This is a genomic window from Thioalkalivibrio sp. ALE11, from assembly GCF_000381205.1.
Classification (GTDB): Bacteria; Pseudomonadota; Gammaproteobacteria; order Ectothiorhodospirales; family Ectothiorhodospiraceae; genus Thioalkalivibrio.
Genome location: NZ_KB906167.1, coordinates 55,834 through 112,254 on the forward strand (window position 1 = coordinate 55,834; position 56,421 = coordinate 112,254).

Annotated in this window: 50 protein-coding genes (2 of these 50 cut by a window edge); 26 read left to right on the forward strand and 24 right to left on the reverse strand. The window is 69.0% G+C overall.

All coding sequences use genetic code 11. The annotated features are described in order from the left end of the window. Positions 1-6, reverse strand: partial view of an AmmeMemoRadiSam system protein B gene (gene amrB / locus F620_RS0105895; protein WP_019569827.1) — the start only. 798 nt of this gene lie to the left of the window's left edge; the window shows 6 of its 804 coding nt (coding positions 1-6); its start codon is at positions 4-6; the stop codon falls past the left edge of the window. Positions 7-72: 66 nt separating this feature from the next. Here amrB and amrS point away from each other — a divergent pair, with 66 nt between their 5' ends. Then, positions 73-1,185, forward strand: coding sequence for an AmmeMemoRadiSam system radical SAM enzyme (gene amrS / locus F620_RS0105900; protein ID WP_019569828.1), 1,113 nt, complete (start codon positions 73-75; stop codon positions 1,183-1,185). 42 nt (positions 1,186-1,227) lie between these two features. Here the strand turns inward: amrS and F620_RS0105905 are convergent, their stop codons facing one another. The 6 genes from F620_RS0105905 to F620_RS0105930 all read right to left on the reverse strand — a co-directional run bounded on the left by F620_RS0105905 (position 1,228) and on the right by F620_RS0105930 (position 9,373). Further along, complete coding sequence (locus F620_RS0105905; RefSeq protein ID WP_019569829.1) at positions 1,228-3,657, reverse strand: EAL domain-containing protein; 2,430 nt, start codon at positions 3,655-3,657, stop codon at positions 1,228-1,230. A gap of 196 nt (positions 3,658-3,853) precedes the next feature. After that, entirely contained in the window at positions 3,854-4,300 is a 447-nt protein-coding gene (gene cynS / locus F620_RS0105910; RefSeq protein WP_018870532.1) for a cyanase, read from the reverse strand. Between the two features lie 183 nt (positions 4,301-4,483). Continuing rightward, on the reverse strand, positions 4,484-6,142 hold the full coding sequence (locus F620_RS0105915; RefSeq protein ID WP_019569830.1) for a sigma-54-dependent Fis family transcriptional regulator: 1,659 nt from the start codon (positions 6,140-6,142) through the stop codon (positions 4,484-4,486). Positions 6,143-6,356: 214 nt separating this feature from the next. After that, positions 6,357-7,196, reverse strand: coding sequence for an ABC transporter permease (locus F620_RS0105920; protein ID WP_019022329.1), 840 nt, complete (start codon positions 7,194-7,196; stop codon positions 6,357-6,359). Next, positions 7,193-8,476 carry an ABC transporter substrate-binding protein gene (locus F620_RS0105925; RefSeq protein ID WP_018870535.1) on the reverse strand — a complete coding sequence of 428 codons (1,284 nt, stop codon included), beginning with the start codon at positions 8,474-8,476 and terminating at the stop codon, positions 7,193-7,195. The genes F620_RS0105920 and F620_RS0105925 overlap by 4 nt, the downstream gene beginning before the upstream one ends. Positions 8,477-8,512: 36 nt before the next feature. Beyond that, entirely contained in the window at positions 8,513-9,373 is an 861-nt protein-coding gene (locus F620_RS0105930) for an ABC transporter ATP-binding protein (protein ID WP_019569831.1), read from the reverse strand. Positions 9,374-9,825: 452 nt separating this feature from the next. Between F620_RS0105930 and F620_RS0105935 the strand changes: the two genes are divergently transcribed. Genes F620_RS0105935 through F620_RS0105950 form a run of 4 tightly spaced genes read left to right on the forward strand, consistent with a single transcriptional unit; the run spans position 9,826 to position 13,384 of the window. Beyond that, positions 9,826-10,374: an OsmC family protein gene (locus tag F620_RS0105935; RefSeq protein WP_019569832.1), complete on the forward strand. Its 549-nt coding sequence runs from the start codon at positions 9,826-9,828 to the stop codon at positions 10,372-10,374. Positions 10,375-10,391: 17 nt separating this feature from the next. After that, a complete protein-coding gene (locus F620_RS0105940; protein ID WP_019569833.1) occupies positions 10,392-11,528 on the forward strand; it encodes an acyl-CoA dehydrogenase family protein in 1,137 nt (378 codons plus the stop codon). Between the two features lie 21 nt (positions 11,529-11,549). After that, positions 11,550-11,933 carry a DUF302 domain-containing protein gene (locus F620_RS0105945; protein ID WP_019569834.1) on the forward strand — a complete coding sequence of 128 codons (384 nt, stop codon included), beginning with the start codon at positions 11,550-11,552 and terminating at the stop codon, positions 11,931-11,933. After that, complete coding sequence (locus F620_RS0105950; protein WP_019569835.1) at positions 11,933-13,384, forward strand: FAD-dependent oxidoreductase; 1,452 nt, start codon at positions 11,933-11,935, stop codon at positions 13,382-13,384. The genes F620_RS0105945 and F620_RS0105950 overlap by 1 nt, the downstream gene beginning before the upstream one ends. 40 nt (positions 13,385-13,424) lie before the next feature. Here the strand turns inward: F620_RS0105950 and glgB are convergent, their stop codons facing one another. Continuing rightward, complete coding sequence (gene glgB / locus F620_RS0105955; protein WP_019569836.1) at positions 13,425-15,638, reverse strand: 1,4-alpha-glucan branching protein GlgB; 2,214 nt, start codon at positions 15,636-15,638, stop codon at positions 13,425-13,427. Positions 15,639-15,728: 90 nt separating this feature from the next. Here glgB and glgC point away from each other — a divergent pair, with 90 nt between their 5' ends. From glgC to malQ, 3 genes are read left to right on the forward strand one after another with little or no spacing between them, the layout of a single operon-like run. Further along, on the forward strand, positions 15,729-16,994 hold the full coding sequence (gene glgC / locus F620_RS0105960) for a glucose-1-phosphate adenylyltransferase (protein WP_019569837.1): 1,266 nt from the start codon (positions 15,729-15,731) through the stop codon (positions 16,992-16,994). Further along, positions 16,984-18,771: a glycoside hydrolase family 57 protein gene (locus F620_RS0105965; RefSeq protein ID WP_019569838.1), complete on the forward strand. Its 1,788-nt coding sequence runs from the start codon at positions 16,984-16,986 to the stop codon at positions 18,769-18,771. Before glgC ends, F620_RS0105965 begins: the two co-directional genes overlap by 11 nt. Before the next feature lie 3 nt (positions 18,772-18,774). Next, positions 18,775-20,259, forward strand: a complete 1,485-nt coding sequence (gene malQ / locus F620_RS0105970) for a 4-alpha-glucanotransferase (RefSeq protein WP_019569839.1) — start codon at positions 18,775-18,777, stop codon at positions 20,257-20,259. A gap of 105 nt (positions 20,260-20,364) precedes the next feature. Here malQ and F620_RS0105975 read toward each other — a convergent pair whose 3' ends face one another. The 4 genes from F620_RS0105975 to mtgA all read right to left on the reverse strand — a co-directional run bounded on the left by F620_RS0105975 (position 20,365) and on the right by mtgA (position 25,021). After that, positions 20,365-20,952: a hypothetical protein gene (locus tag F620_RS0105975; protein ID WP_019569840.1), complete on the reverse strand. Its 588-nt coding sequence runs from the start codon at positions 20,950-20,952 to the stop codon at positions 20,365-20,367. Positions 20,953-21,128: 176 nt separating this feature from the next. Then, a complete protein-coding gene (locus tag F620_RS0105980; protein ID WP_019569841.1) occupies positions 21,129-21,815 on the reverse strand; it encodes a zinc metallopeptidase in 687 nt (228 codons plus the stop codon). 86 nt (positions 21,816-21,901) lie between these two features. Then, positions 21,902-24,211, reverse strand: coding sequence for a mechanosensitive ion channel domain-containing protein (locus F620_RS0105985; protein WP_019569842.1), 2,310 nt, complete (start codon positions 24,209-24,211; stop codon positions 21,902-21,904). A gap of 69 nt (positions 24,212-24,280) precedes the next feature. Further along, entirely contained in the window at positions 24,281-25,021 is a 741-nt protein-coding gene (mtgA, locus tag F620_RS0105990; protein WP_019569843.1) for a monofunctional biosynthetic peptidoglycan transglycosylase, read from the reverse strand. Positions 25,022-25,236: 215 nt separating this feature from the next. On the opposite strand from mtgA, the gene F620_RS0105995 reads away from it, so the two are divergent. The 4 genes from F620_RS0105995 to scpB are packed head-to-tail and all read left to right on the forward strand — an operon-like array spanning position 25,237 to position 26,802. Further along, a complete protein-coding gene (locus F620_RS0105995; RefSeq protein WP_018870549.1) occupies positions 25,237-25,566 on the forward strand; it encodes a hypothetical protein in 330 nt (109 codons plus the stop codon). After that, the gene (locus F620_RS0106000; protein WP_019569844.1) at positions 25,559-25,945 is read left to right on the forward strand and encodes a thiol-disulfide oxidoreductase DCC family protein; all 387 of its coding nucleotides are present in this window, start codon (positions 25,559-25,561) and stop codon (positions 25,943-25,945) included. The genes F620_RS0105995 and F620_RS0106000 overlap by 8 nt, the downstream gene beginning before the upstream one ends. Before the next feature lie 7 nt (positions 25,946-25,952). Then, positions 25,953-26,111, forward strand: a complete 159-nt coding sequence (locus tag F620_RS14770) for a DUF2256 domain-containing protein (protein ID WP_081617424.1) — start codon at positions 25,953-25,955, stop codon at positions 26,109-26,111. A gap of 34 nt (positions 26,112-26,145) precedes the next feature. After that, positions 26,146-26,802, forward strand: coding sequence for an SMC-Scp complex subunit ScpB (scpB, locus tag F620_RS0106005; protein WP_019569845.1), 657 nt, complete (start codon positions 26,146-26,148; stop codon positions 26,800-26,802). Between the two features lie 12 nt (positions 26,803-26,814). Here the strand turns inward: scpB and F620_RS0106010 are convergent, their stop codons facing one another. The 5 genes from F620_RS0106010 to hisI all read right to left on the reverse strand — a co-directional run bounded on the left by F620_RS0106010 (position 26,815) and on the right by hisI (position 32,405). Next, positions 26,815-28,635, reverse strand: a complete 1,821-nt coding sequence (locus F620_RS0106010) for a long-chain fatty acid--CoA ligase (protein ID WP_019569846.1) — start codon at positions 28,633-28,635, stop codon at positions 26,815-26,817. A 77-nt stretch (positions 28,636-28,712) separates the two neighbouring features. Beyond that, complete coding sequence (locus F620_RS0106015; RefSeq protein ID WP_026331330.1) at positions 28,713-29,822, reverse strand: nickel/cobalt transporter; 1,110 nt, start codon at positions 29,820-29,822, stop codon at positions 28,713-28,715. 42 nt (positions 29,823-29,864) lie between these two features. After that, positions 29,865-30,560, reverse strand: coding sequence for a DUF1007 family protein (locus F620_RS0106020; RefSeq protein WP_019569848.1), 696 nt, complete (start codon positions 30,558-30,560; stop codon positions 29,865-29,867). Beyond that, positions 30,535-31,950, reverse strand: a complete 1,416-nt coding sequence (gene cysS / locus F620_RS0106025; RefSeq protein WP_019569849.1) for a cysteine--tRNA ligase — start codon at positions 31,948-31,950, stop codon at positions 30,535-30,537. The genes F620_RS0106020 and cysS overlap by 26 nt, the downstream gene beginning before the upstream one ends. Positions 31,951-31,973: 23 nt before the next feature. Then, on the reverse strand, positions 31,974-32,405 hold the full coding sequence (gene hisI, locus F620_RS0106030) for a phosphoribosyl-AMP cyclohydrolase (protein ID WP_018870556.1): 432 nt from the start codon (positions 32,403-32,405) through the stop codon (positions 31,974-31,976). A 131-nt stretch (positions 32,406-32,536) separates the two neighbouring features. Here hisI and F620_RS0106035 point away from each other — a divergent pair, with 131 nt between their 5' ends. Genes F620_RS0106035 through F620_RS0106045 form a run of 3 tightly spaced genes read left to right on the forward strand, consistent with a single transcriptional unit; the run spans position 32,537 to position 38,707 of the window. Next, a complete protein-coding gene (locus tag F620_RS0106035; RefSeq protein ID WP_019569850.1) occupies positions 32,537-34,315 on the forward strand; it encodes an ATP-binding protein in 1,779 nt (592 codons plus the stop codon). 8 nt (positions 34,316-34,323) lie between these two features. After that, positions 34,324-34,806 (forward strand): response regulator, encoded by a 483-nt coding sequence (locus tag F620_RS0106040; RefSeq protein ID WP_018870558.1) that lies wholly within the window; start codon positions 34,324-34,326, stop codon positions 34,804-34,806. After that, a complete protein-coding gene (locus tag F620_RS0106045) occupies positions 34,787-38,707 on the forward strand; it encodes an EAL domain-containing protein (protein ID WP_019569852.1) in 3,921 nt (1,306 codons plus the stop codon). The genes F620_RS0106040 and F620_RS0106045 overlap by 20 nt, the downstream gene beginning before the upstream one ends. A gap of 10 nt (positions 38,708-38,717) precedes the next feature. Here the strand turns inward: F620_RS0106045 and F620_RS0106050 are convergent, their stop codons facing one another. Then, a complete protein-coding gene (locus F620_RS0106050; protein WP_019569853.1) occupies positions 38,718-39,248 on the reverse strand; it encodes a hypothetical protein in 531 nt (176 codons plus the stop codon). A 70-nt stretch (positions 39,249-39,318) separates the two neighbouring features. Then, entirely contained in the window at positions 39,319-40,878 is a 1,560-nt protein-coding gene (locus tag F620_RS0106055) for a bifunctional aminoglycoside phosphotransferase/ATP-binding protein (protein WP_019569854.1), read from the reverse strand. A gap of 98 nt (positions 40,879-40,976) precedes the next feature. Here F620_RS0106055 and mrcB point away from each other — a divergent pair, with 98 nt between their 5' ends. Genes mrcB through truD form a run of 5 tightly spaced genes read left to right on the forward strand, consistent with a single transcriptional unit; the run spans position 40,977 to position 47,588 of the window. Further along, positions 40,977-43,331 (forward strand): penicillin-binding protein 1B, encoded by a 2,355-nt coding sequence (gene mrcB, locus F620_RS0106060; protein WP_019569855.1) that lies wholly within the window; start codon positions 40,977-40,979, stop codon positions 43,329-43,331. Positions 43,332-43,344: 13 nt separating this feature from the next. Further along, positions 43,345-43,893 carry a tetratricopeptide repeat protein gene (locus F620_RS0106065; RefSeq protein WP_019569856.1) on the forward strand — a complete coding sequence of 183 codons (549 nt, stop codon included), beginning with the start codon at positions 43,345-43,347 and terminating at the stop codon, positions 43,891-43,893. Continuing rightward, positions 43,886-45,859, forward strand: coding sequence for an ATP-dependent DNA helicase (locus F620_RS0106070; RefSeq protein ID WP_026331331.1), 1,974 nt, complete (start codon positions 43,886-43,888; stop codon positions 45,857-45,859). Before F620_RS0106065 ends, F620_RS0106070 begins: the two co-directional genes overlap by 8 nt. After that, on the forward strand, positions 45,850-46,539 hold the full coding sequence (tsaB, locus tag F620_RS0106075) for a tRNA (adenosine(37)-N6)-threonylcarbamoyltransferase complex dimerization subunit type 1 TsaB (RefSeq protein WP_019569858.1): 690 nt from the start codon (positions 45,850-45,852) through the stop codon (positions 46,537-46,539). Before F620_RS0106070 ends, tsaB begins: the two co-directional genes overlap by 10 nt. A gap of 20 nt (positions 46,540-46,559) precedes the next feature. Beyond that, positions 46,560-47,588 (forward strand): tRNA pseudouridine(13) synthase TruD, encoded by a 1,029-nt coding sequence (truD, locus tag F620_RS0106080; RefSeq protein ID WP_019569859.1) that lies wholly within the window; start codon positions 46,560-46,562, stop codon positions 47,586-47,588. A 32-nt stretch (positions 47,589-47,620) separates the two neighbouring features. Here the strand turns inward: truD and F620_RS0106085 are convergent, their stop codons facing one another. The 3 genes from F620_RS0106085 to F620_RS0106095 form a co-directional block, all read right to left on the reverse strand. Continuing rightward, on the reverse strand, positions 47,621-48,052 hold the full coding sequence (locus tag F620_RS0106085) for a PAS sensor domain-containing protein (RefSeq protein ID WP_018870567.1): 432 nt from the start codon (positions 48,050-48,052) through the stop codon (positions 47,621-47,623). Between the two features lie 169 nt (positions 48,053-48,221). Further along, a complete protein-coding gene (locus tag F620_RS0106090; RefSeq protein ID WP_026331332.1) occupies positions 48,222-48,845 on the reverse strand; it encodes a DUF3365 domain-containing protein in 624 nt (207 codons plus the stop codon). Positions 48,846-49,054: 209 nt separating this feature from the next. Next, positions 49,055-49,603 (reverse strand): Smr/MutS family protein, encoded by a 549-nt coding sequence (locus tag F620_RS0106095; protein ID WP_018947692.1) that lies wholly within the window; start codon positions 49,601-49,603, stop codon positions 49,055-49,057. 103 nt (positions 49,604-49,706) lie between these two features. Between F620_RS0106095 and surE the strand changes: the two genes are divergently transcribed. The 5 genes from surE to rpoS are packed head-to-tail and all read left to right on the forward strand — an operon-like array spanning position 49,707 to position 53,623. Further along, positions 49,707-50,489, forward strand: coding sequence for a 5'/3'-nucleotidase SurE (surE, locus tag F620_RS0106100; protein WP_018870570.1), 783 nt, complete (start codon positions 49,707-49,709; stop codon positions 50,487-50,489). Continuing rightward, positions 50,483-51,148 (forward strand): protein-L-isoaspartate(D-aspartate) O-methyltransferase, encoded by a 666-nt coding sequence (locus F620_RS0106105; protein ID WP_019569861.1) that lies wholly within the window; start codon positions 50,483-50,485, stop codon positions 51,146-51,148. The genes surE and F620_RS0106105 overlap by 7 nt, the downstream gene beginning before the upstream one ends. 24 nt (positions 51,149-51,172) lie before the next feature. Next, positions 51,173-51,760, forward strand: coding sequence for a YqaA family protein (locus tag F620_RS0106110; protein WP_019569862.1), 588 nt, complete (start codon positions 51,173-51,175; stop codon positions 51,758-51,760). A gap of 2 nt (positions 51,761-51,762) precedes the next feature. After that, positions 51,763-52,542 carry a peptidoglycan DD-metalloendopeptidase family protein gene (locus F620_RS0106115; RefSeq protein WP_018870573.1) on the forward strand — a complete coding sequence of 260 codons (780 nt, stop codon included), beginning with the start codon at positions 51,763-51,765 and terminating at the stop codon, positions 52,540-52,542. Positions 52,543-52,570: 28 nt separating this feature from the next. Beyond that, on the forward strand, positions 52,571-53,623 hold the full coding sequence (gene rpoS, locus F620_RS0106120; RefSeq protein ID WP_018870574.1) for an RNA polymerase sigma factor RpoS: 1,053 nt from the start codon (positions 52,571-52,573) through the stop codon (positions 53,621-53,623). A 36-nt stretch (positions 53,624-53,659) separates the two neighbouring features. On the opposite strand, the gene F620_RS0106125 is transcribed toward rpoS, so the two are convergent. Continuing rightward, entirely contained in the window at positions 53,660-54,058 is a 399-nt protein-coding gene (locus F620_RS0106125; RefSeq protein WP_019022365.1) for an Mth938-like domain-containing protein, read from the reverse strand. 58 nt (positions 54,059-54,116) lie between these two features. After that, positions 54,117-55,244: a metal-dependent hydrolase gene (locus F620_RS0106130; RefSeq protein WP_019569863.1), complete on the reverse strand. Its 1,128-nt coding sequence runs from the start codon at positions 55,242-55,244 to the stop codon at positions 54,117-54,119. A gap of 75 nt (positions 55,245-55,319) precedes the next feature. Here F620_RS0106130 and F620_RS0106135 point away from each other — a divergent pair, with 75 nt between their 5' ends. Beyond that, positions 55,320-56,421: the start of a hydantoinase B/oxoprolinase family protein gene (locus F620_RS0106135; RefSeq protein WP_019569864.1), read on the forward strand. The gene runs 2,633 nt beyond the window's last position; only the first 1,102 of its 3,735 coding nucleotides appear in the window; it begins with the start codon at positions 55,320-55,322; its stop codon lies beyond the right edge, outside the window.

Here is a 56,421-nt window from a genome sequence, read left to right on the forward strand (position 1 = left end):
GGACATGTCGGGCTCCACAATATCGGGACTCATGGGTTGAATTGTGGGACCTCGGGGGCCACATTCAAGAGTATGAGCCGTACGACCGACACTCCGCAGCACGACGCCTTCACGGTGTCCACGCGCTACTGGCACGCCCTCGACGACGGCCGTGTGCAGTGCGACCTGTGTCCGCGTTTCTGCAAGCTGAAGGAAGGGCAGCGCGGCGCCTGTTTCGTGCGTGCCCGGCTGGACGACGAGGTCGTGCTGACCAGCTACGGCCGCTCTTCCGGTTATTGCGTGGATCCGATCGAGAAGAAGCCGCTGAACCATTTCCTGCCGGGGACACCGGTGCTGTCGTTCGGGACCGCCGGCTGCAACCTGGCCTGCAAGTTCTGCCAGAACTGGGACATCAGCAAGTCGCGCGAGGTCGATACCCTCGCCGACCGGGCGGATCCGGAGACCATCGCGCGGGCGGCCGAGGAGCTGGAATGCCGCTCGGTGGCGTTCACCTACAACGACCCGGTCATCTTCCACGAATACGCGATCGACGTGGCGGCGGCCTGCCGTGCGCGCGGGATCCGCACGGTGGCGGTCACCGCGGGCTACATCACCGAGGCCGCGCGCGGCGAGTTCTTCTCCGCGATGGATGCGGCCAACGTGGATCTCAAGGCATTTACCGAGCGCTTCTACCACCGCCTGACCGGGGCGCATCTGCAGCCGGTGCTGGATACCCTGGAATGGCTGGTGCACGAGACCGACGTGTGGACCGAGATCACCACCCTGCTGATCCCCGGAGAGAACGACAGCGATCCCGAGATCGTGGCGATGGCCGACTGGGTGTATCAGCACCTGGGTCCGGACGTGCCCATGCACTTCACCGCGTTTCATCCCGACTTCCGCATGACCGACCATCCGCGCACGCCGCCGGAGACCCTGCAACGGGCGCGCAACATCGCTCGCGAGCGGGGGCTGCATCACGTGTATACGGGGAACGTGCACGACCGCGATGGCCAGAGCACCTGGTGTCCGTCCTGTGGCCGGCGGTTGATCGGTCGCGACTGGTACCGGCTGTCGGACTGGAACCTCACCGCCGATGGCTGCTGCAATGCCTGCGGGGCGGCCGTTGCCGGGGTGTTCGAGGCGCGGCCGGGGGACTGGGGGCCGCGTCGCCAGCCGGTGCATCTGGCGGATTTTGACCGCTGACCGGCACCGGCCTGCGCCCCGGCGAGTCCCTCGGCGATTCCCTCAGCGCGGGACGCCGGCGGCGGCCACCCCGCCCTCGCAGTCTTCCAGCAGCTGCGGCACTTCGCTCGCCGGGACCGGGGGGCTGCACAGAAAACCCTGCCAAGCGTCGCAGTAGCGGGTCTGGAGGAAGCTGCGCTGGTCTTCGGTCTCGACCCCTTCCGCCAGCACTTCCAGCCCCAGGTTGTGGGCCATGTTGATGATGGTCACGGTCAGTTCGGCATCGTTGGGGTCGTGCGGCAGATCCTGCACGAAGGCCCGGTCGATCTTGAGCCAGTCGATGTTGAAGCGCTTGAGGTAGGCCAGCGAGGAATACCCGGTGCCGAAGTCGTCGATGGCCAGCGCCACGCCCAGGCCCTTGAGCTGCAGCAGGACCTCGCGCGAGCCCTCGGCCTGGATCAGGGTGGTCTCGGTCATCTCCAGCACCAGACGCCCGGGGTCCATCCCGGTGGAATCCAGCACCTCGCGCACGCGCGCGACCAGTGCGGGGTCGTTCATCTGGTGGGCCGAGAGGTTCACCGCCAGCGACAGCTCCGGCAGGCCCTGCCGGTCCCATTCCACCACCTGGCGGCAGGCCTCGCGCAGGACGAACTCGCCCAGCGGGCTGATCAGGCCGGTTTCCTCGGCCACCGGGATGAAGCGCCCGGGCGAGATCAGCCCCTTGTCCGGGTCGCGCCAGCGTACCAGCGCCTCGACCCCGGACACGCGGCGTTCGCGCAGGTCGATCTGCGGCTGGTAGAACACCTCGAGATGGCCGTTCTTCAGGGCCTCGCGCAGATGATTTTCGGTCTCCAGGCGCTCGCTGGCGGCGGCGGTGAGGTCCTCGCTGTAGAAGCTGTAGGTGTTGCGGCCCTGAGCCTTGGCGCGGTACATGGCCGCGTCCGCCTGGGTGATCAGGGCCTCGGGCGACCCGCCGTTATCGGGGAACAGGGTGATCCCCAGCGAGCCTCCGACCTGCAGCGAGCGCCACCCGCCCACCGCGAAGGGTTCGGCGATCACCGCCAGGATCTCCCGGGCCCGCTCCTCGAGGGCCTCCAGCGATTCGACATCGTCCAGCAGGACGATGAACTCGTCGCCGCCCAGGCGGGCGATGGTGTTGGCTCGTACCCGGTCCTTGAGCCGGTCGGCGAGGATCTTCAGGAGTTCGTCGCCGACCTGGTGACCGAGGCTGTCGTTGATGGTCTTGAAACGGTCGAGATCCAGGAACAGGACCGCGACCCGCCCGCCATCTTCGGCACTGGTGTTGATCGCCGAACGCATGCGCTGGGTCAGCAGCACCCGGTTGGGCAGGTCGGTCAGCGGGTCGTGGCTGGCGCGATGCGCCAGCTCCGCCTCGTGCCGGCGCAGGCGGGTCTCGGCCTCGCGGCGCTGCTGCACCTCGCGCCCGAGGTCGCGGTTGATCCGGTGGTAGCGCATGGTCGCCGCGGCCATCAGCGCCAGCAGCCCCAGCAGCAAGGCGATGGTGATCGCCGGGTTCTCGCGCCAGTAGAGCAGCGGGTCCAGGGCCGGGTTGCGTTCGTAGGGCGGGGCGCCCAGACGTTCCAGCAGCTCATGCGCCGGGGCGTAGGACAGGGGCGCGGCCCAGCCGAAATATTCGCCGGTCCGGCTTGCCGGGTGACCCTCCGGCATCTCCAGCAGGGCCACGGTCACCGCGTTGGCCAGGGCTTCGTCGGCATGTTCCATGCGCGAGAACGGCCATTCCGGGAACAGGCGGGTGGTGTGCTCGAACGGAAAGCCGGGGGTGTCGCGCGGTTCCAGCACCCGCAGCTCGCCGGGTTCGAACGCCCCGGCCCCGGCCATGCGGTCGAGCACGCCGGTGCGGACCGTGCCGGCGTCCGCGCGGCCGTCGAGCACGGCCTCGACCACGCGGTCATGCGGCATGTCGGTGAAAGTCAGTTCGGCGAGATCCTCGCGCGGATCCACGCCGGCATCCAGCAGGGCCTCGTGCCCGGCATGCCAGCCACCCAGCGAGCCCTCCTGTACCGCAAACAGGTGCTGGCCGGCGATGTCCTCCAGCGCGGTGATGTCGTCGCGGTCGGCGCGCGTGAAGATGACGCCGCCGAACAGCCGGACCGGTTCGCCTTCGTGTGACGCGATCAGTGTGGTCAGGCGGCTGATGCCGTGGGCGTATTCCAGCTGGACGTAGTGCCCGGTATTGGTGAGAACGAAATCGATCTCTTCCCCCGCAACCGCGTCTTCCAGCTCGGGGTAGTTCATCGCCCGCATGCGGAAGCGGGCGTCGAAATCCTCGCCAAGGCGTTCGGTCAGGTAGTCCGCGGTCGGTTGCCAGCGGGCCTCGGCTGCGCTTGCCTCGCGCACTGCGAGCACACCGATGTCCACTGTCGTGGCCCCATCCGGAGCGCCGGCGACCGCGCCCGGGAGGGACGGGAGCAGCATCACGGCCAGGACAAGGGTGCGGGGCAGCCATTGCATGCCGGTCAGCCTACTACGAACCGGGCGGTGGATGCTTGTCCGTGCAGACAACGGTTTGATTCGGGAACCTTTCGTTCCCGCGAGGGGCAGGGAAATGCAGGGAGGGCAGAGAGGGCAGAGAGGGCAGGCAGGAAAGGCCGCCAGGGCCGCGCCCGGGCCACGGCCACGGGCGGGCGAGAGGGCGAGTGGCCGGCGTTCACCAGCTCTTGTAGGGCAGGAACTTGCCGTTCCAGGTGATCTTCACCCGGTCACCCTTCGGGTCCTCGACCTTGTCGATGTCCATGGTGAAGTCGATGGCGCTCATGATGCCGTCACCGAACTTCTCGTGGATCAGCGCCTTCATGGTGTCACCGTACACGTTGATCGCCTCGTAGAAGCGGTAGATCACCGGGTCGGTGGGGATGGTCTTGTCCCAGTGCTTGTGCGGGAACGCCTGCAGGGCCTTCGACACGTCGGGCCCGAGATCGAGAAACGCGGTGAGCCGGTCGGCCGCCTCGGCGTCGAGATGATTCATGCCGTAGCAGGCCGAGGTCACGTAGACCTCGTGCAGGCCGGTGGCCTCGGCGATGCCGGCCCAGGTCGCGGACCGGCCCTCCTTGGCTTCGAGGATGGTGGCGGTCATTTCGGTCTTGCTGAGGGTCATGGATGGCCTCCCGGTTGGTGTCGGATCAGTGTTGCCACCCAATGCTCTGCAGATCCCGTGCCAGCTGGACGCCGTTCACCGGATCCGCTCCGGGACGGCCGTACGGCAGCACGGGTCGGGTGAGGCGGACACTTTGTCCGCTCCCGGTGCGGACAAAGTGTCGACAATGTCCGAAACGGGGTCTCAGGCCAGTCCCAGTTTCTTCAGGCGGTAGCGCAGCTGGCGCGGGGTGAGGCCCAGGTCCATGGCGGCGCGGGTCTTGTTGCCGCCGCTGCGTTCGATGGCGTCCCGCAGCTGGTCGGCCTCGGAGGCGTGCACGCGGCGGTAGGGGCGGACGATGCCGGGGCCGGCCGCCCCGCCGGGGTGCGGCTCGTTGCCGTGCGTGCCGGGAAAGGCCGGGGTGTCCGGCGATGGTGCGGCGTCCGGTTGCGGGGAACCGGCAGGGCCGGTGGCGTGCAGCCCCGGGCTGATGCGCGATTCCTCGTGCAGGATCTCGTCGATCAGGGCGGTGCCGATGCGCCCTTCGCTGGAGAGCAGCACCGCGCGTTCCAGCACGTTCTCCAGCTGGCGGATGTTGCCCGGCCAGTCGAAGGTCTCCAGACGCTCCATCACCCCGTCGCCGAGGACCACGTTCCAGCCGTGGACGTGGGTGTAACGGTCGAGAAAGTGCCGCGCGAGCAGGCGAATGTCGCTGGCGCGATCGCGCAGCGCGGGCATGTGCAGCGGGATCACGTTGAGGCGGTAGAACAGATCGAGCCGGAATTCCCCGGCATTGACCGCTTTCTGCAGGTCCTTGTGGGTGGCGGCGACCACGCGCACGTCCACCGGGATGTCGCGCGATCCCCCGATCGGCTGCACGACCCGTTCCTGCAGCACGCGCAGGATCTTGGACTGCAGCGCCTCCGGCATGTCGCCGATCTCGTCGAGGAACAGGGTGCCGCCGTCGGCCAGGGCGATCTTGCCGGTCTTGGCGCTGGAGGCCCCCGTGAAGGCGCCTTTCTCGTGGCCGAACAGTTCCGATTCCAGCAGGTCGGCCGGGATCGCGGCACAGTTCAGGGAGATGAACGGTCGCGCGTTGCGCTGGCTGATCCGGTGGATCATGCGTGCGATCTTCTCCTTGCCGGTGCCGGAGTCGCCGGTGATCAGCACCGTGGCCTGGGTGTCGGCGATGCGGTGGACCTGCTTGAGGACGCTGCGCAGGGCGGGGCTTTCGCCGAGGATCCCGTATTTCGCCCCTTGGGTGTCGAGGGCGCTCTTGAGGTAGCGGTTTTCCGAGACCAGTTCGGCCGTGCGTTCGGCGATCAGCTGGTTGATGCGCAGGACCTGGCCGATCATGGAGGCGACAACGCGCAGCACGTTGAGATCGTCCTGGAACTGGCGCGAGCGGCGGCGCAGCCGGTGGACCCCGAGTACGCCGATCGGCTGTTCGTCCTGCACGATGGGGACCCCGATATATGCCACGGTCTCCTGCGGCAGGGTGGAGCGGTCGACCGCCCGGGCGAGGTATTCCGGCTCGTTGTCGATGTCCTGGATCAGCGCGATCTGCCCGGTCTTCATCACCCGGCCGGTCACGCCCTCGCCCAGCGAGTAGCTGCCGCGCTCGCGTTCGGCGTCGGTCAGGCCGTAGGCATGCCGGATCTTCAGCTGTCCGCTGTCCGGGTCGGGCAGCAGGACCCGGCCGCGATTGAGGCCCAGCAGCTGGGACATCATGCCGAGGATGCGGTAGATGGCGGCGTCGGGGTCGCGCGAGCGGCCCATCAGCCGGGCGACCTCCAGCAGCAGGGTGATCTCCTGCTCGCGGGTCGCCTGGTCGGTGCGGTCTTCGGTGGCGGTGTCGTTCATGCTCGGTGGGCATGCAGAAACCCTGCCAGCGCCGCGGACCGGGCCCTGGCGGGGCACGGAGCGGATGCGGGCGGCACCTGGCGGCGGACTTTGCACCGCGATGGTGCGGTCGGTTCCGGTACGCGCCTGAAGGGTGCAGTGCATGCCGCGGGCCGTGGACAAAAAAAGGCCCGGCCGCGCACGGCCGGGCAGACGGAGGGAGTGAGGGGGCAGCTCAGCTTTCGGCGTGGTAGCTGCTGCGCCGGATCAGGCGCACGCAGATGGCGTCCAGCATGTAGCCGATCAGGCCGATCACCAGTACGAAGGCCGCCAGTTTGTCGTACTCCAGGGTGTCGCGGGCATCGTTGATGGCGTAGCCGAGGCCCGAGGTCACCCCCAGGTATTCGGCTGGGACCAGCACGATCCAGGCCACACCCACCGCCAGGCGGATGCCGGCGAACACGTCCTGGGCGATCGCGGGCATCACGATGTAGCGCAGGGTGTGGTAGGGGTTGGCGCCCAGGTTGTTGCCCACCTTCAGCCACATCGGATCGATGCGCTGCACGCCGTGCGCGGTGGCGTAGGTGATGGGCCAGACCGCGGCGATGGCGATCAGGAAGATGATCGCCGCATCCCAGGTGGCGAAGGCCAGCACCGCGATCGGCATCCACGCCAGCGGCGAGATCATGCGCAGGAACTGGAATGGCACGTGGGTGGTTTCGCGCAGCACGTTGAAGTACCCGATCATCACCCCCAGCGGGACCCCGATCAGGATCGCGTAGAGCAGGCCGAATCCGACCCGGTGCAGGCTGGACTCGATCGGCGACCACACCTGTCCGGAACTCACGATGTCCCAGAAGGCGGTCAGCGTGGGCCCGGGGGCGAAGCTGGCGAAGGCCATGGTGTCGGGGTTGTTGGCGATGGCCCAGCCGCCCCACCACCACAGGGCCAGCAGCCCGGCGATGCCGAGCAGCGGGTACTGCAGCCGCCGGCGCAGGTGGTTCAGGGAACGCAGGGAGGCCCACCCCCACTCCCCGGGGGTGGTCGGCAGGTCGAATGTCGCGTCGCGGTTCATAGCTGTACGATCTCCTCGCGGGCAAACGGCGAATCCATGTCCACGCCGGGTGCGTTGTGCCAGGCGGTGTATTTCTCCATGGCCTTCTCGACGAACTCGTAGTTGACCAGGTCATCGGCCACCTCTTCGGGGTCCAGGCCCGAGAGGAAGGTGGTGTCGCCGCCGACCAGGGTCTCGTTCATCGCGCCCACCAGCATCTTCGTCGCCGAGGGGTAGGGCCACGGGGAGAAGTCGATGCGGCCGTTAGCCCAGTCGGCATGGCGGATCGCGCCGGAGTCGATGTAGGTACTGTCGTCGGCGTAGTTGGTCATCGCGCGTTCGACCACCCCGGACGGCATCGGCAGATACCCCTTGCCGTCGCGCGACAGCAGGTGGGCGATCTCCTTCTTGTTGTCCTGGATGTGACCCTGGGCGCGAACCACCGCGTTCATGGTCTTCTGCGTCCATTCCGGCTGGCGGTCGGTGAGCGTCTCGTTCATGCACACCACGCAGCAGGGGTGGTTCTTCCAGATGTCGCCGGTGAAGCGCAGCAGGTTGCCGTGGGCCAGCATCTCGCCGGCGGCGTTGAAGGGCTCGGCGACGATGAAGGCGTCGATCGAGCGCGCGGCCAGGGCCGGCGGCATGTCCGGCGGCGGCATCAGCATCAGGTTGACCTCGTCCGGGGCCAGATCGTCGCCCTGATCCTTGATCACCGGCTTCAGGCCGGCGTCGCGCAGGGCCATCTGCATGACCACGTTGTGCATGGAGTACCAGTAGGGCACGGCCACGCTCATGCCACCCATATCGGCGAAATCGTTGACCTCCACGTGGCGGCCGGTGACCACCGCCGAGCCGTTGGTGTGGGCCCAGGACATGATCTTGGCCGGGAAGTCGTTCTGGTAGCGCATCCACAGCGGGATCGGCTTGAGCAGGTGGACCAGGTTGAAGCGGTTGGCCGCGAAGGATTCGATCAGCGGCGACCAGCCGCGGATCAGCTGCGGTTCGGCCACCTCCAGGCCTTCGTCCTCGAAATAGCCCTCGGAATGTGCGACCAGCAGGGCCGCGGCATCGGTGATGGGGATGTAGCCGATGCGCACGACGCCGTCGAAGTCGTCCACTTCGGGGTCGACGCCACCCAGGTCGGGTTGCTGGGCGAGCAGCGAGCCCGGGGCGGTCAGGCCGGCGCCGGCGACCAGCGAGCCGGCCGCCGCCGAGCGCAGGAAGGTACGGCGGGACAGGCTGCCGCCAAGGATGCGGTCGAGTTCCGCGTCGATGTGGTGGTGGTTGTCACAGTTGCACATGGTGATGTTCCTCTCGGGTGACGGGCTAGGTACGGTTCAGGCCGCGCGAATCGCGCGACGGGCGGGGGCGGATCCGGACCCGGCGGAATCGTCGGCTTCGGGGGCTTCGGCGGATGACGACGTGTCATCGGTCGGGTCGGGGCGCGAGGCCGGGTGGCGTGTCGCGCCAAAGAACTCCATCAGCTCGGCCTTCAGTTCGGTGAATCCGGGGCTGGTGCGGTCGCGCGGATGCGGCAGGTCCACCTCGAGCTGGTGCTGCAGCGTGCCCGGGTTGGAACCCATCACGACCACGCGATCGGCCATGGCGACGGCCTCTTCGATGTCATGGGTCACGAACACCACGGTGATGCCGCGATCCCGCGACAGCCGCACGACCTCGTCCTGCAGCTCGGTCTTGGTGAACGCATCCAGGGCGGAAAACGGCTCGTCCAGCAGCAGGAGTTCCGGGTCGGTGGCCAGGCTGCGCGCCAGGGCTACGCGCTGCTGCTGGCCACCGGACAGCGACTGCACGTTGACCTCGGCCTTTTCGGCCAGGCCCACCGTCTCCAGCAGGGCGTCGACGCGCTTGTTCATGCCTTCCTGACGGCCCTGAAAGATCAGGCCGAGGGAGGCGTTGCGGCGCACGGTCATCCACGGGTAGAGCGAGGGCTTCTGGAACATCATGTTCCAGCGCGGGCTGGGCTTGATGACCTGGTGGCCGTTGATGCGTACCGCGCCCTCGCTGGGGATCAGCAGGCCCGCGAGCATGTGCAGCAGGGTGGATTTCCCGCAGCCGCTCTGCCCGATCAGGGCGATGGTCTCGCCGGGGCTGACGGTCAGCTCGATGTCCTGGAGCGTCGGGTCCGTCTGTTTCGGATAGTGATGCGTGATGTAGTCGATGGAGATGGCTGCGCCCATGGCGATGCTCCTCTTCCGGGAACGTTGGTGGGCCGTGGTTCTCACGGCGCGCTCACAGGAACCCTTACAAGAGGCGTGCCAGATGCAGAACGGCCGCGAACCGGGCGCGAAACGGTGTGGGTCCGGAGGGGGTGAAACGGCTGCAGGACGCGGATGAGCGGGGAACAGGCGCGGTTCACGGGCCGGTGCGGGCGGCGGTGCCGGATGGCGGTGGCCGACGTTTCGTCGTGGTGCAACGGGGCACTGTGTCGACAATGTTGGTGCAAGGGGCAGACAAAGTGTCCGCTTTGTCCGCCCGCGGGGCAGGGCGATCTCCCCGGATGGCCTGCCGATCGGCCGGGAATCGCGGCATGGCGCCATCGGGGGCAACATGGCACGGCTTCTGCAACGGGACTGGCGACCCGGCCACAAAGGTTCGGGCATTGACCAAACAACCGTCAGGAGACCTGATCATGTCGACCGCAGAAGCCACCACCGCCATTTCCATGAATGCCCTGGATCCCATCGACCAGGACGGCCTGAACAAGCTCGCCGACAAGGGCAAGGCCAACCCCGACAGTGTCGTGACCCTCAAGGCGCGCACCGTGTGCGAGGGCAAGTTCCGCAACCTGACCTACGTGCGCGACCTGGATGCCCACGTGATCGACGAGCCGCCGCACCTGCTGGGCGATGACACCGCCCCCAATCCTTCCGAGGCCGCGCTGGCCAGCCTGGGGGCCTGCCTGTCGGTGGGGATGCACGCCAATGCCATCGATCGCGGCATCACCCTGACCAGGCTGGAGCTCTCGCTGGAGGGTGACATCAACGTGACCGCGGTCTGGGGCGTGGGCGACACCGACAAGTCCAAGCGCCTGGGCTTCACCGACATCCGCGTGAAGGTCGACCTCGAGGGCGACGCCAGCGAGGAAGAGCTGAAGGAACTGGTGGCGCACGCCGACTTCTGGTCGCCGGTCGCCAACACCATGCGCAACCCGGTCAACGTGGCCGTGGAAAAGGCCTGAGGCCGAGGAGACCCGTAATGCTCGAGACCCGTGAACAAGCAACGGGGGTGGCGCCGGTCTCCGCACCGGTGTACGCCGAGGACGGGCTGCGGGACCTGGTGGCGGGGCAGCTTGCCCCGCTCACCGTCCGCATCGACCGTGACGGCCATTACCCCGAGGAATTCCTGCATCAGGCGGGTCAGCTGGGTGCGTTCAATGCCCATCTGGCCAGTCAGAACCCCGCTGGGGCCACGGACCTGGTGTCCGCGATCCGCGCCGAGGAGGTGATCTCCGCCGAATGCATGACCACCGGCTTCGTTGCCTGGTGCCAGAACGCCTGTGCCTGGTACGTGGAGAACAGTGATTCCTCCACGCTCAAGCGCGAGGTCCTGCCGAAGCTGGCCAATGGCGAGGCGTTCGGCGCCACCGCCCTGTCCAATCCGATGAAATGGTTCGCCAGCATCGAGGAGCTCAAGCTCTCGGCCGAGCGTGTGGAGGGCGGCTACGTGGTGTCCGGGGCGCTGCCGTGGGTGTCCAATCTGGGCGACGATCACTACTTCGGTGCGATCTTCCGTACCACGGATGACAACCCGCGTCCGCTGATGGCGGTCATCAACTGCGCCGACCCCGGCTTCAGCCTGACCCCGTGCCCCGAGTTCATCGCTCTGGAGGGTTCGCGCACCTTCGGCTGCCATTTCGACCGGGTGTTCGTGCCCGACGAGCACGTGCTGGCCGATCCCCTGCCGGAGTACATCCAGCGTATCCGTCCCGGTTTCGTGCTGCTGCAGATGGGCATGGGCCTGGGCCTGATCGAGGGCTGCATCAACACCATGCACGAGGCCAACGAGACCCTGTCGCACGTGAACGGCTATCTCGATGACCAGGCGGGCGAGCTGGAGGAGATCCTGGAAGACGCACGCCAGGCGACCTATGCCCTGGCGCGCGATCCCTTCGACACCAGCGACGCGTTCTTTGCCGACGTGCTGCAGATGCGTCTGACCGGTTCGGAACTGGCGCTGCGGGCCTCGCAGTCGGCGCTGCTGCACAGCGGGGCGCGCGGTTACCTGTCCAGTGCGGCCGCCCAGCGCAAGCTGCGCGAATCCTATTTCGTGGCCATCGTTACGCCTGCCATCAAGCACCTGCGCAAGGAGCTGGCGCGTATCCACGCCCACTGACCGGCGCCCGGAGGAGACATCATGCTGGAAACCACCACCAAACTCGATGCCGAAGCGGCCGTGGCCGCCCTGAAGGAGGCCGTGGAGGCGCAGGGACTGCGCGTGGCCGGAGAAATCAACGGCCAGGCCAATGCCGCGATGATCGGGGCCGAGGTCCCGGTCGACCGTATCCTCGAGGTCTTTCATCCACGCTATGCCCTGCGCGTGTGGGAGGCCTGCAAGCCCGCGGGTATCGACATCCCCCTGCGCATCCATGTCTGGAGCGACGGCGAGCAGCTGCATGTAACGGCGCGGCGTCCGTCGGAGGTGTTCGCCCCCTGGGGCAGCGCCGAGCTGGATGCGCTGGGCGCGGAGCTGGACCCGCTGTTCGAGGCGATTGTCGCCCGTCTGCCGGAGGTTGCGTGATGTCTGCTGAAGCCGAAACCCAAACCGAATATCGACGCTACATCTGCCGCGTGTGCGGCTACATCTACGACGAGGCGAAGGGCGACCCGGACTCGGGCCTGCCACCGGGGACCCGGTTCGAGGACATCCCGGACGACTGGTACTGCCCGGACTGCAACGTCACCAAGGCCGACTTCGACCGCCTGCAGCCGCGTGCCGAGGACCCGGTCGAGGCACAAGCGGCGCAGGCCTGGCGCACCCCGCTGGCGGACGACCCGGATGCGGTGGTGGTCGTCGGCGGCGGCATGGCCGGCTGGGCAATGGCCGAGGAACTGCGCGCCCGCGACCCGGAGCGCAGTATTCGGCTGGTGACCGGGGATCGCGGCGATTATTACACCAAACCGCGGATCTCCACGGCCTGTGCGCGCGGTGTGGACCCGGACGACCTGATGGAGGAATCCGGCGTGGCGCGAGCCGCGCGCCTGGGCGTCGAGCTGCTGCCGCACGTGCGCCTGCTGGACATCGACCGTCAACGCCGGCGTCTGATCACCCCGCGCGGCGGCATTCCCTACGGCGATCTGGTGCTGGCGACCGGCGCGAGCCCGATACGGCTCGACATCCCGGGTGACGGACCCCCGCCGCGGGTGGTGAACACCCTGGATGACTACCGCGCGCTGCGTGCGGAACTGCAACCCGGGGCCCGCGTGGCGATCCTGGGCGCGGGGCTGGTCGGCAGCGAGCTGGCCGATGATCTGGCGGCCGGCGGCTATTCGGTGGATCTGATCGAGATGGCCGAGCGCCCGCTGGCGCGGCTCGCGCCGCCCGAGCTGGGGGATGACCTGGCGGCTGCACTGGCGCAGCGCGGGGTCGCCCTGTACACCGGGACCTCGGTGGCTTGTCTGGAGGCCTTGCCGGCGGCGGGCGAAGGTCCCGTGGCGTCCCGGCTGACACTGGCCGGTGGCGAGACCCTGGAGGCGGACGTCGTGATTACCGCCCTCGGTTTGCGGCCGAACATCGACGTGGCTGTCGGGGCCGGCCTGGACTGCGGGCGCGGCATCCGGGTGGACGCCACGCTGGCGACCTCCGATCCGGCGATCCGCGCCCTCGGGGACTGTGCCGAATACGACGGCGTCCTGCGCCCCTACGTGGGTACGCTGCGGGCCCAGGCGGAAGTGATCGCCGATCGCCTGGCCGGGGGAGCGTCGCGCTATGCACCGGACGCCGGCACCGTGCAGGTCAAGACCACCAGCCTGCCGATGCAGGTCTGCCCGCCATCGGTCGCGGATGCCGCCGCGGGTGAGTGGGTGTCCGTGGAGGGCGATGCCGACGGCCGCCGGATGGAGTTCCATGCCGACGGCCGCCTGGCGGGCTTCGCCCTGTCCGGGGCCCTGACCCGCGAGGCCGGGCCGATGGAGGCCCGGCTGGGCGAGCCGGTGACGCAGCCGGAGGTTCGCGCGCGGATGGCGTCCTGACGGACGCCTCCCGGCCGGGCCCCCGGCGGCGCCCGGGGCTTCAGCCTCCGGTCGGCTCCAGCAGCAGGGCGGTCAGTGGCGGCAGGTCCACATGCAGCGTGGCCGGCTGGCCGTGATAGGCCTCGGTCGTGGCCTCGCACTGCAGCGGGCCGCGCGAGGCGCCGCCGTAGAACTCCGAGTCGGTGTTCAGCATGACCCGCCAGGTCCCGGCCCGCGGGCTCGGGATCGGGTAGCCGCTGCGTTCCACCGGCGTCAGGTTGAGGATCACGATGCGTTCGTGGCCCTCCACGTCACGGCGCACGAAGCTGAGCACCGAATTGTCGGCGTCGTCGGCATTCAACCAGGCGAAGCCGTCGGGCTCGAACTCGCGGCCGTGCAGCGCGGGCTGCTCGCGATACACCCCGTTGAGGTCCTTCACCAGCTGCTGCAGGCCCTGATGCAGCGGGTACTGCAGCACGTACCAGTCCAGTTCTCCGGCTTCCGACCACTCGGTGCCTTGGCCGAACTCCTGGCCCATGAACAGCAGCTTCTTCCCCGGGTACAGCCACTGCCAGGCATACAGCAGGCGCATGTTGGCGTGCTGTTCCCACTCGTTGCCGGGCATGCGCCCGCGCAGGCTGCGCTTGCCGTGCACGACCTCGTCGTGCGAGAAGGGCAGCACGAAGTTCTCCGAATAGGCGTAGATCTGCGCGAAAGTGAGCTGACTGTGGTGGTAACGCCGGTAGACCGGATCCATGCCGAAATACGTCAGGGTGTCGTGCATCCAGCCCATGTTCCACTTCATGGTGAAGCCCAGCCCGCCCATCGACGGCGGCCGGCTCACGCCGGGCCAGGCGGTGGATTCCTCGGCGATCATCACCACGCCGGGGTGGCCGGTCTGCACGGTCTCGTTGACGTCGCGCAGGAACTCGATCGCCTCCAGGTTCTCGTTGCCGCCGTGGATGTTGGGGATCCACTCGTGATCCTCGCGGTTGTAGTCGAGATAGAGCATGGAGGCGACCGCATCCACCCGCAGGCCGTCGAGGTGGAAGTCCTCGATCCAGCACAGCGCCGATGACAGCAGGAAGTTGCGCACCTCGGGGCGGCCGTAGTTGAAGATCAGCGTGCCCCATTCGCGGTGCTCGCCCAGACGCGGGTCCTCGTGCTCGTACAGGGCGGTGCCGTCGAAGCGGGCGAGGGCGAAGTCGTCGCGCGGGAAATGGCCGGGCACCCAGTCGAGGATCACCCCCAGACCGGCCTGATGGGCGGTATCGACGAAGCGGCGGAAGTCATCCGGGTCGCCGAAACGCGAGGTGGGCGCGAAGAAACCGGTGGACTGATAGCCCCAGGAGCCGTCGAACGGGTGCTCGGTGACCGGCAGCAGCTCGAGGTGGGTGAAGCCCATGTCGCGGGCGTAAGGCACCAGGCGTTCGGCCAGTTCGGCGTAGTTCGGCCAGTCGCCGTTGGGGCTGCGCTGCCAGGAGCCCAGGTGCACCTCGTAGATGCTCATCGGCCGGTGCTTCCAGGCCTCGGGGTCGCGGTTCTCCATCCACTCGCGGTCGTTCCACGCGTAACCGCTCTCCGGGATGACCCGCGAGGCGGTCTCCGGGCGCACCTGGTAGGCGGCCGCATAGGGGTCGGACTTCAGACGCAGCTCGCCGGTGTCGCGGTTGCGGATCTCGTACTTGTACAGGGTCTCCGGACCCACCCCGGGAATGAACAGCTCCCAGATGCCGCTGGAACCGTGCACGGTCATCGGGTGGCAGCGCCCGTCCCAGTGGTTGAAGTCGCCGACCACGCTGACCCGCTCGGCCGCCGGCGCCCATACGGCAAAACGCACGCCGTCGATCCCGTCCCGGTTTTCGCAGTGCGCGCCGAACATGCGGTGGGCGTGCCAGTGGCGGCCCTCGCCGAACAGGTGGCGGTCGAAATCCGGGATGTTCGGGGCGAAGCTCCACGGGTCGATGACGCTGACGATCTCCTTGTGTCCGGACGGGCGCCAGCGCAGCTCCGGATGCTCCGCCAGCTTGCGCGAGGCGCCCTTCCATACGAACAGCCCCGGGGTGTCGGTGGTGTCCATGGGCTCCGGGGGTGCGTCGGGTTCCGGAACCAGCCAGACCTCGTCGGCCTGCGGGAACCAGGCGCGATAGCAGGTGGTCTGGCGATTGAGGGCGTGGGCCCCCAGGACCGCATGCGCGTCGTGCAGACGGGCCTGTGCCAGACGCCGGATTTCATCCGCGACTTCCGTAATGCAATTGTTCCGGTCAGTTGTCATACTCGATGCATCCGCTTCACGTAGAGTGGGGCCGGTCAACGTAATCCGCGGGGGAACCCGCAACCAGCAGCTTTCTGCAAGGATGGGCCTATGAACCCTCAGCCGCAACGGTTCGTCAGCCGACTGACCCGGGAAACCCTGGCACTGGTGCTTGCCGGAGGTCGCGGGTCGCGACTCAAGCAACTGACGCTGTGGCGGGCCAAGCCCGCCGTACCCTTCGGCGGCAAGTTCCGCATCATCGATTTCCCGCTGTCCAACTGCATCAATTCCGGGATCCGCCGCGTGGCGATCCTGACCCAGTACAAGGCGCATTCGCTGATCCAGCACATCCAGCGCGGCTGGAGCTTCCTGCGCGGGGAATTCGGCGAATTCATCGAACTGCTGCCGGCGCAGCAGCGCATCGAGACCTCCTGGTATTCGGGGACCGCCGACGCGGTCTACCAGAACGTCGACATCATCCGGCAGCACGCCCCCAGTTATGTGCTGATCCTCGCCGGCGATCACATCTACAAGATGGACTACGGACAGATGATCGCCCAGCACGTGGAAAGCGGGGCGGACATGACCGTGGGCTGCCTGGAGGTACCGAAGGAGGAGGCCACCGGGTTCGGCGTGATGGGTGTGGATGCCGAGGGGCGCGTGACCTCGTTCGAGGAGAAACCCGACGATCCGGCGACCATCCCGGGCAGCGAGACACATTCGCTGGCCTCCATGGGGATCTACGTCTTCAACCGCGATTTCCTCTTCGAGCAGCTCCTCAAGGATGCCGACGACACCTTCTCCAGCCATGATTTTGGCAAGGACATTATCCCCCGCATCATCGAGAAAAACCGCGTGATGGCGTACCCGTTCCGCGACGAGGCCGGCCAGCGCCAGGGTTACTGGCGCGACGTCGGCACCATCGATTCCTACTGGAAGGCCAACCTGGAGCTCATCGGCGTGACCCCCGAACTCAACCTGTACGACAGCGAATGGCCGATCTGGACCTACCAGGAGCAGCTCCCGCCGGCCAAGTTCGTATTCGACGACGACGACCGCCGAGGCATGGCGATCGACTCGATGGTCTCCGGAGGCTGCATCATCTCCGGCAGCCGGGTGCGGCATTCGCTGCTGTTCTCCAGCGTGGAGGTCAGCGCCTGCGGCGAAGTGGAGAACTCGGTGATCCTGCCCGACGTGCAGGTGGGCGAAAACGCCGTGATCCGCAACGCGGTGATCGACAAGGCCTGCCGCATCCCGCCGGGGACCGAGATCGGACTGGACGACGAGGCCGACGCCCGCGATTACTACGTCTCGCCCGGGGGCGTGCGTGTGGTGACCCCGGAGATGCTCGGTCAGGGACGTCACCATGTCCGCTGAGCGCTCCTCGAAGGCCCTCGCCCGTGTTCCGGACAAGCTGGACGTGGTGCTGTGCTGGCACATGCACCAGCCGCAGTACTTCGACGGCGGCCGCCGGGAGTATGCCCTGCCGTGGACCTACCTCCATGCGCTGAAGGACTACACCGACATGGCGGCCCATCTGGAGGCCTGCCCGCGGGCGCGGGCGGTGGTGAACTTCGCCCCCATCCTGCTGGAACAGATCGCCGACTATGCACGGCGCGTGGACCGGGCCCTGAAGAACTGTGTGCCGGTCGGGGATCCGGTGCTGGACATGCTCCACATGGACATCGTGCCGGTGGAGCCGGACCAGCGCCGCGAGATCATCCGCGCCTGTCTGCGCGCCCACGCGCCGCGCATGATCGACCCGTTTCCGCTGTTTGCCCGGCTTGCGGCCATCGGACGCCAGGCGCTGGAGGACGACATTCTGCTGGCGCATCTGGACGGGCGCTTCTTCCAGGAACTGGCCACCTGCTATCACCTGGCCTGGACCGGCGAGACCGTGCGCCGCGCGCGGCCCGAACTGCAGTGCTGGTTGAAGGCCGAAGCCGGCTTCGAGTCCGGGGTGCGTCGGCGTCTGCTGGAGATCCTGCGCGACGAGCTGCACAACGTGATCCCGCGCTACCGCAAACTGGCGGAACAGGGGCGGGTGGAGCTGTCGTTCACCCCCTACGCCCACCCCATCATGCCGCTGCTGCAGGACCTGGCTTCGGCCCGCGAGGCCATGCCCGAGGCCGAACTGCCGGAGGCCCCGGCGTATCCCGATGGTGAAGCCCGGGTGCGCTGGCACATCGAACGCGGGCTGGAGGTGTTCGAGAAGCACTTCGGCATGCGTCCGACCGGTTGCTGGCCGTCCGAGGGCAGCCTGAGCGAGGCCACCATTCGCCTGCTGGACGAATACGGCCTGCGATGGACGGCCAGCGGCCAGGGCGTGCTGGGCAACAGCCTGGAAGCCGCCGGCGGCATGCCGGATGCGGAGGACAATGGCAACGGCAACGGCGAGGGCGAGGAAGACGGGCCCCGCGACCTGCAGGGCTGGCTGCACCGTGGCTATCGACTGCGGGACACCGAGATTGCGCTGTATTTCCGCGATGACGGACTGTCCGACGCGATCGGCTTCCGCTACGCCGACTGGCACGCCGATGACGCGGTGGCCGACTTCGTGCACCACATCGGAAACATCGCCGAGGTGGCCCCGGCCGGCAGCGTGGTGTCGGTGATCCTCGACGGCGAGAACGCCTGGGAGTACTACCCGGAGAACGGCTTCCATTTCCTCAACGGGCTGTACGAGGCCCTGGCGCAGCACGAGCGGCTCAACCTGTGCACCTTCGACGACGTGTGCGCCCATGCGACGACTGCCGGGGGTGCGGAGCCGGTGGAGCTCCCCGGCGTGGTGGCCGGCTCCTGGGTCTACGGGACCTTTTCCACCTGGATCGGCGACCCCGACAAGAACCGCGGCTGGGACCGGCTGATCGAGGCCCGCGAGGCCGTGGATGCGGCGATCGCGGAGGACCCCTCGCTGGATACACCGGAACTGCGCGAACAGCTCGCCATCTGCGAGGGTTCCGACTGGTGCTGGTGGTTCGGGGCCTACAACCCGGCGGGTTCGGTCAGCGACTTCGAACAGCTCTATCGGCGCCACCTGGCCCGGTTGTACCAGCTCGCCGGCCTGGCGGTGCCCGAGGCCCTGGAGGAGGTGCTGTCGGTGGGCGGCGGCGATCCGGCTGCCGGAGGGACCATGCGGAAAGGGCAGGACTGATTCATGGAAGAAACGCAGCATTCCAATCCGCTGCTGCAGCGCCGGCGTGCCGGCGTGCTGCTGCACCCGACCTCGCTGCCGGGGCCGCATCCGGTGGGTACCCTGGGCGACGAGGCGTTTCGCTTTGTCAACTGGGCGGCCTCGGCAGGTTTCACCCTGTGGCAGATCCTGCCGCTGCACCCGGTGCAGAGCGACGGGTCGCCTTACGCCAGCATCTCGGCCTTTGCCGGGGATCCGCGAATGATCGATCCGGCGCGGCTGGCGGAGGCGACCGGGATCGTCGATGACGGCCGCCCGGTGGAAGAACTGCTGCAACGGGCCGGTGAGGCGGTGGCACGGGAAGAACATGCGCTGCATTCGGCCTGCCGTGCGTTCCTCGAGGAACAGGGGCCGATCTGGCTGGATGACTTCGCGCTGTTCTGCGTGATCCGGGCGCGCCACGACGATCGCCCGTGGTGGGAATGGGACCCGGAGTTCCGCGATCGCCAGCCGGAGGCCCTGGAGCGGGTGGCCTGCGAAGAAGCGCAGGCGCTGGAGCAGGTCCGCTTCGTGCAGTTCGCGTTCGCCGATCAGTGGCGTACGCTGCGCCGCCATGCCAACGACTGTGGCCTGATGCTGCTGGGGGACATGCCGATCTTCGTTGCCCATGATTCGGCGGACGTGTGGGCGAATCGCGAGCTGTTCGACCTGGATGCGCAGGGACAGCCGCGCACCGTGGCCGGGGTGCCGCCGGATTATTTCTCCGAGACCGGACAGCGCTGGGGCAACCCGCAGTACCGCTGGGACCGCCTCGCCGAGACCGGTTACGCCTGGTGGATCCGGCGTGTGCGGCGGGCGCTGGAGACGGTGGATGCCCTGCGGATCGACCACTTCCGGGGGTTCGAATCGAGCTGGGCGATCCCGGCCGAGGAGCCGGACGCGACCCGGGGTTACTGGTTCGACGGGCCCGGTGCCGAATTCTTCGAGGCGCTGGCCGACGAACTCGGGTACCTGCCGGTGCTGGCCGAAGATCTGGGGGTAATTACGCCGGAGGTTACCGCGCTGCGCGAGCGCTTCGATTTTCCCGGCATGCGGATCCTGCAGTTCGCGTTCGAGGGCGGCGAGGCCAACCCGTACCTGCCGGCGAATCATGACGAGATGAGCGCCGTGTATACCGGCACCCATGACAACGACACCACCGTGGGCTGGTTCGCGTCACTGGATGAAGCCATGCAGCAGCACGTGCTGAATGTCCTGGGCGAACCGGAAGATGCGGCCGACACCATGCCCTGGCCGCTGATCCGCACGGCGTACGCCTCGCCGGCGCGTATCGCGATCCTGCCGATGCAGGACGTGCTCGAGCTGGCCAGCGAACACCGGATGAACCGTCCCGGGACGGTGGAGGGTAACTGGGACTGGCGTTTTGACTGGGAGTGGGTGCCCGGGGAACGTGCCGGCGAGATGCGGGCACTGGCCGAGGCGCACGGGCGCCTTCCGCCCGACTCCTGAGCTCGCGGTCCCCGCGGGGAATCCCGCGGGCCACAATGAAAAAGGCCCGGTCCTGAGAGGGCCGGGCCTTGCTGGCTGCCTGCGATTTCGCCTGCGAGCCGGCTCTTACTGCCGGGGCGCCATGCCGGGCGCGCCACCGCCACCCCCGGGTTGCTGCTGCATCATTTCCTGCTGCAGGGCTTCCATACGCTCGATGACATCGTCAATGTCGGCGTTTTCCGCACGCATGGCGCTCATCAGGTCCTCCCGCAGGGCTTCCTGGGCGTCCAGGATCTCCGGATCCTCGGCCACGGCCTGCTGGGCTTCCTGCAGGTTGCGCTGCGCCTGCTGAACGTCTTCGGACTGGATCAGCTGCTGGCGTTCTTCCGCGCTCAGGTCGGGATCACGCAGGCCTTCCTCGGCGGATTCCAGGGTGTCCAGATCGGAACGCGGTTCAAAACCGGCGGCTTCCATCTTGTCGAGGACCAGTTCCTCCAGTTCCTCGCCCTTGCGCTCCAGCTCGGGGTTGTTTTCGATGGCCTGCTGCTGGGTCTGCGCGAGGGTCTGCTGGAGTTCCTGCATCTCCATCTGCGGGCCGCCCTGCTGCTGGCCGCCCATGCCCTGGCCCATGCCCTGGGCGTGGGCCATGCCGCTGGCCAGTGCGAGGACCGCGGCGGCGGTGAGGCCGATGATCGACCGGGAGTGTTTCTGCATCGTACTGCTCTCCTGAAAGGATGTCTCTTGCCACTCTGAAGGCGAGTGATGAACCACAGCTTAACAGCCTCGAGGGCCGGGTGTCGGCCCGCCAACGGGCCGTGATGCCGGCTGTGGCGGTGGTGGAGAGACCGCGCAGATGGCCCGTACGTTCCGTTGACGGGAGATTCGCCCGATCAGCGCCGCAGATAGCGGAACCAGGAGGCGATGTTGAGCAGGCTGGCCAGTGACTGGGCGAGATAGGTATACGCGGCGGCACGCAGGATGCGCTCCGCGTGGCGGTAATCCGGCTCGTGCAGGTAGCTGCCCTCGCGCAGCATGGGCATCGCGCGGCGGAAACTGGCGTCCAGTTCCGTGGGCAGGGTCACGAAATGGACCAGCGCCGCCATGCCCATCGACAGCACGCCGGCCAGGAAGAACAGGATGCCCGGCGCCGGGTGGCGGGTGATCAGGGTGATGATCGGGATGCCGATCATCAGGATCGCGCCCAGCCGCTGGGCGTGACGGGTGGCGGCCACCAGGGTGCCGCGCAGTTGCAGCGGGCGGTAGCCCCGTGCGTGCTGCACCGCGTGGCCGACCTCGTGGGCCGCCACGGTGACCGCGGTCAGCGAATGGCCGTGATAGTTCTGCTGCGACAGCCGCACCGTGTGGTCGCCGGGGTCGTAGTGGTCGCCGTCTTTCGTGGTCTCCACGTCCACATGGGTCAGACCGTGGCGGTGCAGCAGCTCGCGCGCCATGGCCGCGCCGCTGTAGCGGTAGCGGTCTTCGGGGCGGTGATATTTCTCCATGGTGCGCCGAACCCACCAGCCCGGCAGCCAGGCGATCAGCAGGAGCAGCGGTATGACCAGGATCAGCAGACGCATGCCATGATCTTCACCGGAGCGGCCCGCCGGTCCAAGAACCCCCGGCAGCCCGCGGGGCGTATACCGGCCGGCCGGTCACTGGTCCGTCATTCGTCGACGTCGTCGTAGTCGCCCTTGTGCTTCGGATTGGGGCGTGCCCGGCGATCCCGCGAGTAATCGGTATCGTCGGTTTCCGCTCCGGGCATGCGCCGCGATTCCAGGACCCGGAGGTTGGCGGCCGGCGCCGAGCCGTCCTTGTCCTCGCCGAAGTACAGCGTGGTGTGCGGGAACGGGATCTCGATGCCGGCGGCGTCGAAGTGGCGCTTGACCAGGCGGTTGAACGCGCGCCCCAGGCCGAACTGGGTGCCGGGCGCGGTCATGATCCGGATACGGATGTTGACCGAGGAATCGTCCAGCGCGGTGACTCCGTGCACCTCCATCTCGTCGAGCACGTTGGGGCCCTGTTCCGGGTCCTGCTTGAGCTCCTCGAAGGCCTCGCGCAGGCGGACGATGACCTCGTCGATGTCCTCGCGATAGGCCACCCCGTACTCGCCCACGTGGTAGGCGTATTCGCGCATGTAGTTGGAGACCGCATCCACCGAGGAAAACGGGATCAGGTGGTAGGTTCCGGCAAGATCGCGCATCCCGAGCGAGCGGATGGTGAGTTTCTCCACCGTGCCGGTGGTGCCGGTAACGGTGATGACGTCGCCGACGTTGATGGCGTTTTCCAGCTGGATGAACACCCCGGTGATGATGTCCTGCACCAGCTTCTGCGCGCCGAAGCCGATCGCCAGGCCGAGCACGCCGGCGCCGGCCAGCAGGGGGCCGATGTTGATGCCGAGCTCGGCGAGCACGATCATCACGGTGAATACCAGCAGGGCGATCGCCACCGCATTGCGGAAGATGGTGAGCAGGGTCTGCTCGCGCGCGGTGGGCTCGCCGTCGCCGGTCGCGGGGTTGAGCCGGTGCTCGATCCAGCTGGCGAACACCAGCCATACCAGCGCCGCCGCCAGCAGGATCAGGGCGACGGAGATCGCCGTGCCGAGGATCAGCGCTCCGGCATCCGAACGCACCCAGTCGAACAGGTTGAACGCGCCCCAGCCGTCGGCGATGACCGCGAGCACGATCAGCAGGATCACCAGACGCATGGTTTTGAGGGCCCGCGGTACATAGGCGTTGAGACGGGCCTGCAGCAGCGGGAACTTCTCGCGGGTCTCGTCGGGGATGGCGATCTCGCGCCCGATGATCTGGGTCAGCAGGGTCGCGATGAAAAAGCCGACGAAGGCCGCGATCAGGGTCTGCAGCGTGGCCGCGGCCATGAACGGCAGCGCGTCGTCCGGGCGGACGATGCTGACGACGGTCAGGGCGAGGAAATAAAGCAGCGCCAGCAGGTGCCAGGACCGTGCCAGCAGGCTGGTGACGATGCGGGTGAACGAGAAATACGAGCGGTTCGCCAGCATCATCAGCCGGTCATGCACCCGCTGGCGGTTCTGCAGGATGATGGTGGCGGCGTACAGGAAGGCCGTCAGCATCACCAGCAGGCCGAGGGACCGGCCGGCCTCCGCGGAGACATGCATGCCGGTCAGTGGCACCAGCAGCAGCAGGCCGTAACCGATGTAGGACACGATGCGTGCGAGCCAGGCGTTCCAGTAGGCGGCTTCTTCCCCGGCCATGGGCAGCAGGCGCAGGCCCTGGTAGCGGGTGGCGAAGATCAGCCGCAGCGCGGCGCGCGCCAGCTCGATCAGCAGGAAGGCATTGAGGAACAGTGAATGCCGGGTCTCCATGGCGCCGGGTTCGCCCAGTACGAACAGCGCCAGGCCGTAGCCGGCAACCCAGGCCAGGACCACCGCCACGAAGTCGATGATCGCGGCCAGGCCGACCCCGGGCAGGGTCCGCAGCAGGCGGTACTGTTCGGCCGCGTTGAGGACCCAGCGATCGATGCCGCCGAACATCGGCGACGCCACGCGGCGCAGGACCCAGTAGATCACCAGGGTGATCAGGATGATGATCGCCAGGTCTCCGACCGCCATGCCGAAGGGGATCGGGTCGATGGCGCGCAGCTGCGCAACGGTGTCTTCGGCCACCGTGCCCAGCGCGCGGACCTCGGCCACCGTGCCCTCGGCCAGCCCCTGGGTCAGCCGGGCGATGCGGCGGGGCAGGGTCACCGCCTGTTCGGCGGTTTCGTCTTCCGCCGTGCTCTCCGCCGGATCCGCGGCGCCTCCCTCCGCGCGCAGGGTCCCCAGCAGCCGTTCCCGCGCCTCCGGGTCTTCCAGCAGCTCGATCAGGGCCGCGTGGGTCTCGGCGGAGGAGGGGGCGTCGTCCGCCATGGCCGGGCCGGTGGTCAGGGCCAGCGTGATCAGGAGCAGGGCCAGGAGGGCGAAAAGCAGGTGCTGCGGCGAGCGAAGTGGTGCGGCCACGCGGAACCTCGGACGGGCGGGATGGAACTTCGCAGTGTAAAGGTCCGTAAGCCCGGACCAAAGTCCCGTTCAGTGTTTCCCCGGGGATTCCCGCACCGGCCGCAGCCAGCCGGGTCCCAGTACCCTCATCTGCTCCTCGATCCACGCAATGCGGCGCTCGAGGGTTTCGCCCGGGGTCACCGGATCGAGGCGTCCGGGGGAAGGCAGGATGGCCGCCAGACGCGCGGCCTGCTGCGGGGTCAGTTCGCTCGCGGGGACATCGAAATAATGCTGTGCCGCATTTTCGATGCCATAGATCCCGGGGCCCCACTGGGCCAGGTTGAGATAGACCTCGAGGATGCGCTCCTTCGACCACAGCAGTTCCATGCCCACGGTCAGACCCGCCTCCAGGGCCTTGCGCAGCCAGGAACGCTCATGCCAGAGAAACAGGTTCTTGGCGGTCTGCTGGGTGATGGTCGAGGCCCCGCGCAGGCGTCCGCCGCGCGCGTGGTCGGTCAGGGCCTGGCGCACCGACGACCAGTCGAATCCGCGGTGCCGCGGGAAGCGCTGGTCCTCGGACGCGATCACCGCCAGCAGCACGGCGTCCGGCAGTTCGTCCAGCGAGCGCCACTCGGGCCGGTGCCGGGAGGCGGCCGCGCGGTCGGTGGCCGTGACCATCGCCATGCCGTAAGGTGGATCGACCCGGGCGAAATACAGCAGCACCGCGACCACCGCGGTCAGCATCAGCCCCAGCAGGGCGACGAGCAGCCACAAGAGGTAACGCAGCGGCCCCGGTGGCCGGGCGCGGCGACGTCGACCCAGGAGCATCATCGCGGGCGCCGCTCCGCCGTCGGGGTTTCGTGGTGGTTGTACCCGGAGTACCGTTTCATCGGAAGCAAGAATAGCGCAGGAAAGGTCCGGCTGTGGCGAACTCCGTGACCTCCGCACGGCCCAAGGATCACGGGGATCGCCATTCGCCGCGGATCACGCGACAGGCCGGCCGGACGCGGTCCGGCCCATCAGAGACAACAACAAGGAGGCGAGCCATGGAATACCTGCCGTATCGCTACACCAGCGGAAGCGGGGAGCAGCTGACCTTCGAGTTCGCGCTGCATCCCGAGACCGATTCGGCCGTGCGCGTGCAGCAGTTGCTGGACCGCGTGCTGACCACGGTGGATCACGAAGTGGCGGTGCTGGGTGACACCTGCAACGGTGATCTGCTGCAGGCGCTGGCGATGGCGCTGGCGGTGCGCACGGAAATGATCCCCGCCGACGGCGAGATGACCCGCGGTCTCGCGCGCGATGTGGTGGAGCGTGCGCTCCGGGCGCTGCCCGAGGCGCGCCACGAAATGAGCGGGCCCGTCGGCCATGCCTGAACCGCGCGAACGGCCCGTGGTGTTCTTTGACGGCGGCTGCCCGCTGTGCCGCCGCGAGATCGGCCACTACCGGCGCCTGGACACGGCCGGCCGGATCGACTGGCGGGACATCCATGCGGACGCCGCGGCGCTGGAAGGCCGCGGCATCGCGTGGGAGGAGGCCATGCGGCGCATGCATGCGGTGGACGAACACGGCCGGGTGGTGAGCGGGGCTTACGCCTTCGTCGCCACCTGGCGGCACCTGCCGTACTACCGCGTGGCGGGGGTGGTCCTGCATCGGCTGCCGCCGGTGGTCTGGCTGATGGACCGGGTGTACAACGTGTTCGCCCGTTTGCGCTGGCGTTCCCGCTGTCGCGACGGGGTCTGCCCGCCGCAGTGAGGCCCCGGTGAGCCGCGCGGCGCGCGGGCCGCAAAGGCCGCAGAAGACCTGTGTGGTCTGCGGCCGTCCGTTCACCTGGCGGCGGAAATGGGCGCGTTGCTGGGACGAGGTGAAATACTGCTCGCAGCGCTGCCGGCGGATGCGGGGCCGGCGCGGTCCGGTATAATCGTGGCCTGGTCCAGGCATGCCCGGGAGGGCCGATGTCCCGACACGATGCGCCCGACGAGCTGGAGCTGACGCTGGAGGCGGTGCTGTTCGCCGCGGACGAACCCGTACCCCTGCGCGATCTGCGCGCCGCCTGCGCGGAATCGGGCGAGGTCGACCGCGCGTCGGTGGAGGCGGCGCTGGCGCGTCTGGAGACGCGCTATGCCGACCGCGCGATCGAACTGGTGCGTTCGGCCGGCGGGTATCGTTTCCGCGTCCGGTCGCAGTACTCGGGCAGCGTGCGCGCGGCGCGGCCGGAACGCCCGCAGCGGCTGTCGCGCGCGTTGCTGGAGACGCTTGCGATCATCGCCTATCGCCAGCCGGTCACCCGCGCCGAGATCGAATCGGTGCGCGGGGTGGCAGTCAGTTCAGGGATCATGCGCGGGCTGCAGGAACGGGAATGGATCTACGTGGTGGGGCACAAGGAGCTGCCGGGGCGACCGGCGCTGTACGGCACCACCCGCACCTTCCTCGACGACCTCGGCCTGCAGGCCCTGGACCAGCTGCCGCCGCTGGACGAGATCCGCGATCTGGCCGACGTGGCCACGGACGCCGGGCTGTCACTGGCGACCGACGAGGCCAGTGAGGCCGACGATGACGGCGACGGGGAGGGCGACGCAGCGGCAGCCGGCGAATCCCGGGCACCGTCCTGATCAGCGTTTCCTTCAGCGGTCGCGGCCGTTGTACATGGTCGCGATCGCCTCGCGGTAGTGCTCCCGGATCACCGGCCGCTTGAGTTTCATGGTCGGGGTCATCATGCCGTTCTCCACGCTCCACGGTTCGTGGATCACGTACACGTGGCGGATGCGCGCGTAGCCGGGGAAGTCCTCCAGCTGGTGGTGAATGCGGTCGAGGATCGCGCGTTCCACCTTGCGCGGTGGTTCTCCCGCGGTCGCCGGGTCGATCCCCTGGTCGGAGGCGAAGGTCTGCCAGGCGTCCGGTTCGGGGACCATCAGGGTGGTGAGGAACGGCTGGCCGTCGCCCACCACCATGATCTGGTCGAACAGGCCGTCGAGGCCGATGGCCATTTCCATGTCCGCCGGCGGTACCTTCTCGCCGTTGGTCAGCACCAGGATGTCCTTGATCCGGCCGGTGATGAACACGTGGCCCGTGTCGTCGATGCGCGCCTGGTCGCCGCTGCGCAGCCAGCCGTCGGCGTCGATGGTCTCGCGCGTGGCCTCTTCATTTTTCCAGTAGCCCAGCATCACGCAGTTCGAGCGCGTCTGCAGCTCGTGGTTTTCACCGATGCGTACTTCGACGTCCTCCAACGGTTTGCCGATGGAGGCGGGCAGGTTGTCGTCCGGGGTGTTCACGGTGACCACCGGGCCGGCCTCGGTCATGCCGTAGCCGTGCAGTACCGGCAGCCCCAGCCCGATGAACAGCTGCGCCACCGGCGGAGGAAGCGGGGCCCCGCCGCAGACCGCGAAACGCACCTGGCCGCCCAGGCGGTCGAGTACCTTGCGCGCGACCAGGCGGTCGAGCAGTGGCCACAGCAGGAAGGCGGGGGACCAGCGACCCCGGCCCTGCTGGTGTTCGAACCGGCGCCAGCCGACGGCGGCGGTCTTCTCGAACAGCCAGCGGCCGAGCGCCGACTTCTGCCGGAGACCGGCGCGGATTCGCCCGTGCACGCGTTCGTAGATCCGTGGCACCGAGATCAGCACCGTCGGCCGGATGGTCTGCAGGTCTTCGCCCAGGCGCTGGATCGAGCGGGCGAAGGCGACCTCGGCCCCGACCATCATGGGCATGTAGCAGCCGGCGGTGCGTTCCAGCATGTGCGACAGCGGCAGGAACGACAGGAAACGGTCGGACGGTCCGAGCGGGCCCGTGAGGGACGAGGCCCACGCGTTCTCCACGATGTTGCGGTGCGAAAGCATGACGCCCTTGGGCCGGCCGGTGGTGCCGGAGGTATAGACGATGGTCGCGAGGGCGTCGGGGTCGAGTTCCGGATAGCGGATCGCGGACGGGTCGCCGCCCCGCAGCCAGTCTTCCAGTGGCAGGACCCGCGGATCGCCCGAAGTGCCCGCGTTGTCGCTCAGGCGCACCACGCGCTTGAGCGACGGCATCTTCTCCAGATGCTCCAGCAGGCGGCGGCCATGCACGGTGTCGCCGATCAGCAGGGCGCGCGCCTGGGTCTGCCCGATGATGTAACCGACATTTTCGGGACGGTCATCGGTGTACAGCGGTACCGTGACCAGGCCCATTTCCATGGCGGAGAGGTCGGCGGCGATCCACTCGCGCGAGTTGCCGACCATGATGGCGACGCGGTCGCCCGGCCGCAGGCCCTCGGTGGCCAGCGCAGCCTGCCAGCGGTCGACCGTGCGGGCCATCTCGCCCCAGCTGCTGGAGGTCCATTCCTCGCGCTCGGGGTCGAACTGGCGGTAGGCCGGGGCATCGGGGGTCGCGGCCGCGCGGGCGCGGAACAGCGCCGGCAGGGTGGGGGCGTCTTCCGGACGGATGGTCGCGGGGTGGACCCGGGCGTTGGACATGCGCGGTCTCGCTGGACTGGTCTTGCCCTGCAAAGTAGAGGACGGCGCGGGGCGGGGGCAAGCGCGGGACGGCCGCCCTACATGCCGAGCGGATGCATCGCCGGGCCCGCGGCCACGGCCCCCAGCACCAGGCTGAAGCCGAGTACCGCGATGATCGCGCCGCCGGTCAGGCCGAAGGCCGGCCCGATCCAGGTCAGACGCGCGGCGCGGGTGCCGGTGAAACGTCGCCGGGTCCAGTCGCGAGCGTAGACCGCGAGCATGGCCAGCACGGAGACCGTGATGGCGGTGCCCGCGGACATCGCGAGCACGGCCGCCACGCCGGCCCAGACCAGACCGACGGCCGCGGATACCGCCATGATCAGCACGGCGCCGGAGCAGGGGCGGATGCCCACGGCCAGCACGGTGCCCCACCAGGTGCCCTTGTGATCGGGGTCGACGTGGTGGGGTGTGCCGCAGCCGCAATCATGCCCGTGGTCGTGTCCGTGGTCGTGCTCGTGGTCGTGCCCGTGCGCGGTGGCTGCCCGGCGCCGCCACGCCTGCCGCAGGGCGCGCCCCATCAGCCAGACGCCCAGCAGTCCCACCAGGGCGAAGCTGGCGATCTCCAGGTGGCGGACCTGTCCCAGGGTCTCGCGTGTCAGCCAGCCGAGCAGCCCGACCAGCAGCCCGACCAGCAGGATTGCCGTGACGCCCTGGGCAAGCGATGACGCCGCCGACAGGGCGATGCCGCGGCGCAGGTTCTGAGGCTGGGTCAGCAGGTAGGTGGTGATCACCGCCTTGCCGTGCCCGGGGCCGGCGGCGTGGAAGACCCCGTAGAGAAAGCTCACGAGGATCAGCAGGGCGCCCGCCTGCGCCGAGGGCGCGTCGCGCAGTCCGTGCAGTCCCCGGGTCAGTTCGCGGTGCAGCTGGCGCTGGGTATGCAGGACCCAGCCGACCAGCCGTTCCAGCGGTCCGGCATCATCCCCTCCCGGGAGCCTGGCGTCGGCGCGAGCGTCCGGGGCATCGGCAGGTCCCGTCGTTTCGGCGGGCGGTGGCTGTTCCGTGGCATCGGCATCCGCGTCGGACTCCGGGCCGCCGCCAAGGGGGTGGCCGGCCAGCGCGAGCGCGGGCAGCAGGATGCCGAGCAAAAGCAGCAGGACCGCTGCGGCCCGTCCCGGGCGGCGGTTGCGAGAGAGGGCTTGTCGGATCATTTCGTTATTTTATAACGTAGCAATGACGCGAGGAACCCGACGTCATTCACATTCCAGGCGCGCAATCTCGGCAAAATGGCGTCCGAGATCTTCGATCGGGCTGCGGGATTCGCGTTCCAGGGTGGCGGCATAACGCACCAGTTGTGGATCCGGGCGTGGTTCCTCGAGTTCGACCCGGCAGCCGTCGCCGCGGTTCACCTGGATTACGTCACCAGGGTCATGGCGGATCTCGATCCAGTAGGTGGGGTCATAGACGCGGTAGGTGAAATCCTCTTCGGCGCCGATGTCGTGCCGGTCCAGCGGGATCTCGAAGCCCAGGTGCAGGCGCCGGTCCTCCAGGCGCAGCTCGGGGGATTCGGCGGGCGGGGTGTCCAGCGTTTCGCCGCCTGCCTCGAGTTCGGTGAAGTGGTCGTATTCCGCGAGGTTGTCGAGCATGCGCGGACCGACCGTTTCCAGCACCGAGTCGATGCCGGCATCGCCGTCCATGTCGCGGGTCATCTCCTCCAGCAACATGTGGCTGTAGGTCGGGTCGATGACCCACAACTGGTGCATGGAGGCCAGTCGGCCGTCGCTGTCGAAGTCGAGGGTGACCCGCAGATCGATCCAGGCATGCGGGTGGGCGGTGGCCATCGCGGGCAGGCCGGCGGCCACCGCGATCAGGAGCGCCAGCGCCAGCCGGGCGCGTGCCCGGGTGGCGCTGCGGACAGCCCGCTCAGGCGCGCTGCCAGCGGGTGCCATCCGGCGTGTCCTCCAGTTCGATGCCGCTGGCCGTCAGCTCGTCGCGGATCGCATCGGCGGTGGCGAAATCCCGCGCGCGCCGCGCCTCGGCACGCGCGGCGATGCGTTCCTCCACCCATGCGGCGAGATCGGCATCATCGGCGACGTCGCCGCGGAACCAGGCCTCCGGGTCCTGCTGCAGCAGGCCCAGGAGTTCGCCGGCGGCCAGCAGCTCGCCCTTGCGGCGGGCGCGTTCGTCCTCGCTGTTGGCGGCCTGCAGGGCATCCGCCATGCGGTGCAGGGCGGCGAGCGCCCCGGCGGTGTCGAGATCGTCCAGCAATGCGGTGAAGACCGGGGTGTCCGTCGCATCGGCGGGGGTGGCCACGACCCCGGCGTGCTCGCGCAGCAGACGGTAGAAGCCGTCCAGCGCGTTGCGGCTCTGTTCCAGGGTGTCCTCGGAAAAGTTCAGCGGCGCGCGATAATGGCGCGACAGCAGCGCCAGGCGCAGGACCTCGCCGGGCCAGACCTGCAGCAGGTCGTGCAGCAGGCGGAAGTTGCCCAGCGACTTGGACATCTTCTCGCCTTCGATGGTCACGTGTCCGTTGTGCATCCAGTAGCGCGCGTAATGGCCACCGTGTTCGTCGCAGCCTTCGGCCGCGCAGCCCTGGGCGATCTCGTTCTCGTGATGCGGGAACACCAGATCGTGGCCGCCGCCGTGGAGGTCGATGCTGCGGCCCAGATGGGTGCGGATCATCGCGGTGCACTCCAGGTGCCAGCCCGGGCGCCCGTTGCCCCAGGGGCTGTCCCAGCCGGGTTCGTCCTCGCCGGCCGGCTTCCACAGCACGAAGTCGCCGGGATGGCGCTTGTAGTCGGCGACCTCTACCCGAGCCCCGGCCTGCATCGCCTCCAGGGTGCGCCCGGACAGGGCGCCGTAGGCAGGGTAAGAGGTCACGTCGAACAGCACGTGGCCGTCCGCCGCGTAGGCGTGGCCGCGCGCGAGCAGGTCCTCGATCAGGGCGATCATCTCGGTCACGTGATCGGTGGCACGGGGCTCGAGGGTCGGCTCCAGGGTGCCGAGCCGCGCGATGTCCTCGTGGAAGGCCCGGGTGAAGCGTTCGGTCAGCGCGGCGATGGGTTCGTCGTTCTCGCGCGCGGCCTGGTTGATCTTGTCGTCCACGTCGGTGATGTTGCGGGCGTAGACCACGTGCTCCGGGCCGTACAGCGCGCGCAGCACGCGGAACAGCACGTCGAACACCACCACCGGGCGGCCGTTGCCCACGTGCACGCGGTTGTACACGGTCGGCCCGCAGACATACATCGTCACCCGCTGCGGGTCGGCGGGAACGAAGGGCTCGCGCTGCCCCCCGAGGGTGTTGTGGATGACGAGCTGCGGTGCGCTGGCGTCGGCCATGGTCGGTGTTCCTTGTCGCGGTTTCAGGAGGCGCCGTAGAGGGTTTCGGGGTCGATCTGCGGGTCGCTGGTCACGGCAACCTGATCGCCGTCGACCTGCAGATAGAAACAGCTGCGCCGCCCGGTGTGGCAGGCGGGGCCGGTCTGATCGACCTTCGCCAGCACGGTGTCGCCGTCGCAGTCCAGATGCAGGGAATGCAGCTGCTGGACCTGGCCGGATGACTCGCCCTTGCGCCACAGCGCCCCGCGCGAACGCGACCAGTAGCAGACCCGTCCAGTGCGCAGGGTCTCCTCCAGGGCCTCGCGGTTCATCCAGGCCATCATCAGGACCTCCCCGCTGTCGCCCTGCTGGGCGATGGCGGGCACCAGCCCGTCGGCGTTGAAGCGGACGCGGTCGAGGACATCGGCGAGCGGCTCGTGGTGGCCGGCCGGGGCTTTTTCCAGGTTCTTGAACATGGCGGGTCGTTCAACTTGGTCGCAAACGTCAAAGAATAACATTCCGCGCCACGGGGCGGCCGGGTCTTGCGTCGTGTGCCCGTCCGGCGGATTCTTGGGGGAAGAAAGCACCGCGCAAAGAGGAGGGGGGCATGACACGCGACGCGAGTCCCGGGATCCGCCGCGGTGCCGCAATCACGGCTCTGGGTATCACCCTGATCTATCTGGTGCTCGGCCTGATGTGGATCGGGTTTTCCGACCGGGCGCTGCTGGCGCTGGTGGACGACGTGGAACTGCTGTCCCGGCTGCAGACCGGTAAGGGCTGGGCCTACGTGGTGGTGACCGCCGGGCTGCTTTTCGTGTTGATCCATCGCGCGCTGGCCGCCCGCGACCGGGCGGCCGCGGAGGCGGGGCGGGCCGCGCGCATCATCGAACACTCGCCGGTGCTGGCGATCGAATGGGAGGCGCGTGACGGCTGGCCGGTCACCTATGTCTCGTCCAATGCCGCGGACTGGGGGCTGGATCGCGAGGCCCTGCTGGCGGGCGATCCGGATTACGCCAGCCTGATTCACCCTGACGATCTGCCGTCCATCGTCGAGGAGGTGCAAATGCACCTCGAACATGGGCCGGATCGTCACACCCAGCTCTACCGCCTGGTACTGCCCGTGCTGGGTACGGTCTGGGTGGAAGACCGGACCTGGCTCAGCCGGGATACGGCCGGCCGTGTGACGCGCATCCACGGGGTGCTGCTGGACATCACGGAACGCCGGCGGCTGGAGCTGGAGCGTCAGCGGCAGATGGAACGGCTGGAACGGGCCGAACGCGACGCGGGCCTGGGCAGCTGGGAATACGATCCGGTGAACGGGTTCTGGTGGTCGGACCAGCTTTTCCGGTTGCTGGGGCGCCCGCCCGACGGCCCCGAACCGGACGTGGCCACGCTGCTGGAGCGTGACCTCGACACCGAGTCCGCCGACGGGCCACGCCTGGCTGCCACCTTGCGGGGCATGGCCGCCGGTACCCCGCCGCAAAGCCAGTACCTGCACGTACGCCGACACCCGGGGCGCGGGCCGGAGACCTGGCTGCGCTTCGGCATTCAGCGCGCGTCGTCGTTTACGGGTGACGGCCCCGGTGGCGCGTGGCGGGTGCAGGGTACGGCGCTGGACATCACCGAACTGCACCAGGCCGAGCTGGAACTGCGTGCGCTCAATGCCGATCTGGAGCGCCGGGTCGAGCGGCGCACCGCGGAACTGCAAATCGCCAACCAGGAGCTCGAATCCTTCTCCTACGCGGTTTCCCATGATCTCAAGGCGCCGCTGCGCGGGATCGAGGGCTACAGCCAGCTGCTGGAGGCGGAGCATGCCGAGCGCCTGGATGACGAGGGTCGCGAATTCCTGCGCAATATCCGCCAGGGTGTGGCGCAGATGAACGAACTGATCGGCGACCTGCTGACGTACTCGCGCATGGAGCGGCGACCGCTGGAACAGCGCCGGATCCGGCTGCGTGACCTGGTGGCGGAGACTCTGTGTGCCCTTGAGCCGGAATACCCGGCGGCGGCGACGGCCGCGATCGACGTGCCGGAAGAACTGGAGGTCGAGACCGATCCCGACGGTCTGGGATTGATCCTGCGCAACCTGCTGGAGAACGCCTTCAAGTTCAGTGCCGGTCGCGACGAACCCCGGGTCCGGGTCGCCGCTCAGCGGCGGACGTCGGTGGTGCGTCTGGAGGTGGAGGACAACGGGATCGGCTTCGACGAGGCGTTCCGGGAGCGCATGTTCGAGATCTTCCAGCGTCTCAACCGCGCCGAAGACTATCCCGGCACCGGCGTGGGCCTGGCCCTGGTGCGTCGCGCGGCCCGCCGGCTGGACGCCCGGATCGAGGCCGAGGGCCGCCCCGGCGAGGGCGCGACCTTTCGTGTGGAGCTGCCGCAATGAGTGCCCCAATGAGTGACCCGGGCTCGCCACCGCCCATCTGCGTAGTCGAGGACAGCCCGGTGGATCTGGATCTGCTGCGCCATGCCTTCCGTCGCCGCCGCCTGGCCAATCCGTTGACGGTGGCGCGCGACGGGGAGGAGGCCCTGGCGGGGCTGGAGCGCTGGGCGCGGGGCGAGGAACCGGTGCCTGCGGTGGTCCTGCTGGACATCCGGCTGCCACGGATCAGCGGTCTGGAGGTGCTGCGGGCACTGCGCGCGCATCCGGAGTGCGGGCACATCCCGGTGGTGATGCTGACCTCGTCGGCGGATGACGCCGACATCCGTACTGCTTATGAGTGCGGCGCGAATTCCTATATCGTGAAGCCGGTGGACTTCGACCGGTTCATGGACGTGGCCGAACAGATCGAACTCTACTGGTGCGTGTTGAACCAGCCTCCGGCCTCGGTGTTTACCTCAGGGAGGTCCCCGCCAGATGAAGATTCTGCTCGTTGAAGACAATCCGGTGGATGCCGATCTGCAGCGTCGGGCGCTGAGCCGTGACGGGGCGGAGGTCGAGATCCGCACGGCAGGGTCGATGGCCGAAGCCTGGGCGGCGCTGGAGGAGGCCCGCTTCGATTGCGTGCTGCTCGACCTGCGGCTGCCGGACGGCAACGGCATGGACCTGATCCCGCGTCTGCGCGAGGCCGGGCGCGAGGAGGCGATCATCGTGATGACCGGCCACGGCGAACAGGAAACCGTGGTGACCGCCTTCCGCGTCGGGGCCGACGACTATCTGCCGAAGAACGAGACCTACCTGGATCACCTGCCGGCGCGTGTGCGGGACGCCCTCGGGCGTCGTCACCGGCGGCCGGAGGAGCTGGAAACGGTGCGCGTGCTCTACGCCGAGCACAACAGTTTCGACGTCAGCCTGACGCGGCGGGAATTCGCCCGCGCGGCGCCGCATCTGCAACTGGAAGTGGTCGATTCGGCCGACGAGGTCCTGGCGCGTCTGGACGGCGGGGCCGCGGCGGACGCGGTGTACCCCGACATCCTGTTGCTGGATTATCGCCTGCCGGGGATGGATGGCCTGGAGCTGGCGCGCCGCATTCGCAGCGAGCGGGGTCTGGACATCCCCGTGATCCTGGTGACCGGGCAGGGGACCGAGGAACTGGCCGCGCAGGCCCTGCGCCTCGGGGTCGACGACTATGTGCTCAAGAGCGGGGGCTACCTCAAGGGACTGCCGGTACTGGTCGATCAGGTGGTGGCGCGCGGACGGCTGCGGCGCGAACAGGCCGCCCTGGCGGAGAGCGAACGTCGCTATCGCCAGGTCATCGACAGCGCCGGTGACATCATCTTTCAGACCGATGCGCAGGGACGGCTCACGTTCCTCAACCCCGCCTGGACCCGCATGACCGGACGTTCGGTCGAAGAAGCCCTGGGGCATCCGCTGACGGACTTCGTCGAGGCGGGGGAGCGCGAGGCGCTGGCGGACGTGCTGCGCGGCGAGGCGGCCGTGTCGACGCTCCCGGACGAAGCCGCGATCGGGATCGTGACCCGCTGGGGCGGGCTGTACTGGATGGAGCTGGAGGGGCGCTGCGAGCAGGATGCCGCCGGGCAGCCAACCGGGTTTTCCGGCAACCTGGTGGACGTGACCCGGCGCGTGCGCGACCAGCGACTGGCGGCCGTGCGTGCACGGGTGCTCGACCGGCTGGCCACCGGGACACGTGATCCGGGGTTCCTGTCGGACGTGATCCAGGAGCTGGAGTCACTGCTGCCGGAGCTGTCGGCGTCCATCATGCTGCGGGACCGCGAGACCGGGATGCTCGAATGCGTGGCGGCGCCTTCCCTGCCGGGTTCGCTGCCGTGGCTGCACAGCCCGGTGCCGGCCAGTGACCGCATGGGCTCCTGCGGCACGGCGGCCTTCCGCGGCGAAACGGTGGTGGTACCGCAGGTGACGGGCCATCCGTACTGGGAGGGCCTGGAGGCGCCCATGGAGGCCGCGGGGCTGCAGGCCTGCTGGTCGTTCCCGTTCTTTGATGACGACGGGCACGTGCTGGGCACGCTGGCCACCTACCTGAACGAGGCACGCGAGCCGCGCGACGAGGAACAGGGTCTGATCGACGAGTTCACGCAACTGGCCGGTCTGGCGGTGCAGAAGCTGCACGCGGCGCAGGCCCTGGACCAGCGCGAGCAGGCGCTGGAGAGCTCGGCCCGCATGACCCTGGCACTGCTGCAGGCGGAGACCCCGGACCGGGTCATGAATGCACTGCTGGGGCGGCTGGGCGAGACCCTGGCCGGGGATCGCGCCTGGGTGGTGGTCATGGCCGCCGAGGAACCGGGCCGGGAGAACCGCGAGACGCATCGTTACTACTGGTTGCGCGGCGATTCGGCCGTTCCGGTCAGGCCGCCCGCCCTGCGCAACCTGACGCCCGACAGCCTGCATGCGCGCTGGACCGAACGCCTGCGGGCCGGCGAGGCGGTCGCCGGCACCCGGGCGGAGTTCCCCGCGGAGGAACAGGCACTGCTGGAGCAGCAGGGGCTGCAGTCCCTGCTGCTGGCGCCGGTGTTCCTGGAGGGCGAATATCGCGGGTTCGTCGCGGTGGATGCGCTGGTGCGGGCACGCAACTGGAGTGCGACCGACGTGAGCGTGGCGCGCATCTTTGCCAGCAGCCTGGGGGCCGCGCTGGCGCGGCGCGAGACCGTGGTCGGCCTGCGCCGGCTGGAGGCGGTGTTCCGCAGTACCCGCGACGGCGTGGTCATCACCGACCTGTCGTCGCGCATCATCGCGGTCAATCCGGCGTTCACCGAGATCACCGGATACGCGGAATCCGAGGTGCTGGGGAAGAATCCGCGCATCCTGCAGTCGGGGTATCACGATGCCGAGTTCTATCGTGCCATGTGGCAGGAGCTGGAGCGCACCGGTTACTGGGCCGGCGAGCTGTGGAATCGCCGTCGCGACGGCACCGTGTACCCCGAATGGCTGAGCCTGTCGGTGGTGGTGGACGAGAGCGGGCAGCCAATCCATTACGCCGGCACCATCACCGACATGACCGAAATCAAGCGCTCCGAGAGCGAGCTCAACTACCTGGCCGAGCATGACCCGCTGACCGACCTGCCCAACCGGACGCGGCTGCATGCGCTGCTTTCGCGTGCGGTGGACGAGGCGCGCGCGGAGGACCACCCGCTGGGCGTGCTGAGCCTCGACCTGGACCGGTTCAAGGACGTGAACGACAGCCTGGGCCATCCGGCCGGCGACGAGGCCCTGGTCGAGGTCGCCCGGCGCCTGGGCGACACGGTGCGCCCGCCGGACATCCTCGGCCGGCTGGGTGGCGACGAATTCATGGTGGTCAGTCAGCGGGCCGCCGACCACGAATCGCTGGGGGAGGTGGCGCGCGAGCTGCAGGCCGCGCTGGATACCCCGGTGCTGCTGGACAGCGGGCACAGCGTGCATCTCAACGCCTCCATCGGCATCGCCCGCTTCCCCGAGGACGGCGACACCGCGACCACGCTGATCCAGCATGCCGACGCGGCCATGTTCCATTCCAAGGAAAACGGGCGCGAGGTCTGGAGTTTCTACGAGGCGGAGCTGACCCGGGCGGCCAGCGAACGGCTGGAACTGGAAGGTCGCCTGCGCGAGGCCCTCGCGGGCGGAACCGGCGAGCTGCACGTGCATTTCCAGCCGCAGGTGCGCCTGAGCGATGGCGTACCCGCGGGCGTGGAGTGTCTGGCGCGCTGGGAGACCCCGCAGGGCGAGAGCATTACGCCGGACCGGTTCATTCCGGTCGCCGAGGCAACCGGCCTGATCGTCCCGCTGGGCGAACAGGTGCTGCGCGAGGCCTGCCGGCATGGCGTGCGCCTGCTGCGCGAGGTACGCAACGACCTGGTGGTCGCGGTCAATCTGTCGCCGGTGCAGCTGCGCAGTGCCCGGCTCGTGCGCCGGGTCGGCGAGATCCTGGCCGAGACGGGGTTCCCGGCGGAACAGCTGGAACTGGAGGTAACCGAAACCGCCATCATGAGCCAGGGCGATCAGGCCGTGTCCCGGCTCAATGCATTGAAATCGCTGGGTGTGCGTCTGGCGATCGATGATTTCGGCACCGGTTATTCGTCACTGGCGGCCCTGCAGGACTTCCCGCTGGACGTGCTCAAGATTGACCGGAGTTTCGTCGATCAGGTGGACCGCGAGGGCCGGGGGCGCTGGATTGCCGCGACCATCATCGCGATGGCGCGCAATCTGCATCTGGAGGTGATCGCCGAGGGCGTCGAGACGGCGGCCCAGGCAGCGTGGCTGAATGCCCACGGCTGCGATATCGGCCAGGGGTTCCTGTACAGCCCGGGGCTGCCCGCGGACCGGGCCGAGGCCTGGCTGCAGGCGCCCGGCCGGGTGGCGGCACTGGCCTCCGTCCGGCCGGGCTGATCCGACCGTCTCAGAACATCAGGGCTTCGGTAACGATCCGGTCCACCAGTTCGTTGACGTCGCCGAGGGACTCCTGCGAGGCCTCGTCGCCGATCTGCGGCACGCGCTGATAGCTCATGTAGATCGTGCCCGGCTCCGCGGCCAGCTCGTAGATGGCGATGACGTAGGGGCAGAACGTGATGTTGTGCGGGTCGGCCTCCATGGTCGCCCGCGAATAGGTGGCCGAGCAGAAGTCCACCGAACGGCCGTTCAGGTAGATGCCCTCGCCCGATTCCTGGCCGGCGGTGCGGTCCAGCATGTCGGCGATGTGGCCGACGTTGTTGATCACCAGCCCCTCCGTTTCGATGGCGAACTCGACCATCTCGAAGTAGTGGTCGAAGTCCCCTTCGACGCTGTAGATCACGCGCTCATCGCTCTCCTCGACGACCTCATAGGCCAGCGCGGGCAGGGGGAAGGCCAGCGCAGCCGTCAGGGCCAGCGCGGGCAATCCGGCGGTGATACGGCGGGCGGCCTGGCGGGTCTTGGTGCGGAATCCGGACATGGGGTGACTCCTTTGTGGCTCGCGGACAACCGATGGTATCTATATTCTACGTCAAATGAACTGACCGCCGTCACGCCGGGCGTTCCAGCCGCTGTGCCAGAAGCTCGACTTCCAGGGGCTGTCCGGGGCCCGCTTCCACGGCATGCTCGTCGGCGCCGGGCCATTCCTGGCGCGGGCGCTGCTGCTGCATGACCTCCACGTCGGCATCCGATGCATCCCGGCCCTGCGCGGCGCGGGCCTCCAGGCGTTCGCGCAGCAGGTTCTCGTCGGCGTGGCAGGCGACGACCGCGAAGCCGGCCTCCATGCGCGCGGCAAGATCGCGGAACGGCTCGCGCTGGCCGCGTTCGAGAAAGGTCGCGTCGACGATGACGGTATGCCCCAGCTCCAGCAGTTCCCCGGCGCGTTCCAGCAGGTGGTCGTAGATCCGCGTGCGGGCCTCTTCGCTGTAGGAAACGGTATCGGCCATGCGCTTGCGTTCGACGTCGCTGCGCAGGCGCACCGCGCCCAGGGCCTGGAGGACGCGGGTGCTGATCACGGTCTTGCCCGACCCGGACACGCCGTGCATCAGGACCAGGCGGGGCCGCCGCGGTTCGGTCAGGCGTTCGGCCAGCGCGAGGTAGCGCCCCATCTCGGCCTGGTGGGCGGCCTTCTCGTCCGAGGGCAGGCTGGGCTCGGCGGCATGGATGCCCTGGACCTTGGCCCGCACCAGCGCCCGATAGACCTGGTACAGTGGCAGCAGGGCCAGGCCGTCGAAATCCTCGCGTTCTTCCAGCCAGGCGTTCAGCAGCCGCCAGGCATGCGCCGGGTGCTCGCGGGCCAGCAGGTCCATGGTGGTGAAGGCGATTTCGGAGATGACATCGATCCAGCGCAGCTCCGGGTCGAACTCGATCGCATCGAAGGCCACCGGGCGCTCGCCGCCGGCATCGTCCCCGGCTTTGATGTAGACCATGTTGCCCAGATGCAGATCGCCGTGGCAGTGACGGACGTGGCCGCCGTCGTGGCGCGCCTGCATCAGCGGGCGCAGGCGGTCCAGTTCCTTCTCGGTCCAGGTCTGCAGGCGCTGCAGCCGCTCGCGTTCGCTGGGCTGCCGGGCGGATTCGAACAGGCCGGGGAAGTTTTCGCGCATCGGCGCGGCCTCGGCCTCCGGGGTGCCGTGGGCGGAATCCGGATCGGTGCGTTCGACGCTCTCGTGGAAGCGGGCGATGTAGCGGCCCAGCTCGTCCATCGCCTCGGGCGGCAGGGCGCCGCGCTCCAGCAGCCGGTCGAGCTGGCGTTCGCGGTCGAAGCGGCGCATGCGTACCGCGTATTCCAGTACTTCGCCGGTACCGTGGATCACCGGGTGTTCGGGGTCGCCGTTGATGCTGGCGACCTCGTGATAGATCTCCGGCGCCAGCCGGCGGTTGATCTCGAGCTCCGTCTCGCAGAAATGGCGGCGCGCCTGCAGGGTGGAAAAGTCGAGGAAGCCCAGGTCCAGCGGTTTCTTGAATTTCCACGCCCAGTCCCCGGCCAGGATCACCGTGGAGATGTGCGTTTCGATGCGCCGGATCCGTTCGGCCGGACCGCCATCGGGGAACGCCCCGCTCTCGATCAGCCGGGTGAGAATGCGGTGCTGCTCGTCCAGCGCGGTCATGCGGCCTCCATCAATGTTGCCCCGGGTCAGGTTATCATTGCGCGAGTTGCGGGCGAGATGCCCGTGTTCACTCGTCCCTGTTGCAGACCGCGAGAGCCATGCCGCGTTCCTCCCGCTCCCGATCTTCGCGCAAGCGCCGCCCCGTCGGCGGCTGGCTGCGCCGCGTGCTGCGTGCCGGCATCTGGACCCTGCTCGGTCTGCTGCTGGCCGGTGCCGGCGTGGGCGTGCTGTATGTGCAGAACCTGGATCGCGAGATCCGCGCCCAGTTCGAAGGTCAGCGCTGGGCCCTGCCGGCGCGGGTGTATGCGCGGCCGCTGGAGCTGTATCCCGGTCGGCGCCTGGACCGCGAGCGCCTGGTGACGGAGCTGGAGGCGCTGAATTATCAGCGAAGCGGCCAGGGCGCCCGGGCCGGGGAATACGCGGTCAACGACGGCACGGTGGCCCTGACCACGCGCCCGTTCACCTTTGGCGACGGGCCCGAGCCGGCGCGTTCCGTGCGGGTGCAGATGGACCGTGGCCATGTGCGCTCGATCACGGATCGCGAGACGGGCGACGCGGTCGACCTGATGCGGGTGGAGCCGCTGCTGATCGGCAGCATCTACCCCACGCACGGGGAAGACCGCGTGGTGGTGGATCTTGACGAGGTCCCGCCGGCGTTGATCGGTGCCCTGATCGCGATCGAGGACCGGCGTTTCATGTCACATCGCGGGGTGGACCCGGCCGGCATCGCCCGCGCGGCCTGGGCCAATCTGCGCGCCGGCCGCACGGTGCAGGGAGGCAGTACGCTGACCCAGCAGCTGGTCAAGAACTTCTACCTCACCCGCGAACAGACCCTGTCGCGCAAGCTGAACGAGGCGGTGATGGCCCTGATCCTGGAGCATCGCTACTCCAAGGAAGCCATCCTCGAGGCCTATGTCAACGAGGTGTTTCTCGGGCAGGCCGGCGAACGTGCCATCCATGGTTTCGGGCAGGCGGCCCGGTTCTATTACCAGCGCCCGCTGAACGAGCTGCGCCTGGACCAGCTCGCCCTGCTGGTGGGGCTGGCGCGCGGGGCCAGCTACTACGACCCGCGCCGCCATCCGGAGCGGGCCCGGGCGCGGCGCGACCGCGTGCTGAACGCGATGCACGAGACGGGCCTGGCGGACGCGGACACCGTGGCGACGGCCCGTGGCATGCCACTGGATGTCTCGCCGGCGATGCCCGGCGGCAGTCGCTTCCCCGCATTCCTCGATCTGGTGCGCCGCGAGCTGCGCGCCGAATACGCCGACGAGGACCTGCGCTCCGACGGGCTGCGGATCTTTACCTCGCTGGACCCGGTGATTCAGCTGGCGGTGGAGGAGCGCGTGCGCGAAGAGGTGGCGGCGGTGGCCCCGCGGGCCGGCGAACATGCGGAGGATCTGCAGGCCGCCGCGGTGGTGACCGATGCGCGCTCCGGCGAGGTGCTGGCACTGGTCGGGGACCGCAACCCGGCGTATCCGGGTTTCAACCGGGCGGTGGAGGCGCGCCGCCAGATCGGTTCGCTGGTCAAGCCGTTCGTCTACCTCGCGGCGCTGACCAATCCCCGGCGCTACACCCTGGCGAGCCTGCTGGAGGACCGGCCGGTGACCCTGCAGCTGGCGCACGGGGAACCCTGGACCCCGCGCAATTTCGACCGTGAACATCGGGGCGAGGTCACGGCCTGGGAGGCGCTGGTCCAGTCCTACAACGTGCCCACGGTGCGCCTGGCCGATCGTATGGGAGTCTCCCAGCTGGTGGAGATCCTGCAGACCTTCGGGCTGCAGGCCACCCCGGCCCCCAACCCCTCGCTGGCGCTGGGCGCACTGGAGCTGTCCCCGCTGCAGGTGGCGGGGCTTTATCAGGGGCTGGCCAGCGGCGGTTACGCCACCGGCACGCGCGCGATCCGTGACGTCCTGGATGCCGACGACGAGGTCCTGTCGCACTACGGGCTGGAACTGCGCGGCGCGGTGCCGGACGGCGCCGTGCGTCTGCTCGGCGCGGCCCTGCATGACGTGACGGTGGACGGCACCGGTCGCGTGATTGGTCAGCGCCTGCCGCAGCGCCGCCTGGCGGGCAAGACCGGGACCACCAACGATTTTCGTGATGCCTGGTTCGCCGGGTACGACGATCGCCACGTGGGCGTGGTCTGGCTGGGCATGGACGACAATCGGGCGACCGGACTGACCGGTGGTTCCGGGGCGGCGCCGGTTTGGGCCGGCATCATGGGGGAGCTGCCGGGTGGATCGATCGAGGACGGTCGGCATCCTTCCATCGAATATCACGAGATCGACCTGGAGTCCGGGGCACGGATCGTGGACGGGGATCACGCCTGCGAACGCGTCAGGCGCCTGCCGTTCTGGCAGAATTCGGCCCCCGAGGCGGTGGCCGAGTGCGAAGGCGAGGCGGACGGCGACGCCGGCGGCTGGTTCGGCCGCATGTTCCGCAACCAGGATTGAGCGGGTATATCCGATGATGATGAAACTGCGACAAGGCGAACTTTCCGTGCACCGCACCCCGCGCGCGCTGCGGCTGCTGGGCGGTTGTGCCGTGTTCGCGATCCTGGCCGGCTGTGCGACCCCGGAGCCACGGCCCGCGCCGGAGGAACCCGCGACCGATGTGCCCGAACCCGAGGTCCTGGAGGTCGAGCCCGGGGCGGCCGAGGACCCGGAGCTGGCGGCCGGGGTGGACAGCGCCGCATCGGTGCTGGCGCAGCGCGCCGAGCAGGCGCGCGCGGATGCCGATCTGGCGCGCGCCGGCCAGTTGCTGGAGCGGGCTCTGCGCATCGCGCCGCGGGATGCCCGGCTGTGGCAGCGCCTGGCCGCGGTGCGACTGGAACAGCGTGACTTTGATCAGGCCGAGCGGCTGGCGCAGCGTTCGCTGGGCATGGCCGCTGGCGACCGCGCACTGCAGCGGGAGAACTGGACCGTGATCCTGCAGGCCCGCGAGGGCCGGGGCGATACGCAGGGCGCGCGCGAGGCGCGCGAGGCCCTGCGCGCGCTCGGAGGCGAACGTGTCTGAATCCGCGGGGTCGCCGGCCGTGCGGGCCCTGAGCCCGGGCGGCGATATTGCCGAGGCGGTCCCCGGGTTCCGGCCGCGCGAACCCCAGCAGGCGATGGCCGCGGCGGTGGAGGAAGGCGTGGCCACCGCGCCATCGGCCCTGCTGGTGGAGGCCGCCACCGGGGTCGGCAAGACCTATGCCTATCTGGTCCCGGTCCTGCAGCGGCGCAAGCGGGCGCTGATCTCCACCGGCACCAAGACCCTGCAGGACCAGCTCTACCATCGGGACCTCCCGGTGGTCTGCGGCGCGCTGGGCTATCAGCCGAAGACCGCGCTGCTCAAGGGGCGCTCGAACTACCTGTGCCACTACCGGCTGGAGGTCGCGGAAGCGGATGCCGCCGGGGCCACCGGCGCCGGCGCGCGGGCCGAGCGCCTGCATACCCTGCAGGAGCTGCAGGCCATGGCGCGCACCGACGACAGCGGGGATCTCAGCCAGTCCGGTCTGCTGGCCGAGGACTCGCCGCTGTGGCCGCAGGTGACCTCGACGGTGGACAACTGCCTGGGCAATGAATGCCCGCATCTGGATGACTGCTTCGTGGTGCGTGCGCGGCGCCGGGCGCAGGAGGCGGATGTCATCGTGGTCAACCATCACCTGCTGCTGGCGGACATGGCACTGAAGGAAGAGGGCTTCGCCGAGCTGCTGCCCGAGGTCGATGCGGTAATCGTCGACGAGGCGCATCAGCTGCCGGAGATCGCCGGGGCGTTCTTCGGCGTGGCCCTCAGCACCCGGGCCCTGCGCGAACTGGCGCGCGACACGCGCCGCGAGCAGGAGCAGCATGCCCCGGAGATGACCGATATGCGCCAGCGCGTGGCCGAGGTGGAAGCCGCGGCCGGCGGGCTGCTCGAGGTGACCGAGGGGCACGAAGGGCGCGCCAGTCTGGAGGATGCCGACCCCGAGGGCGCGCTGGGGCCGAAGCTGGATGCCCTGGATGACGCGCTGCGCTGGCTGCACGACGCCCTCCAGGTCGCGGCGCCGCGGGCGCCCGGACTGGAACAGCTGCGTGCGCGCTGCGAGCTGCTGCGCGAGCGGCTGTCGGCGTGGCGCGAGGATACCGAAGACACCGTCGCCTGGCTGGAGCGTTTCCGTCAGAGCCTGACCCTGCATCGCACCCCGCTGGATGCCGCGCGACCCCTGGCGCAGCGCCGCGCGGCGCGCCCGGCCGCCTGGGTCTTCACCTCGGCGACCCTGGCGGTGGGCGAGGACTTCACCCACGCGGCGCGCCGCCTGGGGCTGCCCGGAGACGTCGCCACCGCGCGTCTGGACAGCCCGTTCGACTTCGCGCGTCAGGCCTGTCTGCTGCGCCCGGATCCGCCGCTGCCGGACCCCAACGCGCCGGATTACACCCGCGCCTGCCTGCGCTGGGCCTGGCCGCTGCTGAAGGACGGACCGGGCGGCGGATTTTTTCTTTTCACCAGCCATCGCGCACTGCAGGAGGCCGCGACCCTGCTGCGCGAGCATCTGCCGGAGGACCGCGAACTGCTGGTGCAGGGGGAGCAGTCGCGTGGCGAGCTGCTGGAGCGTTTCCGCGCCGCCGAACGGCCCTGGCTGCTGGGCGCGCACAGTTTCTGGGAGGGTGTCGACATCCGCGGGACCGGGCTGTCGGTGGTGGTGATCGACCGCCTGCCGTTCGCCGCGCCCAACGATCCCGTGCTGCAGGCCCGCGCCGCGGCGCTGGAAGCCGAGGGCCGGCACCCGTTCATGGAGTTCAGCCTGCCGCAGGCGGTGCTGGCGCTGAAGCAGGGCGCCGGCCGTCTGATCCGCGACGGTTCGGACACCGGCATCCTCGCGCTGTGCGATCCGCGCATCGACGGCAAGCCCTACGGCAAGCGCTTTCTCAACAGCCTGCCGCCGTTCCACCAGGCGCACAGCCCGCGGGCGGCTCTGGACTTTCTGCAACAGGCCCGGGAGCGCCACGCATGCGCCTGATCGCCATCGACACCGCCACCGAACGCTGTTCCGCCGCCCTGTGGGTGGACGGCGAACTGTACTCGCTGTCGGAGCGGGCACCGCAGCGTCACGGTGACCTGATCCTGGGCCAGGTCGAGACCCTGCTGGCGGAGGCCGGCATCGACCGCCATTCGCTGGACGCAGTGGCGGTGGGGCGCGGTCCGGGGGCCTTTACCGGGGTGCGGCTGGGGCTGGGCGTGGCACAGGGACTGGCGTTCGCGCTGGATTGCCCGGTGGTCCCGGTATCCTCGCTGCAGGTGCTGGCCCAGCAGGGCCTGCGGCTGGCGCCGGAGCCGGCCCCGGCGGCGGTGCTGGCCGCGCTGGACGCGCGCATGGGCGAGGTCTACTGGAGCCTGTCCCCGGTGGCGGGGGAGCGGGTCCTGCCGGCGCCGGAGGCCGTGGCGCCGCCGGAGGCGGTGGTGCCGCAGTGGCCGGCGGGCGAACGTCTGGGGCTGGGGACCGGCTTTCGTGCCTTCCCCGAACTCGCCGGTCAATGCGGACTGGCCGACGAGCGGGTGGACCCCGATGCCCTGCCGGACGCGTTTGATCTGGCCCTGCTGGCGGTGGACGCCCGGGAACGCGGCGAGGGGGTGGATCCGGCGGATGCGCAGCCGGTCTATCTGCGCGATGACGTGGCACGACCGGCGGCGAGCCCGTGACCGCGCCCGGGAATGCCCCGGTGTGGCCCTGGGAGGCCCCGCTGCAGGGCCGGCTGAAGGCGAGTGCGGAGGATTTCCGGGTGGAGGAGCTCCCGGCCACCCTGCCGGAGGGCGCGGGCGAGCATCTGTGGCTGGAGATCGAAAAGCGCGGTCTGAACACCGAGGACGTGGCCGTGTGGATCGCGCGGGCCGCGGGTGTGGGGCGCGGCGCGGTCAGCTACGCCGGGCGCAAGGATCGTCATGCCGTGACCCGGCAGTGGTTCAGCGTGGCCTGCGCGCCGGAGGTGGATCCGGCGTCATGGGCGGTGCCAAAACCCGGCGAGGCGATCGCCGCGGACGCCTGGCTGCGTGTCTGTCGGCACGCTCGCCATGCCCGCAAGCTGCGGACCGGGCACCTGGCGGGCAATCGTTTCACCCTGCGCCTGCGCGAGCTGGAGGGCGATGGCGACATGGCCGAGCAGGTCCTGGAACGGATCCGCGCCGGCGGCGTGCCGGCGTATTTCGGCGAACAGCGCTTCGGGCATGCCAACCGCGAGCGGGCGTACGCCTGGCTGGGCGGCGGTCGGCGTCCGCGCGGGCGCAATCAGCGCAGCCTGCTGCTGTCCGCGGCGCGCGCGGAACTGTTCAACGCGGTACTGGCCGAGCGCGTGCGCCGTGGCGACTGGGATCGCATCCTGCCGGGCGAGCGGGTCAACCTCGACGGCAGCGGCAGCGTGTTCACCGCGGATACGGTGGATGCGGAGCTGGAGGCGCGCGCCGCGCGGCTCGACGTGCATCCCACCGGGCCGCTGTGGGGGCGCGGGGATCCGGGCACAGGGGGCGAGGTGCGCGAGCTGGAAGATGCGGTGGCCGCGCAGCACGAGGTGCTGGCCCGTGGCCTGGAGGCCGAGGGTCTGAAGGCCGCGCGCCGGGCGCTGCGTCTGGTGCCGCGATCCATGGGGTGGGAATGGGAGACATCGCGGGTGCTGCGTCTGCAGCTGGAACTGGGCCCGGGGGAATACGCCACGAGTGTGGTGGAGGCCCTGATGCGCACGTCGGCCGGGGAGTGACCCCCGGGGCACCGCGCGGGGTTGCTGGCGGGTCAGCCGGAGCCGGCCAGCTGACGCTCCGCACGTTCGGCGCGTTCTTCGGCCTCGACGCGCGCGGTGATGTCCTTCTGGATCCCGATGTAGTAGGTCAGCCGGTCTTCGTCGTTGAAGATGGGCGTCAGCGACAGCTCGTTCCAGAACAGCGAGCCATCCTTGCGATAGTTGCGCAGGGTCACGCGGCAGGGGCGATCCTCGTCCAGCGCGGCGCGGATTTCGCGCACGGCATCCTGGTCGCTGTCGTCGTTCTGCAGAAAACGGCAATCGCGGTAGAGGATCTCCTCGGAACGATACCCGGTGAGCTCCTCGAACGCGCGATTCACGTAGATCAGGATATTGTCGTTGCCTTCGCGTTCGGCAATCACCACCCCGTCGTTGGAGGCGTCGACCGCGAGGGCGAGCAGCTCGGCATCAATGGTTCGCGTCATGTCTTCGGTTCGATAGGTTCCATCCGGCAACTCGACAGATTGTCATAAAGCCGGTCATCTGTCCCTTTGTCCCTGCCGAAATTCGGTTTGTTCTGGGGGCGGGATGCAAAAAGAAAGGGCCGCACCATCACTGATGCGGCCCTTCTCGTATCGCCATTGCCGGAGAGCGTTACATCTCCTGGGTGATGGTGAATGCCCCGCGGACCTGCCCGGCCTGGTAGCCGGTGGCCTCGTCTTGCGGGTACAGACGTTCCAGCGCGTGCTTGATGTCGGAATCGATGTCCTCGCCGTGGCAGGCCAGGCACTGACCGCCGGTCGGGATCGCCGCCATGAACCGGAACCGCGCGCCATCCTCGGTCTGGATCACTTCGTGCGACGGGGCGACTTCGTCGGCCGGGGTGCCGGCAGCGACTTCGGCGTCAAAGCTTTCCAGCACCGCGCGCTCCCACTCGTCCGGGGCGTTGTCGGGGTTGCGCAGCTTGAGGCTGGTGCGCCCGACGTCCCAGCCGGTGTCGGCGGAGATGTCCGCGGCGATCTCCGGGGCCACCTCGTTGCAGACCTGGATGGCCTCGGTGGGGCCGCCGGTTTCCATCGCGCTCATCAGTTCGCCCTGCAGGGTGCTGGCGAATTGCTGGATGGCCTCACGGCTCTCCATGGCGCGCTGTTCGATTTCCTCTTCGCTGACCTCGGTGGCTGCCGGTTCTTCGGCGGTCGTGGTCGCCTCGTTGTTGGAGCAGCCTGCGGCGAGGGCCGCGATGCCGAGGGCGATGGGGGCAAGTTTCCAGTGATTCATGAGCAGGACCTCTTCGTCGCAGTTTCCGTTGCCTTTGGATGCATTCATTGTACAAGGCTTGTACAGGATGGTCTCGCAGCCCGTGCGGGATTGCAACCCGGGCGGCATGCGGCTGCGGCAATCCGCTGATATCGGTCAAGGTAACTCTGGACTTGATCTAAATCAACATGCCGTCCAGTGCTAATGTTCGGCGGTGATAGTGGCGTCACTCAGGACGGATCCCGGCGTTTCTTGAGCAGGACGTATACGGCGCCGGTGCCACCGTCGGCCGGACGTGCCGAACAGAACGCGAGCACGTCGTCGCGCTGGCGCAGCCAGTGGTCGGTCAGCCCCTTGAGGACCGGGCCCCGCGGGCTCGAGCGCTGGCCCTTGCCGTGGATGATGCGCACGCACAGGCGGTCATCCGCGCGTGCCTCGTCGATGAAACCGGCCACCGCCTGGCGTGCCTCGTCGGCGAACAGGCCGTGCAGGTCCAGTTCGTCCTGAATCCGGTAATGGCCGCCGCGCAGCTTGCGGAACACCCGCTGGCTGATGCCCGCGCGGCTGAAACGCAGCTCGTCGCCGGGCTGGAGGTCGCCGAATTCCAGCGGGTCGCTCATCCAGTCGCGCCGGGCCTGTTCCTCGTCGCGGTCGCGCTGGGCCGCGCGGGCGGGCGGGCGCGGCGTATCCTTCTCCGCGCGGTCGCTGTGAATCCGGCGCACCGGGCCCACCGCACGCAGAAACTCGTCGAAATCGCTGGGACCGTCCCCGGAATTCATGGCAGGATACTCGCTTTCCGAGGCTCCGGCACAGGCAGGAAACTGCATGTCCCGAAGCCGTTTCCAGTATATTGAAGACCCTTTCAAAGCCTCCGGCTCCCGAATGCGCATTCTGGTCAGTAACGACGATGGAATCCATGCCCCCGGCATCCAGTGCCTGGCCGGCCACCTGCGAACGGTGGCCGAGGTCCGGGTAGTGGCACCGGACCGCGACCGCAGCGGCGCCAGCAACAGCCTGACGCTGGTGCGGCCGCTGCACGCCCGATCGGTGGGCGACGCCGGTGTGCAGGTCGATGGTACACCCACCGACTGCGTGCATCTGGCGCTGACGGGGTTGCTGGAGGAGGAGCCGGATCTGGTGATCTCCGGCATCAATGCCGGGGCCAACATGGGCGACGACGTGCTGTACTCCGGGACCGTGGCCGCAGCCATGGAGGGTCGCTTCCTTGGCCTGCCATCGATCGCGGTGTCGCTGGTGGGGACCGACCTGCGGCATTACGACACCGCGGCGCGCGTGGTGCTGGATCTGCTGGATCGGCTGCGGCAGGTCCCGCTGCCGGCGGCGACCATCCTCAACGTGAACGTCCCGGATATTCCGTTCGAGTCGATCCAGGGCGTGCAGACCACCCGCCTGGGGAACCGCCATCGCGCCGAACCCATGGTCGCCGACCAGGATCCGCGCGGGCGGGAGATCTACTGGGTGGGTCCCGCAGGGCCGGAGCAGGATGCCGGTCCCGGGACCGATTTTCATGCCGTGCGCGAGGGCTACGTCTCGATCACGCCGATCCAGGTGGACCTCACTCGTTACGACGCGATCGACACCGTCGGGCGCTGGCTGGAGGGTGCCGCGCCGGGGGATCACCACCAGGGAGGTACACCATGGTGAGCGACGCCTCGGGTGCCGGGCTGACCTCGGGGCGGGCGCGCGACCGCCTGGTCCGGATCCTCGAGCAGCAGGGTATCCGCGATCCGCGGGTGCTGGAGGCCATCCGCAGCGTGCCCCGGCACCTGTTCGTGGAGGACGCGCTGAGCCACCGCGCCTACGAGAACATCGCGCTGCCCATCGGGCACCGCCAGACCATCTCCCAGCCGTTCATCGTCGCCCGCATGACCGAGGCCCTGCTGGAGGGCGGGCCGGTGAGCACCGTGCTCGAGATCGGCACGGGTTCCGGTTATCAGGCGGCGGTGCTGGCGCAGATCGTCGACCGGGTGTACTCGATCGAGCGGATTCAGGCGCTGACCCGCAGCGCGCGCGAGCTGCTCAGCCGGCTGGGCATCAACAACGTGAACCTGCGCCACGGCGACGGGGCGGAGGGCTGGCCCGAGCGCGCACCGTATGACGGGATCATTCTCACCGCGGCTCCGCGTGAGGTGCCCGAGACTCTGCTCACCCAGCTGGCTCCCGGCGGGCGTCTGGTGGCCCCGGTGGAGAGCGCGGACGGTCGTCAGCATCTGGTCCGCTATACGCGCACCGAGGATGCGTTCGTCCGCGATGTCCTCGACGGGGTGATGTTCGTGCCCATGCTCCCGGGTGCGGAGCAGTAGCGACGTGTCCGGATTCGCGCCGCGATGAAACTGTTCGAGCCGGTCTACGATCGGGTGATGGGATGGTCCCGTCACCGCAATGCGCCTCGCTACCTGGCCGGTCTCTCCCTGGTGGAATCGTTCGTGCTGCCGTTCCCGCCGCCGGATGTCATGCTTGCGCCCATGGCGGCCGCGTCGCCGGCGCGGGCATGGTATCTGGCCGCCCTGACCACGGTTGCCTCGGTGATCGGCGGGGTGCTGGGTTACCTCGCCGGCTGGCTGGCGTTCGAGTCGCTGGGCCCGTGGCTGCGGGACATCGGCTACGCCGCGGAGCTCGCGCAGGCCGAGGACTGGTTCGCCACCTGGGGGGTGTGGGTGGTGCTGGTGGCGGGGTTCTCGCCGCTTCCCTACAAGCTCTTCACCATCACCGCCGGGGCCCTGGCCATGGCGTGGCTGCCGTTCGTGCTCGCCTCGCTGCTGGGGCGCGGTGCGCGTTTCTTTCTGGTGGCCCTGTTCATGGCCTGGGCGGGGCCGCGCGCCGAGCGCCATCTGCGCCCCTACATGGAACGCATCGGCTGGGCCGGGATCGGCGTGCTCGCGGTGGCCATCGCGGTGTATCTGGCCCTGGAGTGAGCATGCACGAGGGGGTGCTGCGCGGCCTGATTTTCGTGTTGCTGGCGGCCCTGCTGGCGGCGGCCGTGAGCGGATGTGCGCTGCGCACGCCGGGCGATTCCCGGGTTCCCGATACGCATACCGTGTCGCGCGGTGAAACCCTGTACAGCATTGCCAGCCGCTACGGGCTGGAGTGGCGGGCGGTGGCACGACGCAACGCGATCGGTGCGCCCTATGTCATTCATCCCGGCCAGCGCCTGCGCCTGACCGGTCCGGCGCGTTCGTCGCCGCCCCCGGTGCCATCGCGCGAAACGGCGAGCGGGTCCGGGGCTTCATCGAGCGAGCGGGAGCACTCTTCCGGCACCGGTGACGAGCCTGCGTCCGCCCCGGAACCCGAGCCGGAACCCGAGCCGCCGCCGGCCCCGAGCGGTGACGGCGAATGGGTGTGGCCGGCCGATGGTGACGTGGTGCGTGCCTTCTCCGACAGCTCCAGCACCCGACGAGGGCTGGGTATCGGTGGCGAGCCGGGGGATCCGGTGCGGGCCGCGCGCAGCGGCGAGGTCGTCTATGCAGGTGGCGGCCTGGTGGGGTATGGTCGTCTGATCATCGTGCGTCACGACGAGCGTTTTCTGTCGGCCTACGGACACAACGACGAGCTGCTGGTCGAAGAAGGCGACACGGTGGAAGGCGGCGATCCGATCGCGCGCCTGGGTGCATCGGGGACGGACCGGCCGATGTTGCATTTCGAGATCCGCGTGGACGGCTCGCCGGTTGACCCGGCGGGCTACCTTCCGGATCGTTGAACCGAGCAATCGACTGGCAGGATCACGCATGAGCGACCCCCGGTACCCGGCCGATCTCGACGGCCGTGAAGGCGAGGATCCGGAATCTCCTCTGGAGGAGCCGGCATTGCATGAACCGGCGGAAGAAGAACGGGTCGAGGACGGTGTGGTCCCCCCGGAAGAAGCCCCCGACCCGGTCGAGGCGGGAACGCCCGAGGACGAGGTTCCGGTGCGTCCGCGCACCCTGCGCGATGCGCGCCCCGCGGAGCTGGACGCCATCCAGCTCTACCTGCGCGACATCGAGTTCCGCCCCCTGCTGACGCCGGACGAGGAACGGCATTACGCGCGTCTGGCACGCCAGGGAGACGAGGCCGGCCGGCGGCGCATGATCGAATGCAACCTGCGTCTGGTGGTGAAGATCGCCCGGCGCTATCTCAATCGCGGTCTGCCGCTGCTGGACCTGATCGAGGAGGGCAACCTCGGGCTGATGCATGCGGTGGAGAAATTCGATCCCGAGCGCGGCTTCCGCTTTTCCACCTATGCCACCTGGTGGATCCGTCAGACCATCGAACGCGCCCTGATGAACCAGGGGCGCACCATCCGCATCCCGGTGCATGTGTCCAAGGAACTGCGTACCCATACGCGGGTGGCGCGCGAACTGGCCCAGGAGCTGGGGCGCGATCCCAGTGAAGAGGAACTGGCCGCGCGCCTGGAAAAGCCGGTGGCCGAGATCCAGAAACTGCGGGCGATGTCCGAACCCTCGACCTCCATGGACCTGCCGCCGGGGCCGGATGGTGATCGCTCATTGACCGACATCCTCGCCGACGTGAATGCGGTGGAACCCTCGTCCATCCTCGAGGATCAGGACATCCAGGATCTGGTGGAGGAATGGCTGGGTCAGCTCGACGAGAAGCAGCGCGAGGTACTGGTGCGCCGTTTCGGTCTGCACGGCTTCGAGCGCTCCACGCTGGAGAAGGTCGGCGCGGAGATCGGGGTCACGCGCGAACGCGTGCGCCAGATCCAGATGGATGCGCTCAAGCGCCTGCGGAGGCTGCTGGAATCGCGCGGGATGAAGGGTGACGAGGTGCTTCCCGGATCCTGAGTGCTGCCGGGCTCCCGAGCGCGGTTGGGCATCGACTCAGTCGCCGGCGGAGGCTTCTGCCGGTTCCACGATCAATGCTGCGGCCACGTCGCGGCCTTCGGCCATGATCAGGTTGTAGGTGCGGCAGGCCGCCGCGGTGTCCATGATCTCCACCCCCAGCTCGCGCCGCTGCAGTTCGCGGCGCAGCTCGCGCGGCGGAAAGCGGCTGACCTCGCCGGTGCCGATCAGCAGGACCTCCGGGGGGTCTTCCAGGACCGGGCCCAGTGCCGCCAGGTCCAGTTCGCCGGCCGCGCGCACTGGCCAGTCCGCATGCAGCGAGCGCGGCCGCACGATCAGACTGGCGTGATAGCCGACATCGTTGATTCCGATCGCACCCGGGGCATGCCCGGTGATGCGATAGGTGACGCCGTCGGAGGTGAGTTCGGAAAACAGCATGGGCCGAACGCTACTCCGCCCGGGCGCCAGGCTCAAGAGCTCGCAGCCGCTGCAGGGATCAGCGGCGCGGCCGGATCGGATCGCCGGGGTGGGCGCCGGGGAGACCCATGCGCATGCGGCAGCGCGGTGGAGGATTGGTCACGAAGTACTCCGGCCCGGCCAGATCGCCCATGCAGCCAATGCGATCGGGCTGGAAGGCGCGCCGCGCCAGCGCGTGCAGGGCGTCGTCCAGCGGCCCTTCCTCGCGCACCCGTTCGCTGCTGATCGGCTGCCATTCACCGTTTTCGCGTTCGGCGATGGCGAAGCCGAAGGGGAAGTAGCCGGGGCCGCCCAGGCGGATGTCGGTGGCGACCAGGCGCGGCGGACGGTCCTCGTCGTACTGCGCGTGAAAGCGCAGGAACGGGCCGCTGAATTCGCGCAGGCGCCGGCCGTCTTCCAGGTCCATCGCGGTTTCCTCGAGTCCGTGCGGATCGCGCCGGAAGGTCTCGAAATCGGGCCGGATCGGCTGGTCGAAGATCCCGACCCAGGCCTCGTGGAAGTGGTCGCCGTTGATGACGGTGACCCGCCAGACCAGCATGTTGAACGGGGTGGGCTGGATCAGCCGGGGCTGTTCCTCCAGTCCGGCCTGGGCCAGCGCGGGCTGGATGTGACGGTCCAGCCACGCCTGCAGGGCCAGGCCGCTGCCGGCGTAGGCGGTGGAAAGCACCAGCCCGGCCACCAGCGCCCGCGGCGCGAAGCGCCAGAAGGCCGCGACGATCACCCCGATCAGTAGCGGCAGGGTGTACAGCGGGTCGATCACGAAGATCGAGGCCGTCCCCACCGGGTCGACTGGCAGCGGCCAGAGGATCTGGGTGCCGTAGGTGGTCAGGGCATCGTTGAGCACGTGGGTGACCAGGACCAGCGCAAAGAACCACCACCAGCGGGCAAAACCGATGTCGCGCGTGGCCGGGATCCGCGAGGCCAGCCCGGCGGCGGCCAGCGAGAACAGCAGCAGCACCGGGATCGAATGGCTGAAACCCCGGTGCAGGGTGAAATCGGAGACCGCATCACCGTAAGCTATGAGGATGTCGAGATCCGGAATCAGGGCGACCAGCGCGCCGAGTACCAGGGCCTTGCGGCCCAGCCGTGAACCGAGGACGAGGCCGCCGACGGCGGCACCGAGACTGGCGTGGGTGACGGGATCCATGGGGGTCTGCGTTTCCCTGCGATGCGTGGGCGGGTGGTCCTGCGACCGGCCGCGGGGCGGCGAGTTCGGGGCGCAATGATGGCGGGCGGCGACGATCACGCACAAGCCCGCGGCCGGCATGCGGATACGCGGGCCTGGGATTTCTGGATTGACCGCGGTGGCACCTTCACCGACATCGTGGGGCGCGACCCCGAGGGCCGGCTGCATTCGCACAAGCTGCTGTCGGAGCACCCCGAGGCCTATGCCGACGCGGCGGTGCAGGGCATCCGCGACCTCCTCGGGCTCGCGCCGGGCGAACCGGTGCCGGCGGCGCGCATACACGAAGTGCGCATGGGCACCACGGTGGCCACCAACGCCCTGCTGGAAGGCAAGGGCGAGCCGGTGGTGCTGGTGATCACCGCGGGCCTGGAGGACGCGCTGCGCATCGGGCATCAGGCGCGCCCGGAGCTGTTCGCGCGCGACATCCGCCTGCCGGTCCCGGTGTACGACCGGGTGGAACCGGTGGACGAGCGCGTGGATGCCGCCGGACGGGTGCTGCGCGCGCCCGATCTGGACGCCCTGCGGTCGCGCCTGCAGGCGGCGCGGGCGGACGGCTATCGCGCGCTGGCGGTGGCCTGCGTGCACGGCTACCGCTTCCCGGCGCACGAGCAGGCGGTGGCCGAGCTGGCGCGCGAGCTGGGCTTCGAGGAGGTGGTCGCCAGCCACGAGGTCAGCGGCCTGATCAAACTGGTGCCGCGCGGCGAGACCGCGGTGGTGGACGCCTTCCTGTCGCCGGTGCTGCGACGCTACGTGCGTCAGGTGACCGCCGAGCTGGGGACGGTACCGCTGCGCTTCATGCAGTCCTCCGGCGGACTGGTGGACGGCGAGCGCTTCCGCGGGCGCGATGCGGTGCTGTCCGGCCCGGCCGGGGGCATCGTCGGTGCGCTGCGCACCGCGGGCCCGCTGGGCTTCGAGCGCCTGATCACCTTCGACATGGGCGGGACCTCCACCGACGTGGCGCATCTGGCGGGCGAGCTGGAGCGGCGTCAGGAGAGCGAGGTGGCCGGGGTCCGCCTGCGCGTGCCGATGCTGGACATTCACACCGTGGCGGCCGGCGGCGGGTCGATCTGCCGGTTCGACGGCATGCGCCTGCGCGTGGGGCCGGAGTCGGCCGGGGCGCAGCCGGGTCCGGCGGCGT

What these genes read in the sequence shown, in the direction of transcription:
- scpB (WP_019569845.1), top strand. Translation starts at nt 26,146, where the DNA reads ATGTCCCGACACGATGCGCCCGACGAGCTGGAGCTGACGCTGGAGGCG.
- hisI (WP_018870556.1), bottom strand. Translation starts at nt 32,405, where the DNA reads ATGTTCAAGAACCTGGAAAAAGCCCCGGCCGGCCACCACGAGCCGCTC.
- cysS (WP_019569849.1), bottom strand. Translation starts at nt 31,950, where the DNA reads ATGGCCGACGCCAGCGCACCGCAGCTCGTCATCCACAACACCCTCGGG.
- tsaB (WP_019569858.1), top strand. Translation starts at nt 45,850, where the DNA reads ATGCGCCTGATCGCCATCGACACCGCCACCGAACGCTGTTCCGCCGCC.
- F620_RS0105940 (WP_019569833.1), top strand. Translation starts at nt 10,392, where the DNA reads ATGCTCGAGACCCGTGAACAAGCAACGGGGGTGGCGCCGGTCTCCGCA.
- glgC (WP_019569837.1), top strand. Translation starts at nt 15,729, where the DNA reads ATGAACCCTCAGCCGCAACGGTTCGTCAGCCGACTGACCCGGGAAACC.
- F620_RS0106115 (WP_018870573.1), top strand. Translation starts at nt 51,763, where the DNA reads ATGCACGAGGGGGTGCTGCGCGGCCTGATTTTCGTGTTGCTGGCGGCC.
- F620_RS0105930 (WP_019569831.1), bottom strand. Translation starts at nt 9,373, where the DNA reads ATGGGCGCAGCCATCTCCATCGACTACATCACGCATCACTATCCGAAA.
- F620_RS0106105 (WP_019569861.1), top strand. Translation starts at nt 50,483, where the DNA reads ATGGTGAGCGACGCCTCGGGTGCCGGGCTGACCTCGGGGCGGGCGCGC.
- F620_RS0105915 (WP_019569830.1), bottom strand. Translation starts at nt 6,142, where the DNA reads ATGAACGACACCGCCACCGAAGACCGCACCGACCAGGCGACCCGCGAG.
- F620_RS0106090 (WP_026331332.1), bottom strand. Translation starts at nt 48,845, where the DNA reads ATGAATCACTGGAAACTTGCCCCCATCGCCCTCGGCATCGCGGCCCTC.
- F620_RS0106015 (WP_026331330.1), bottom strand. Translation starts at nt 29,822, where the DNA reads ATGATCCGACAAGCCCTCTCTCGCAACCGCCGCCCGGGACGGGCCGCA.
- F620_RS0105965 (WP_019569838.1), top strand. Translation starts at nt 16,984, where the DNA reads ATGTCCGCTGAGCGCTCCTCGAAGGCCCTCGCCCGTGTTCCGGACAAG.
- F620_RS0105925 (WP_018870535.1), bottom strand. Translation starts at nt 8,476, where the DNA reads ATGTGCAACTGTGACAACCACCACCACATCGACGCGGAACTCGACCGC.
- F620_RS0105980 (WP_019569841.1), bottom strand. Translation starts at nt 21,815, where the DNA reads ATGCGTCTGCTGATCCTGGTCATACCGCTGCTCCTGCTGATCGCCTGG.
- mrcB (WP_019569855.1), top strand. Translation starts at nt 40,977, where the DNA reads ATGCCGCGTTCCTCCCGCTCCCGATCTTCGCGCAAGCGCCGCCCCGTC.
- amrS (WP_019569828.1), top strand. Translation starts at nt 73, where the DNA reads ATGAGCCGTACGACCGACACTCCGCAGCACGACGCCTTCACGGTGTCC.
- F620_RS0106020 (WP_019569848.1), bottom strand. Translation starts at nt 30,560, where the DNA reads ATGGCACCCGCTGGCAGCGCGCCTGAGCGGGCTGTCCGCAGCGCCACC.
- F620_RS0106000 (WP_019569844.1), top strand. Translation starts at nt 25,559, where the DNA reads ATGCCTGAACCGCGCGAACGGCCCGTGGTGTTCTTTGACGGCGGCTGC.
- F620_RS0106065 (WP_019569856.1), top strand. Translation starts at nt 43,345, where the DNA reads ATGATGATGAAACTGCGACAAGGCGAACTTTCCGTGCACCGCACCCCG.
- F620_RS0105950 (WP_019569835.1), top strand. Translation starts at nt 11,933, where the DNA reads ATGTCTGCTGAAGCCGAAACCCAAACCGAATATCGACGCTACATCTGC.
- rpoS (WP_018870574.1), top strand. Translation starts at nt 52,571, where the DNA reads ATGAGCGACCCCCGGTACCCGGCCGATCTCGACGGCCGTGAAGGCGAG.
- F620_RS0106110 (WP_019569862.1), top strand. Translation starts at nt 51,173, where the DNA reads ATGAAACTGTTCGAGCCGGTCTACGATCGGGTGATGGGATGGTCCCGT.
- F620_RS0106010 (WP_019569846.1), bottom strand. Translation starts at nt 28,635, where the DNA reads ATGTCCAACGCCCGGGTCCACCCCGCGACCATCCGTCCGGAAGACGCC.
- cynS (WP_018870532.1), bottom strand. Translation starts at nt 4,300, where the DNA reads ATGACCCTCAGCAAGACCGAAATGACCGCCACCATCCTCGAAGCCAAG.
- F620_RS0106035 (WP_019569850.1), top strand. Translation starts at nt 32,537, where the DNA reads ATGACACGCGACGCGAGTCCCGGGATCCGCCGCGGTGCCGCAATCACG.
- F620_RS0106050 (WP_019569853.1), bottom strand. Translation starts at nt 39,248, where the DNA reads ATGTCCGGATTCCGCACCAAGACCCGCCAGGCCGCCCGCCGTATCACC.
- F620_RS0105945 (WP_019569834.1), top strand. Translation starts at nt 11,550, where the DNA reads ATGCTGGAAACCACCACCAAACTCGATGCCGAAGCGGCCGTGGCCGCC.
- mtgA (WP_019569843.1), bottom strand. Translation starts at nt 25,021, where the DNA reads ATGATGCTCCTGGGTCGACGTCGCCGCGCCCGGCCACCGGGGCCGCTG.
- F620_RS0106040 (WP_018870558.1), top strand. Translation starts at nt 34,324, where the DNA reads ATGAGTGACCCGGGCTCGCCACCGCCCATCTGCGTAGTCGAGGACAGC.
- F620_RS0106085 (WP_018870567.1), bottom strand. Translation starts at nt 48,052, where the DNA reads ATGACGCGAACCATTGATGCCGAGCTGCTCGCCCTCGCGGTCGACGCC.
- F620_RS0106055 (WP_019569854.1), bottom strand. Translation starts at nt 40,878, where the DNA reads ATGACCGCGCTGGACGAGCAGCACCGCATTCTCACCCGGCTGATCGAG.
- malQ (WP_019569839.1), top strand. Translation starts at nt 18,775, where the DNA reads ATGGAAGAAACGCAGCATTCCAATCCGCTGCTGCAGCGCCGGCGTGCC.
- F620_RS0106125 (WP_019022365.1), bottom strand. Translation starts at nt 54,058, where the DNA reads ATGCTGTTTTCCGAACTCACCTCCGACGGCGTCACCTATCGCATCACC.
- surE (WP_018870570.1), top strand. Translation starts at nt 49,707, where the DNA reads ATGCGCATTCTGGTCAGTAACGACGATGGAATCCATGCCCCCGGCATC.
- F620_RS0105975 (WP_019569840.1), bottom strand. Translation starts at nt 20,952, where the DNA reads ATGCAGAAACACTCCCGGTCGATCATCGGCCTCACCGCCGCCGCGGTC.
- F620_RS0105905 (WP_019569829.1), bottom strand. Translation starts at nt 3,657, where the DNA reads ATGCAATGGCTGCCCCGCACCCTTGTCCTGGCCGTGATGCTGCTCCCG.
- F620_RS0106130 (WP_019569863.1), bottom strand. Translation starts at nt 55,244, where the DNA reads ATGGATCCCGTCACCCACGCCAGTCTCGGTGCCGCCGTCGGCGGCCTC.
- F620_RS0106095 (WP_018947692.1), bottom strand. Translation starts at nt 49,603, where the DNA reads ATGAATTCCGGGGACGGTCCCAGCGATTTCGACGAGTTTCTGCGTGCG.
- F620_RS0105935 (WP_019569832.1), top strand. Translation starts at nt 9,826, where the DNA reads ATGTCGACCGCAGAAGCCACCACCGCCATTTCCATGAATGCCCTGGAT.
- F620_RS0106045 (WP_019569852.1), top strand. Translation starts at nt 34,787, where the DNA reads ATGAAGATTCTGCTCGTTGAAGACAATCCGGTGGATGCCGATCTGCAG.
- F620_RS0105920 (WP_019022329.1), bottom strand. Translation starts at nt 7,196, where the DNA reads ATGAACCGCGACGCGACATTCGACCTGCCGACCACCCCCGGGGAGTGG.
- F620_RS0105995 (WP_018870549.1), top strand. Translation starts at nt 25,237, where the DNA reads ATGGAATACCTGCCGTATCGCTACACCAGCGGAAGCGGGGAGCAGCTG.
- glgB (WP_019569836.1), bottom strand. Translation starts at nt 15,638, where the DNA reads ATGACAACTGACCGGAACAATTGCATTACGGAAGTCGCGGATGAAATC.